49 protein-coding genes are annotated in these 55,973 nt (G+C 69.2%); 20 read left to right on the forward strand and 29 right to left on the reverse strand.

Annotated elements, in window-relative coordinates; genetic code table 11:
- The 9 genes from ACTIGJ_RS10920 to ACTIGJ_RS10960 all read right to left on the reverse strand — a co-directional run.
- Positions 1-1,278: OmpA family protein (locus ACTIGJ_RS10920; protein WP_439640342.1), on the reverse strand; the 1,278-nt coding region annotated here is incomplete at its 3' end.
- A 225-nt stretch (positions 1,279-1,503) separates the two neighbouring features.
- Positions 1,504-2,454 (reverse strand): hypothetical protein, encoded by a 951-nt coding sequence (locus ACTIGJ_RS10925; protein ID WP_439640343.1) that lies wholly within the window; start codon positions 2,452-2,454, stop codon positions 1,504-1,506.
- Complete coding sequence (locus ACTIGJ_RS10930; RefSeq protein ID WP_439640344.1) at positions 2,454-2,933, reverse strand: ExbD/TolR family protein; 480 nt, start codon at positions 2,931-2,933, stop codon at positions 2,454-2,456. The genes ACTIGJ_RS10925 and ACTIGJ_RS10930 overlap by 1 nt, the downstream gene beginning before the upstream one ends.
- Positions 2,930-3,502: an ExbD/TolR family protein gene (locus ACTIGJ_RS10935; RefSeq protein ID WP_439640392.1), complete on the reverse strand. Its 573-nt coding sequence runs from the start codon at positions 3,500-3,502 to the stop codon at positions 2,930-2,932. Before ACTIGJ_RS10935 ends, ACTIGJ_RS10930 begins: the two co-directional genes overlap by 4 nt.
- Positions 3,503-3,523: 21 nt before the next feature.
- A complete protein-coding gene (locus ACTIGJ_RS10940) occupies positions 3,524-4,177 on the reverse strand; it encodes a MotA/TolQ/ExbB proton channel family protein (RefSeq protein ID WP_439640345.1) in 654 nt (217 codons plus the stop codon).
- A gap of 20 nt (positions 4,178-4,197) precedes the next feature.
- The gene (locus ACTIGJ_RS10945; RefSeq protein ID WP_439640346.1) at positions 4,198-4,515 is read right to left on the reverse strand and encodes a hypothetical protein; all 318 of its coding nucleotides are present in this window, start codon (positions 4,513-4,515) and stop codon (positions 4,198-4,200) included.
- Entirely contained in the window at positions 4,512-5,177 is a 666-nt protein-coding gene (locus tag ACTIGJ_RS10950) for a tetratricopeptide repeat protein (protein ID WP_439640347.1), read from the reverse strand. Before ACTIGJ_RS10950 ends, ACTIGJ_RS10945 begins: the two co-directional genes overlap by 4 nt.
- Positions 5,161-8,028 carry a tetratricopeptide repeat protein gene (locus ACTIGJ_RS10955; RefSeq protein ID WP_439640348.1) on the reverse strand — a complete coding sequence of 956 codons (2,868 nt, stop codon included), beginning with the start codon at positions 8,026-8,028 and terminating at the stop codon, positions 5,161-5,163. The genes ACTIGJ_RS10950 and ACTIGJ_RS10955 overlap by 17 nt, the downstream gene beginning before the upstream one ends.
- Positions 8,025-9,725, reverse strand: a complete 1,701-nt coding sequence (locus ACTIGJ_RS10960) for a hypothetical protein (protein WP_439640349.1) — start codon at positions 9,723-9,725, stop codon at positions 8,025-8,027. The genes ACTIGJ_RS10955 and ACTIGJ_RS10960 overlap by 4 nt, the downstream gene beginning before the upstream one ends.
- A 614-nt stretch (positions 9,726-10,339) precedes the next feature.
- Between ACTIGJ_RS10960 and ACTIGJ_RS10965 the strand changes: the two genes are divergently transcribed.
- The 9 genes from ACTIGJ_RS10965 (at position 10,340) to ACTIGJ_RS11005 (ending at position 23,196) form a co-directional block, all read left to right on the forward strand.
- Positions 10,340-11,683 carry an MFS transporter gene (locus ACTIGJ_RS10965; RefSeq protein ID WP_439640350.1) on the forward strand — a complete coding sequence of 448 codons (1,344 nt, stop codon included), beginning with the start codon at positions 10,340-10,342 and terminating at the stop codon, positions 11,681-11,683.
- A 58-nt stretch (positions 11,684-11,741) separates the two neighbouring features.
- Positions 11,742-14,264 (forward strand): nitrite reductase large subunit NirB, encoded by a 2,523-nt coding sequence (gene nirB / locus ACTIGJ_RS10970; RefSeq protein WP_439640393.1) that lies wholly within the window; start codon positions 11,742-11,744, stop codon positions 14,262-14,264.
- Positions 14,261-14,626 (forward strand): nitrite reductase small subunit NirD, encoded by a 366-nt coding sequence (gene nirD / locus ACTIGJ_RS10975; RefSeq protein ID WP_439640351.1) that lies wholly within the window; start codon positions 14,261-14,263, stop codon positions 14,624-14,626. Before nirB ends, nirD begins: the two co-directional genes overlap by 4 nt.
- 67 nt (positions 14,627-14,693) lie before the next feature.
- Positions 14,694-15,914: an NAD(P)/FAD-dependent oxidoreductase gene (locus tag ACTIGJ_RS10980; RefSeq protein ID WP_439640352.1), complete on the forward strand. Its 1,221-nt coding sequence runs from the start codon at positions 14,694-14,696 to the stop codon at positions 15,912-15,914.
- A gap of 148 nt (positions 15,915-16,062) precedes the next feature.
- Entirely contained in the window at positions 16,063-18,789 is a 2,727-nt protein-coding gene (locus tag ACTIGJ_RS10985) for a nitrate reductase (RefSeq protein ID WP_439640353.1), read from the forward strand.
- A gap of 151 nt (positions 18,790-18,940) precedes the next feature.
- Positions 18,941-20,392 carry an aldehyde dehydrogenase gene (locus ACTIGJ_RS10990; RefSeq protein ID WP_439640354.1) on the forward strand — a complete coding sequence of 484 codons (1,452 nt, stop codon included), beginning with the start codon at positions 18,941-18,943 and terminating at the stop codon, positions 20,390-20,392.
- 379 nt (positions 20,393-20,771) lie between these two features.
- Positions 20,772-21,113 carry a phosphodiesterase gene (locus tag ACTIGJ_RS10995; protein WP_439640355.1) on the forward strand — a complete coding sequence of 114 codons (342 nt, stop codon included), beginning with the start codon at positions 20,772-20,774 and terminating at the stop codon, positions 21,111-21,113.
- A 144-nt stretch (positions 21,114-21,257) separates the two neighbouring features.
- Complete coding sequence (locus tag ACTIGJ_RS11000) at positions 21,258-22,286, forward strand: agmatine deiminase family protein (protein WP_439640356.1); 1,029 nt, start codon at positions 21,258-21,260, stop codon at positions 22,284-22,286.
- Between the two features lie 16 nt (positions 22,287-22,302).
- Positions 22,303-23,196, forward strand: coding sequence for a carbon-nitrogen hydrolase (locus ACTIGJ_RS11005; protein ID WP_439640357.1), 894 nt, complete (start codon positions 22,303-22,305; stop codon positions 23,194-23,196).
- 52 nt (positions 23,197-23,248) lie between these two features.
- Here the strand turns inward: ACTIGJ_RS11005 and ACTIGJ_RS11010 are convergent, their stop codons facing one another.
- From ACTIGJ_RS11010 to waaF, 5 genes are all read right to left on the reverse strand, one after another.
- A complete protein-coding gene (locus tag ACTIGJ_RS11010; protein ID WP_439640358.1) occupies positions 23,249-24,208 on the reverse strand; it encodes an alpha/beta hydrolase family esterase in 960 nt (319 codons plus the stop codon).
- 151 nt (positions 24,209-24,359) lie between these two features.
- Positions 24,360-25,127 (reverse strand): HAD family acid phosphatase, encoded by a 768-nt coding sequence (locus tag ACTIGJ_RS11015; protein ID WP_439640359.1) that lies wholly within the window; start codon positions 25,125-25,127, stop codon positions 24,360-24,362.
- Positions 25,128-25,192: 65 nt separating this feature from the next.
- Entirely contained in the window at positions 25,193-26,623 is a 1,431-nt protein-coding gene (gene hldE / locus ACTIGJ_RS11020; RefSeq protein ID WP_439640360.1) for a bifunctional D-glycero-beta-D-manno-heptose-7-phosphate kinase/D-glycero-beta-D-manno-heptose 1-phosphate adenylyltransferase HldE, read from the reverse strand.
- 196 nt (positions 26,624-26,819) lie between these two features.
- Positions 26,820-27,770: a branched-chain amino acid transaminase gene (locus ACTIGJ_RS11025; RefSeq protein ID WP_439640361.1), complete on the reverse strand. Its 951-nt coding sequence runs from the start codon at positions 27,768-27,770 to the stop codon at positions 26,820-26,822.
- 84 nt (positions 27,771-27,854) lie between these two features.
- Positions 27,855-28,880, reverse strand: a complete 1,026-nt coding sequence (gene waaF, locus ACTIGJ_RS11030; protein WP_439640362.1) for a lipopolysaccharide heptosyltransferase II — start codon at positions 28,878-28,880, stop codon at positions 27,855-27,857.
- 168 nt (positions 28,881-29,048) lie between these two features.
- Between waaF and ACTIGJ_RS11035 the strand changes: the two genes are divergently transcribed.
- Together ACTIGJ_RS11035 and ACTIGJ_RS11040 are read left to right on the forward strand one after the other, a co-directional pair.
- Complete coding sequence (locus ACTIGJ_RS11035) at positions 29,049-29,966, forward strand: DMT family transporter (RefSeq protein ID WP_439640363.1); 918 nt, start codon at positions 29,049-29,051, stop codon at positions 29,964-29,966.
- A gap of 247 nt (positions 29,967-30,213) precedes the next feature.
- A complete protein-coding gene (locus ACTIGJ_RS11040) occupies positions 30,214-32,172 on the forward strand; it encodes a DUF1302 family protein (protein WP_439640364.1) in 1,959 nt (652 codons plus the stop codon).
- 82 nt (positions 32,173-32,254) lie between these two features.
- Here the strand turns inward: ACTIGJ_RS11040 and ACTIGJ_RS11045 are convergent, their stop codons facing one another.
- The 4 genes from ACTIGJ_RS11045 to ACTIGJ_RS11060 form a co-directional block, all read right to left on the reverse strand.
- Entirely contained in the window at positions 32,255-34,249 is a 1,995-nt protein-coding gene (locus ACTIGJ_RS11045) for an acetyl/propionyl/methylcrotonyl-CoA carboxylase subunit alpha (RefSeq protein WP_439640365.1), read from the reverse strand.
- A gap of 33 nt (positions 34,250-34,282) precedes the next feature.
- Positions 34,283-34,705 carry a hypothetical protein gene (locus tag ACTIGJ_RS11050; RefSeq protein ID WP_439640366.1) on the reverse strand — a complete coding sequence of 141 codons (423 nt, stop codon included), beginning with the start codon at positions 34,703-34,705 and terminating at the stop codon, positions 34,283-34,285.
- 72 nt (positions 34,706-34,777) lie between these two features.
- A complete protein-coding gene (locus tag ACTIGJ_RS11055) occupies positions 34,778-35,941 on the reverse strand; it encodes an acyl-CoA dehydrogenase family protein (protein ID WP_439640367.1) in 1,164 nt (387 codons plus the stop codon).
- A gap of 41 nt (positions 35,942-35,982) precedes the next feature.
- The gene (locus tag ACTIGJ_RS11060; protein ID WP_439640368.1) at positions 35,983-37,608 is read right to left on the reverse strand and encodes an acyl-CoA carboxylase subunit beta; all 1,626 of its coding nucleotides are present in this window, start codon (positions 37,606-37,608) and stop codon (positions 35,983-35,985) included.
- A gap of 94 nt (positions 37,609-37,702) precedes the next feature.
- Here ACTIGJ_RS11060 and ACTIGJ_RS11065 point away from each other — a divergent pair, with 94 nt between their 5' ends.
- From ACTIGJ_RS11065 to ACTIGJ_RS11075, 3 genes are all read left to right on the forward strand, one after another.
- On the forward strand, positions 37,703-38,323 hold the full coding sequence (locus ACTIGJ_RS11065; RefSeq protein WP_439640394.1) for a TetR/AcrR family transcriptional regulator: 621 nt from the start codon (positions 37,703-37,705) through the stop codon (positions 38,321-38,323).
- Positions 38,324-38,390: 67 nt separating this feature from the next.
- On the forward strand, positions 38,391-38,630 hold the full coding sequence (locus ACTIGJ_RS11070; RefSeq protein ID WP_439640369.1) for a hypothetical protein: 240 nt from the start codon (positions 38,391-38,393) through the stop codon (positions 38,628-38,630).
- 127 nt (positions 38,631-38,757) lie between these two features.
- Positions 38,758-39,735 carry a tRNA dihydrouridine synthase gene (locus tag ACTIGJ_RS11075; RefSeq protein ID WP_439640370.1) on the forward strand — a complete coding sequence of 326 codons (978 nt, stop codon included), beginning with the start codon at positions 38,758-38,760 and terminating at the stop codon, positions 39,733-39,735.
- Here ACTIGJ_RS11075 and ACTIGJ_RS11080 read toward each other — a convergent pair.
- The 6 genes from ACTIGJ_RS11080 to ACTIGJ_RS11105 all read right to left on the reverse strand — a co-directional run bounded on the left by ACTIGJ_RS11080 (position 39,724) and on the right by ACTIGJ_RS11105 (position 45,621).
- Positions 39,724-40,941 carry an alpha/beta fold hydrolase gene (locus ACTIGJ_RS11080; protein WP_439640371.1) on the reverse strand — a complete coding sequence of 406 codons (1,218 nt, stop codon included), beginning with the start codon at positions 40,939-40,941 and terminating at the stop codon, positions 39,724-39,726. The genes ACTIGJ_RS11075 and ACTIGJ_RS11080 overlap by 12 nt on opposite strands.
- A complete protein-coding gene (locus ACTIGJ_RS11085; RefSeq protein ID WP_439640372.1) occupies positions 40,934-42,097 on the reverse strand; it encodes an alpha/beta hydrolase family protein in 1,164 nt (387 codons plus the stop codon). The genes ACTIGJ_RS11080 and ACTIGJ_RS11085 overlap by 8 nt, the downstream gene beginning before the upstream one ends.
- 85 nt (positions 42,098-42,182) lie before the next feature.
- On the reverse strand, positions 42,183-43,349 hold the full coding sequence (locus tag ACTIGJ_RS11090) for an acyl-CoA dehydrogenase family protein (protein ID WP_439640373.1): 1,167 nt from the start codon (positions 43,347-43,349) through the stop codon (positions 42,183-42,185).
- 398 nt (positions 43,350-43,747) lie between these two features.
- Positions 43,748-44,500: a DUF1223 domain-containing protein gene (locus ACTIGJ_RS11095; protein ID WP_439640374.1), complete on the reverse strand. Its 753-nt coding sequence runs from the start codon at positions 44,498-44,500 to the stop codon at positions 43,748-43,750.
- A 110-nt stretch (positions 44,501-44,610) separates the two neighbouring features.
- Positions 44,611-45,375 carry a hypothetical protein gene (locus ACTIGJ_RS11100; protein ID WP_439640375.1) on the reverse strand — a complete coding sequence of 255 codons (765 nt, stop codon included), beginning with the start codon at positions 45,373-45,375 and terminating at the stop codon, positions 44,611-44,613.
- A 108-nt stretch (positions 45,376-45,483) separates the two neighbouring features.
- On the reverse strand, positions 45,484-45,621 hold the full coding sequence (locus ACTIGJ_RS11105; protein WP_439640376.1) for a hypothetical protein: 138 nt from the start codon (positions 45,619-45,621) through the stop codon (positions 45,484-45,486).
- A 102-nt stretch (positions 45,622-45,723) separates the two neighbouring features.
- On the opposite strand from ACTIGJ_RS11105, the gene ACTIGJ_RS11110 reads away from it, so the two are divergent.
- Positions 45,724-46,617 carry an RluA family pseudouridine synthase gene (locus ACTIGJ_RS11110; RefSeq protein WP_439640395.1) on the forward strand — a complete coding sequence of 298 codons (894 nt, stop codon included), beginning with the start codon at positions 45,724-45,726 and terminating at the stop codon, positions 46,615-46,617.
- Here ACTIGJ_RS11110 and ACTIGJ_RS11115 read toward each other — a convergent pair.
- The 5 genes from ACTIGJ_RS11115 to ACTIGJ_RS11135 all read right to left on the reverse strand — a co-directional run bounded on the left by ACTIGJ_RS11115 (position 46,612) and on the right by ACTIGJ_RS11135 (position 51,987).
- On the reverse strand, positions 46,612-48,876 hold the full coding sequence (locus tag ACTIGJ_RS11115; RefSeq protein ID WP_439640377.1) for an ATP-dependent DNA helicase: 2,265 nt from the start codon (positions 48,874-48,876) through the stop codon (positions 46,612-46,614). The two genes, ACTIGJ_RS11110 and ACTIGJ_RS11115, sit on opposite strands and share 6 nt — an antisense overlap.
- 19 nt (positions 48,877-48,895) lie before the next feature.
- Positions 48,896-49,819, reverse strand: coding sequence for a M14 family metallopeptidase (locus ACTIGJ_RS11120; RefSeq protein ID WP_439640378.1), 924 nt, complete (start codon positions 49,817-49,819; stop codon positions 48,896-48,898).
- Between the two features lie 94 nt (positions 49,820-49,913).
- Positions 49,914-50,402, reverse strand: a complete 489-nt coding sequence (locus ACTIGJ_RS11125) for a rhodanese-like domain-containing protein (RefSeq protein WP_439640379.1) — start codon at positions 50,400-50,402, stop codon at positions 49,914-49,916.
- Between the two features lie 58 nt (positions 50,403-50,460).
- A complete protein-coding gene (locus ACTIGJ_RS11130) occupies positions 50,461-51,564 on the reverse strand; it encodes a sigma-54 interaction domain-containing protein (RefSeq protein ID WP_439640380.1) in 1,104 nt (367 codons plus the stop codon).
- Positions 51,565-51,780: 216 nt separating this feature from the next.
- Positions 51,781-51,987, reverse strand: a complete 207-nt coding sequence (locus ACTIGJ_RS11135) for a hypothetical protein (RefSeq protein WP_439640381.1) — start codon at positions 51,985-51,987, stop codon at positions 51,781-51,783.
- A gap of 189 nt (positions 51,988-52,176) precedes the next feature.
- Between ACTIGJ_RS11135 and ACTIGJ_RS11140 the strand changes: the two genes are divergently transcribed.
- The 5 genes from ACTIGJ_RS11140 (at position 52,177) to ACTIGJ_RS11160 (ending at position 55,934) form a co-directional block, all read left to right on the forward strand.
- A complete protein-coding gene (locus ACTIGJ_RS11140; protein WP_439640382.1) occupies positions 52,177-52,806 on the forward strand; it encodes an energy transducer TonB in 630 nt (209 codons plus the stop codon).
- Between the two features lie 53 nt (positions 52,807-52,859).
- Positions 52,860-53,768 (forward strand): MotA/TolQ/ExbB proton channel family protein, encoded by a 909-nt coding sequence (locus tag ACTIGJ_RS11145; RefSeq protein ID WP_439640383.1) that lies wholly within the window; start codon positions 52,860-52,862, stop codon positions 53,766-53,768.
- Positions 53,769-53,778: 10 nt separating this feature from the next.
- Complete coding sequence (locus tag ACTIGJ_RS11150; protein ID WP_439640384.1) at positions 53,779-54,204, forward strand: ExbD/TolR family protein; 426 nt, start codon at positions 53,779-53,781, stop codon at positions 54,202-54,204.
- 18 nt (positions 54,205-54,222) lie between these two features.
- A complete protein-coding gene (locus ACTIGJ_RS11155) occupies positions 54,223-54,651 on the forward strand; it encodes an ExbD/TolR family protein (RefSeq protein WP_439640385.1) in 429 nt (142 codons plus the stop codon).
- A gap of 341 nt (positions 54,652-54,992) precedes the next feature.
- Positions 54,993-55,934, forward strand: coding sequence for a caspase family protein (locus ACTIGJ_RS11160; RefSeq protein ID WP_439640386.1), 942 nt, complete (start codon positions 54,993-54,995; stop codon positions 55,932-55,934).
- Positions 55,935-55,973: the final 39 nt, after the last annotated feature.

Below are 55,973 nucleotides of genomic sequence, written 5' to 3' on the forward strand. Positions count from 1 at the left end.
GAAGGTCACCGTATGGGTAACGCGATCGTTGTTGGTCCAGGTCACCGTGCCGCCGGCCTTCACCGTCACCACCTTCGGCGAGTACTCGTAGTCGACGATCGACACCGCCGCCGTGCTGCTGGCGGCCGCTGCCGGTGCAGCGGCGGGCGCGGCGACCGGAGCCGGCTCGGCGGGCACCGATTCCATATGGCCAGTTTCCGGCGGCAAGCGCTCTTCGACCGGCGGCGTCACCACCTCGTCGGGCTTGCCGGCCTGTTCGCTGACCACCCCGCCGGCAGCCGGATCGGCATCGGTCACCGTCAGTTCGACGCGGCGGTTCAGCGCCCGGCCCTCGTCGGTGTCGTTGCTGGCGATCGCGACGATCTTGCCGTAGCCGTTCGAGGTCATCCGCTCCGGCGCGACACCATGTTCGGCGAGATAGGTCTTCACCGAGGCCGCGCGGCGATCCGAGAGCTTCTTGTTGTAGGCGACCGAGCCCTTGGCATCGGTATGGCCGCCGATTTCCACCTTGATGTCCGGCCGGCGCGCGAGTGCCGCGGCCACCTGATCGAGGATCACCTTGGCATTGACCGTCAGCACCGCCTGGTCGAACTCGAAGTTCACGCCGCGCAACACGATGTTGTCGCCCTTCTTGCAGCCATCAAGCGACACCTGCGTGCCGGCATCGGCCCCGGTGCAGGGCGGCGGCGGCGGTGGTGGGGCCGGCGGTGGCGGCGGCGGAATTGCGGCTTCCTCCTGCGGCGGCGGAGGCGGCGGCGGCACGTAGACCGGCTTCGGCGGATTGCTGCCGAACGGAACGCGCAGGCCGACGTTGATCATCGGTTCGTGGTGCTCGAACTGCTCGTTGCGCACCAGGCCCTCGGCGCGCAGCCCGAAGCCGCCGAACATCAGCTCGTAACCGGCGCCGTAGTGGTACAGCGTCTTTTCGCTGCCCTGGACATCGCCATGGATGTACAGGCCGCTGCCGCCCGGCGCGCGGAACAGGAATACGTTGACGCCGAAGCCGCCGGCACCGAGCTTGGAATCGCTCGCGCCGTTCTTGCCCGGGAAGTTGATGAAGCTGCCGCGCAGTTCGAAGTCGATCAGCGCGCCGAGATGCGCACCCAGCGCCAGCGTGCCGCCGATGCCGTTCTTAGTGCCGCGGCCGTCATCGGACAGCACGTACGAGCCCATCGGGGCGATGTAGAACGGCGGGATGTCGTCGGCGCGGACCACTGCGCTCGCTAGCGGGCTCAGCAGCGAAGTCGCGATCACAGCCGGGATCAGGCGACGCTTCAAGGGTTTCATAAGGCTCCGGAGTGCTTGATCTGAAAAAAGGCAAAAAAAAATCCACGCGCGGAGAGACAGCTCACTCTCCAGGCGTGGACTTCGTAGTCCGATGATCAGGCGTCGTTGGCCGATCGAAACTGTCAGCTACCGCGAACAGCTGTTTCGATCTAAGCAACGGACGTGCCAGATACCCGGTTCAGCCCACGGCGCAGGCGGCGGCCATCGGCGTCCGACTCACGACGGCAGGTAGTCGATCGGGTAGCGCGGCACCGTGTAGCTCGGAACATTGCGGGCGCCGAAGTTCATCTGGCGGATCAGGCGCTGCAGCCGCGCTTCCAGCGCCGGATCGGAAAAAGCGCTGGAAACAAGCTCGCAGCGCGTCACCGAGCCGTCCGGCGCCACCGTCAGGCTGACCACCAGCCGGCCGGCGCGCAGGCCTGTCGACTCCCGCGCGGCGCGGCTGAACACGGCATTGAAGGCGTGCTTGCTGCGGTCGAAGCCAAGCTGGATGTCTTCCAGGCTGCGGCCGGCGACGCCGCCCGGACCGCTGCCTGACGGCGCAGCGCTGCCGAGGCCGCCGTCAGCCTGCACGCGGCCGGTGCGCCGCGCACCAAGATCGCCAGCCGCGCCGGCCCGGCTGACATCGCCCCGGCCCTGCTCGGCCACGCCGCCGCTGCGGGCCGCTGCACTGCGGGCCAGCGCATCGCCGCTGTCCGTCATGCGCCCCGGCAGGCGATCGCCGGTCACCGCCTGCGGCCGGTCGACCGAAGCCGTGTGCTGCGCGCCGAGCGCGGCCAGCTGATCGCGCAGTTGCAGCAGGCCGCTGGCCTGCGCCTGCTGGCGGGCCCGCACGGCAGCTGCCGGCGGCGACGGTGCGGGCGACGGCGCAGGCGCGGTGACCGCCGGACGGGCCGGCTTCGCTGCGGGAACGGGTGCCGGTGCCGGCACGGGCAACGGCCGGGCCGGCGGTGGCAGCAGCGCCACCCGTGTCGGCGTCGGTGGTGGCGCCGGCGGCGCCGGCAGGCGCGGCAGTTCCAGCTGTAGCAGCGGCACGACGATCGCGAACGCCAGCATCGGCAGGCCGGCCCGCGCCAGCACGCGGCGGAAGCGGCGATCGGCGGCTACGGCCAAGCCGTGGCGATCGGCATCGCACCAGGCCATCAGCAGGCCGGCGTCCGCACGCATCAGGCGCCGCCCGCCGGCACCGGCACGGCCGGCTTCTCGACCACGGCCAGCGAGACATGGCCGTAGCGCGCGCCGGCACAGGCCGTCATCACGGTGTTCAGCACCCGGAACGGCAGGCGCTTGTCGGCAACGATGTTGATGTCGGCCTCGGCATCCGCCGCTGCCGCCGACGCCTGCAGCGCCGCGCGCAGCCGGCGGAGGGTCTCGGCGTCATCAACCCGGCCAACCAAGCGGCCGTCAAGGCGGATCTCCTGCTCGCTGATGCTGATCGCCACGCTCGGCTTCGGCACGGCGCGGGCCTGCGAATCGGGCAGCTTCAGCGCCGGCGGCACCGGCACGGTTTCGGCGTTCAGCGCGTTGACCAGCAGGTAGAACACCAGAATCGCGAACACATCGATCAGCGACACGATGTTCAACAACACGGCACCGCCGCTGCGCAGGCCGCGCAGGTCCCGGCGCAGTCGGCGTCCGGAACTCATCGACGCGCCCCGGCCGCCGCTTCGCCGATCGCAAGCTTCGGGAACAGTTCGTCCGGATAACCGGCGGCGCGCGCCTGCGGGCTGACCGCACGCAATGCGTCGATCACCGCCACCACGCGGTCATAGGCGATGTCCGGCGCCACCCGCAGGTCGAGGCCGTCCTGCGCGGGCGCCCGCTGCTTGGCGGCCAGCAGCAGCGCCGACAGCCGCGCGCCGTCGTCCGGCCGCAGCCGCTGCACGCGGCCGTCGCCGATGTCGACCCGCAGGCCGTCGGCCAGCAGTTGCAGGCTCGGCCGCGCTGGTGGCGGGACCTCGCGGGCCAGCGTCGTGGCCGGCAGGTCCAGCGCCAGCGCCTTGAGGCGCGCGGCGCTGATCGAGGAGGTCACCAGCAGGAAGAACATCAGCACCGCGAAGACATCGATCATCGACACGATGTTCAGCTCGTCGTCGCGCCGCAGCCGCAGTTGGCGGCGCACACGGCGGGCACGCCGGCCGCCGCGCCGCGCTTCATCGTCGGCCTGCGGATCGGCCGCGCGGCCGATCTCGGCGATGGCGGCCAGCCCGGTCATCGGCACGGGCAATGCCACAGTTCAGGCCGCCGCCGTCCGCACCGGCGGCCGGCCGCTGATGGCGCTGACAAACCGCGAGCACACCGATTCCAGGCTGTCGATCAGCCGCGTCGTGCGGCTCTGCATGTGGGCGTGCAGGAACAGCGCCGGAATCGCCACCATCAGGCCGAAGGCCGTGCAGTTCATCGCTTCCGAGACGCCGGACGACAGCAGGTCGGCCTTCTGCGCCGGATCGGCCGCGCCCAGCGCCGCGAACGCACCGATCAGGCCGAGCACGGTGCCGAGCAGGCCCAGCAGGGTCGACATGTTGGACAGCGTGGCCAGGTAGTGGGTGCGGCTTTCGAAGGCCGGCAGCACATCCATCAGCCCCTGCTCGGTGGCGATTTCCAGTTCGCTGCGGCGGCTGTCGACGCGGGCGCGGTCGATCGCGCCTTCCAGCACCCGGGCGATCGCCGCCGGCGAGGCGGCCAGCAGCGCGTCGATCGCCGGCAGGTCGCCACGCGCCATCAGCGGCGCCAGCGCCGTCAGCAGCGCGCGGTGCTCGCGCTCGGCGGTCAGCAGGAACAGCAGCCGCTCGGCGCTGACCGCGACGACCGCCAGCAGCACCAGCGCGATCGGATACATGAACACGCCGCCCTGCTGGAAGAAGTGGACGATCACGGTCAGGACGTTCATGGGCGCAAGCACCTCGTGGTTCAGTTGCCGAAGGAATGGCGGCGCGCACGCCGGTAGCTGTCGATGCTGTCGAGGGCATCGAGTCGCGCACGGTCGGCAGCGGCATCGGCGGGTGCCGGCGCGATCGTGAAGTTCGACGGATTGCGGCCCGGCGGCAGTGGCTCCTCGTCCTTCCACGGCGTCAGGTACAGGCCGATCGCGGCCTCGTTGTCGCCGACGATGGTCGCGCCGGCCTTGACCGGCTCGGCGCGGCTGGACACAGCGGCCACGGACGCGTCGGCGGCCGCCAGGCCGGTGGCCAGCAGCAGCGCCAGCAGCGGCATCGCGCGCGCGCTCATCGTGCGGCTCCGTCGCCGGCGGCGCTGGCCAGCTGCGCCGGGCGACCTTCCAGCTCCCGCACCCAGGCGGTGACGATCAGGTCCTCGCGGCCGATCAGTTCCTGATAGCGGCGGTAGTACTGCAGCGCCTCCGCCGGGCGGTGCATCGACACGTCGTAAAGGATCGCCAGGTTCAGCGCCGCCGCCGGGTAGTCCGGCTTCACCGCCAGCGCCTGCAGCCAGGCTTTCTCGGCGCGCCCGTGGTCGCCGGCCTCGCGGTACAGCGCGCCGCTCCAGTTCAGCGCCACGATGTTGGCCGGGTTGGCCTTGATCGCGCGCTGGAAGTGCGCCAGCGCCTTGTCGCGCTGCTTGGCGTGCGCGTAGAGGATGCCGGCGTCGGTCAGCGGGCCGGACAGGTCCGGGTAATCCTTCAACAGGCTTTGCAGCGCCGCCTGCGCTTCCTGCGGTCGGTGGTCTTCCATCAGCCCGAGCGCGTTGCGGAAGCGCTCGTCGGCCGGCGGCTTGCCGTTGGCCGGCGGCGCCAGGATCGGCGCCGGCGTGGCGACCGGCACCGGCTCCGCCGCCTTGCGCGCCACCGGCGGCCGGCGCGCCGGCGTGCTGCAGCCGGCCAGCAGCGCGGCGAGCGTCACGGCGACCACCGCCGTCTTAATGGATGGCGTCATAACGGTCCTCCAGACGCACGTTCTTGCCGTAGCGGGCCGGGGCGATCTCGCTGAGCGCGAGACTGCTCTTGCGGACCCAGTCGTTCCAGACGCCCTGGCGCAGATAGGCCAGGTTCGCTTCATAGGCCTTCATGGCTTTCTCGTCGAAGGTGTTGGCCTGCTCTTCCAGCAGCAGCTGGTACTGCTCGCGCGCGTCGGTGCTCAGGCCGCCCGGCCGGTCGGACTGCAGGATGGCGCGGCCGAAATCGCGCCAGACGGTGGCCAGTTCATGGGTCGCCGCCGTGGTCACCTCGGCATAGCCGTAGGTGGCGGCCCGATCGAGCAGCTGCACGGCCGCCTCGATCGCCTTGCGGCGCATCGCCAGGCTGGCCTCCAGCGGCAGGCCCAGACGCAGCAGCGCGGCCCGCGCGGCACCGGCCTGGCCGAGTTCGAGGCTGGCCTGCGCGGCGATCCGCCGTGCCGGCGTGTCGGCGGCCCTGGCGCTGTCCGGACCATCGGCGTCGATGATCGCCTGCAGCCAGAACTGCTGGCGGGCCGGATCGCGCAGCTGCAGGCGGGCGATCTCGGCAAGGCTGCGGCGCGCTTCCTGGGCGCGGTCGAGCGGCTGCGGATAGCGCTCGGCATAGCGTTCGAACTGGGCCGCTGCCGACCGGCTGTCGCCGGCCTTCTGGTAGTCCTGCGCCGCCAGCCACAGCGCCTCGCGGCGCAGATCGGGGGCCAGCGGCTCGCGCTCGGCCAGCTGGGCGTAGACCGCCGCCGCGCGCGCCGGCTGCTGGTCGTTGCCGTAGACCACGGCCAACTTCTTTTCGGCGTCGAGCGCCAGCGGATGCGCCGGGTGACGGCTGCGGAACGCTTCGAGGCTGCGCGCGGCATTGCGCCAGTCCTTCAGCTCGACCCAGGCGGAGGCGGCGTCGTAGTCGGCCGCCGCGCGGATCTCGGCTTCTGGCGCCACCGTACCGACCCGCTGGAAGGCCAGCGCGGCGGCTTTCAGATCGCCGCCATCGCGGGCGACCACCGCCTGCTCGTAGATCGCCCGCGCCAGCCGGTCAGTCACTGGCTGGCGCTGCGGGTCCTGGGCCGGCAGCAGCTTCAGCAGATCACCGTAGGCGCTTTCGGCGGCGGCGTACTGCTGCTGCCGGTAGCGGGCATCGGCGACCACGCCGAGCATCTCGCGCCGCAGTTCCGGCGCTGCCGGCGGCCGCGCCGCCAGCACCCGGCTGGCGACCGTGAACGCCGCTTCGGCATCACCAAGGCTGAGCAGATCGCCGGCGGCGCGAGTCAGGCTCGTCGCCCATTGCGGATGCGCCGGGAACTGGTCGGCCAGGCGCAGCGAGGCACGCACCGATTCGCGCAGCGCCGCGCTGCGGGCGGCATCGCGGCTGTCGCCGGCCAGCCGCTGCCAGGCCTGCACCGCCGCCAGCGCGGTGGCCGGCGACTGCGCCGACGTCTGGCTGCCCGGCAGCTCGTAGGCGGCGCGCTCGTACTGGCGGGCGGCGGCTTCGATCTGGCCGCCGTCGAACAGCGCATCGGCCTGCAGCAGCGCCACCTGGGCAGCGTCGGGATCGTTCGGGAACAGGCTCAGGCTGCGGCCGTACCAGCCGGCGGCGGCGGCGAAATCGGCCTTGCGGGCATCGACCTCGGTCGCCGGCCAGGCCTGCGCGCGTGCATGGTGATGGCGGGCCAGATCGCCGAGATTGCCCTTCAGCGCCGCCAGTACCTCGGCACTCGGCGTGGCCGTGCCCCAGTAGCGGCTGCCGGGCGCGTAGCGCTCGACATAACCCGCCTTGGCAGCGACCAGCAGGTCGGTGAAGCCGCCTTGCTGGTAGGCGGCCATCGCCCGCGTCTCGAACGCCGGCGCCAGCGGGTGCTGCGGATGGCGGCTGACGAACGCCAGGCTGGCTTCGGCGGCTTCGGTGTAGCGCTGCTGATCGAGCAGCTGGGCGGCCAGCGCGCTGTACAGCAGCGTGGCGTAGCGCGGCTCGCTGCCGGCCTGCTGGAAGCGGCTGTTCAGGCTGCTGCCGCCGCCGAGCGCGGCCAGCGAGCGGCCGGTGACCTTCAGCACGTCGCGCACCACTTCGGCCTGGGCTGGCTTCAGCGCCGCCAGCGCCGGCGCCGGATCATCGAGCGTGCCGGGCGGCAGTTCGCGGTCGAGGATCGCGAAGAACGGCGTCAGCGCCTCGGCGTACTTGCCCTGCCGCACCAGCGCCCAGCCGAACTTGTACTGCACCGGCTCGAAGTACGGCGTCGACGGTCCCTGTGCCAGCACCTGCCGGTAGGCGGCCTCGGCCTCGGCGAAGCGGTTGCGCTGGAACAGCAGCTCGCCGGCACGGAACAGGCCGTCCGGCGCGCGGAACGAATACGGATAGCCGGCGCCCAGCTGCTGCAGACTGGCGATCGCCGCATCGACCTCGCCGACCGCCTGCTGGGCACGCGCCAGCTGGTACAGCGCACGGTCGTTGAGCGGATAGTCCGGCGCTTCGCGCAGCAGCGCCTGGTACATCGCGATGGCCTTGCGCAACACCGGCAGGTTCGGCTCGCCATCGACATCGGCCAGCTGCACGCGCAGGTCGGCGCCCCGGCGCAGCGCCTCGGCGCGGTTGGCAGCGCTGGTCGGGATTTCCAGGATGTGGTCGTACTGGGCAATCGCCGCCAGCGGGTTCGGCGGCACCTGCTGCTGCATGCCGGGGCGCAGGATCGACGGCGTGCGCACCACGAAGCGGCCGTTGCGTTGCAGGCCGTTGGTCTCGGTGGTGGAGCCGACGGTGGACACCGGATCGGCTGCTGTCGCGGCGGCGCCACAAACGGCCAGCGCCGCCGCGATCAGTGCCTGCTGCAGACGGGGAAAGTTCATTTCGAGGCCACCTCGGCAACGCGGTCGTACAGCTGCACCAGACCGAAGCGCGCTTCGACCAGCGACTGCTGCGCCTGCTTCTTGATCGCCAGCAGTTCGGCCAGCGCCAGCCGGTCGACCTGGCGGCTCTGCTCGCGGACTGCGGCATCGAGGGCCGGCAGCAGAGTGTCGATCTGCGCCGCCAGCGCCCGCGCCTCCGGCGCCTCGAGCGCCAGCAGCCGGGCGCGCTGGCTGCGCAGCGCCGCGCCCGCTTCGTGGGCGTCCTGCAGCTGCACGAGGCGTTCGCGGAACGGCTGCTGCTGCAGCAGGGCTTCCAGGTGAAAGGTTTCAGGGGCGTCGCCGATCGGCAGCACCCACCAGCGCGGGTCCGGCAGGCGATCGGCCAGCGCCCAGTGCCAGGCCTGCTCCGGCGGGCTGTCGAGCACCGGCGCCAGCAGCGGCGCACGGGCCAGCTCCGCCTTGGCCTTGTCGACGCGCGCGAGCAGATCGGTGAGCTGCTTGATCGCGCGGTTGTAGTAGTCCTGCGCCTGTGCCTGGGCACCGAGTTCGGCCAGCGCCCAGGCGATCGCCACCTGCCCTTCCTGCACCGCCGGGTCGGTCGGGTCGCGGCCGATCAGTTCAATCCACGGCACCAGCGCGGCGCGGATGGCGTTGCCGCGTTCCTCGGCCTCCATCACCCGCACGGCATGGCGCGGCTCGCGGCCCGGCCGCGCGGCCTGCGGCTCGGCCTTGGCGGCGGCCCGGGCGTCGGGGGTCGCCAGCAGCGCCCAGCCGAGCCCGAGCAGCGCCGAGGTCGCATACGGGCCAGGTGCACGCACCCGGCGGAAGGCGTCGGCCGCCTTCAGGCCCTCGCCCTGATCGAGCAGCGCGTAGCCGAGCGTGCTGTTGGCGCGATCGCAGAACAGGCTGGGCGCGTCGCTGCAGCCGCTGGCCAGGGTCTCCAGACCGGCCGCCGTCGCACTGCCGCCGACGGCGCTGTTGTAGGCGCCGTAGGCCGGCGCGGCAGTCTCCGCCAGCGGCATCGCGTCCGGGCGGGCGAGCCCGGGCACGGCGAGCTGCAGCTCGCGCAGCGCCCGCTCGGCGCGATAGCGGCGGCCGGTGGCGTCGAGGAAGCGGATGGCGCGCAGCCGGGGATCGTCGCTGGCGCCGGCCTGGTAGCGACCGCCGCCGCTGGCGTCGGCGGCCAGCGGCGCTTCGCTGCGCTGGCGCGTCTGCGCCTTCAGTGCGGCCTTGCCGACATAGGCGGCGGGCGTCCAGCTCAGCTGCAATTCGACCGGAGCGTTGCCCTTGTCGATCTCGATCTCGACCTGGGCGCGGCTGCGGTCGTCATTGCGGCGCGGATCGAGCCCGACCGCCGCCGCCTGCGCGCGGACCCGATGCCGGCCCGGCGTCAGCGCTTCGGCCAGCAGCACGTGCAGGCCGCCGGCGCTGAGCGCATCGCTTTCGCGCTGGGAAAACAGGTAGCGGGTCAGCGGCTGGCTGTCGATCTGCACCCAGACCTCGCGCAGGCGGCTGTCCTGCGCGCTGCTGCCGACATAGACCGTCAGGCCGGCCACCGACGCGCCGGCCAGCCGGCTGGCGGCCAGGTCGAGATCGAGCGCCTGGCGCGCGGCGGCATCCAGTTCGGCGGCGGCGGCGCGGCTGCCCAGCGTGGCGGCCGCCAGCAGCAGGCACAGCGTGGCGAACGGTCGGTTCATCACGGGCGCGGCCTTTAGCCGAGGTCGTGCAGCCACAGCAGCGTGGCGGTCAGCTGCAGGGCGGCGGCGGCGAGGATCGCGGCGATCTCCAGCAGGTCGATCGAACGCGCGGCGGTGGAACGGGACATGGCGGGAATTCCGGACAGTGGGAAGGAACCTGCCAGCGACGAAACGCTGGCCATCGGGACCTCGGTGTCCGGTGCGACTCGGGCGGCTATGGCCAAGTCACAGGCGCGCTGGGCGCCACGACACCGGTGCAGCAAGAAGCCTGCCAGCCACGAGCGGGCCGCCCTGATAGCGGAGCAAATGGCCGCCGCGCCTCGGCCGGCCACGATGCCAGCCGCCGCCCGGTACGGCCGCCAGGCGGCGGGCGCGGTACGGCGGCCATCCGCCCGGCCAGCCCCAGATCGGTGCACGCGCACCCCGGCGGTGCGGTGCATCGGCCGCCACCGCCGGAGCAACTGCTCGGCAGTCGCAGGCATCTCCTTGATTGATAAGGCTTCAGATCACGGCACGCGTCTTGCTTGGTTAGCGCACGTGGTTAACGGCGATCACGTGAGCACTTTCGTTGCGGCCAATGGCGTCCGCGAATCTCACGTCCTCTGGAGCCGGCCATGTCCACCCCCGCGTACCTCGTCAAAGCCACCCGCGTTCAGCTGCGCGATTTCTCGACGCCGGCGATGCGTGCCTTCCACCTGACCTGGATGGCGTTCTTCGTCTGCTTCTTCGCCTGGTTCGCCTGCGCGCCGCTGATGCCGATCATCAAGGGCGAGTTCGGGCTGACCAAGGACCAGATCGCCAACATCAACATCGCCGCCGTCGCGGTGACCATCCTGGTGCGTCTGGTGATCGGCCCGCTGTGCGACCGCTACGGCCCGCGCAAGGCCTACACCGGCCTGCTGCTGGCAGGCAGCGTGCCGGTGTTCGGCGTCGCGTCCGCGCAGAGCTACGAAAGCTTCCTGTTCTTCCGCCTCGCCATCGGTGCGATCGGCGCCAGCTTCGTGATCACCCAGTACCACACCAGCGTGATGTTCGCGCCCAATGTCGTCGGCACCGCCAACGCCGCGGCCGCCGGCTGGGGCAACTCCGGCGGTGGCGCCACGCAGACGCTGATGCCGCTGATCGTGGCCGCGCTGGCGCTGCTCGGCATCGAACAGGCCGGCGGCTGGCGCGTGGCGCTGCTGGTGCCGGGCGTGCTGATGCTGGCGATGGCCTGGGCCTACTGGAACTTCACGCAGGACTGCCCGGCCGGCAACTACGACACGCTGCGCGCCACCGGGCTGATGCCGGACAGCGGCAAGAAAGTGGGCCTGACCAGCTTCAAGCGCGCCTGCCTGAACTACCGCGTCTGGCTGCTGTTCGTCACCTACGGCGCCTGCTTCGGCGTGGAAATCTTCATCCACAACGTCGCCGCCCTCTACTACGTCGAACGCTTCGGACTGAGCCTGAAGGCCGCCGGCTTCGCGGCCGGCACCTTCGGCCTGCTGGCACTGTTCGCCCGGGCGCTCGGCGGCATCGCCTCGGACCGCATCGCCAAGATCCGTGGCCTCGATGGCCGCACCTGGCTGCTGTTCGGCCTGATGCTCGGCGAAGGTCTGGGCCTCTTGTGGTGGGCGCAGATGGACCAGGTCGCGCTCGCCATCGTCGCGATGCTGAGCTTCGGCCTGTTCACCCACATGGCCTGCGGCGCGACCTACGCGCTGGTGCCGTTCATCGACCGCCAGGCGCTCGGCGGCGTGGCCGGCATCATCGGCGCCGGCGGCAATGTCGGCGCCGTCGCCGCCGGCTTCCTGATGAAGGCCGCCCCCGACACCCAGACCTGCCTGCTGATCCTCGGCGCGCTGGTCTCGCTGTCGGCGCTGTGCGCGGTGGCGGTGCGTTTCAGCGCCGAGCACAAGTCGCGCGAGCAGCAGCTGTTCGAACAGGCCGTTGCCGATCGCCAGGCGCTGACCGCCTGAACCCCGCCGCCACCGCAGGCCCGCCTGCATACGGATGCATTTCATGACTGACACAACACTGCGCCTGGTGGTCATCGGCAACGGCATGGTCGGGCACAAGCTGCTCGAGGAGCTGGCCGGCACGCCGGGCCTGGACATCACCGTGCTCTGCGAGGAACCGCGCCCGGCCTACGACCGCGTGCACCTGTCGGAATTCTTCGCCGGCAAGACCGCCGAGGATCTGTCGCTGGTCGCGCCCGGCTTCTTCGATCAGCCGAACCTCCGTCTGCGGCTGAACGCCAAGGCGGTCGATCTCGATCGCGCCGCGAAACAGGTCGTGCTGGCCGACGGCGAGCGCCTGCCGTACGACCGCCTGGTTCTGGCCACCGGCTCCTATCCGTTCGTGCCCGCCGTCACCGGCCGCGACCGCGACGGTTGCCTCGTCTATCGCACCATCGAAGACCTCGAAGCGATGCGCCACTGGGGCGCGAAGTCGCGGATCGGCGTGGTCGTCGGCGGCGGCCTGCTGGGCCTGGAATGCGCGAAGGCGCTGAAGGACATGGGGCTGGAAACCCATGTCGTGGAGTTCGCGCCGCGCCTGATGACGGTGCAGGTCGACGACATGGGCGGTCGGCTCCTGAAACGCAAGGTCGAAGCGCTCGGCGTGGCCGTGCACACTGGCAGGAACACGCTGGAAATCACCGACGGCGGTGGCGTCGGCGTCGGCGGCCGTCATGCGATGAAGTTCGCCGACGGCTCGCAGCTGCTGACCGACATGATCGTGTTCTCGGCCGGCATCCGGCCGCGCGACGAGCTGGCCCGCACCGCCGGCCTGATCCGTGGCGAGCGCGGCGGCATCCTGATCGACAACCACTGCAAGACCTCCGACCCGGACATCTGGGCGATCGGCGAATGCGCGCTGTGGCAGGGCAGGATCTTCGGTCTCGTCGCGCCCGGCTACGACATGGCGCGGCTGGTCGCGGCCCAGATCAAGGGCACGGCGAAGGCCGAGTTCACCGGCGCGGACATGAGCACCAAGCTGAAATTGCTCGGTGTCGACGTCGCCTCGATCGGCGACGCCCAGGGCGCGACACCCGGCAGCCTGAACTACCTGTTCAGCGATGACGTGGCCGGCGTCTACAAGAAACTGGTGGTGTCGGCCGATGCGAAGACGCTGCTCGGCGCGGTGCTGGTTGGCGACGCCAACGACTACGGCAGCCTGCTGCAGATGGCGCTCAACGGCATTCCGCTGCCGGCGCAGCCGGAATCGCTGATCCTGCCGAGCGTGGAAGGCGGCGCCAAAGGTCTCGGTGTCGATCTGCTGCCGGCCAGCGCGTCGATCTGCTCCTGCAACAACGTGTCGAAGGGCGATCTCTGCGCAGCGATCGAAAGCGGCGCCACCAGCCTCGGCGCGCTGAAGAAGTGCACCAAGGCGGCAACCTCATGCGGCGGCTGCCTGCCGCTGGTCAAGCAGGTGCTCGATGCCGAGCTGAAGAAATCCGGCGTGCTGGTGCTGAACCATCTGTGCGAGCACTTCGCGCACTCTCGCCAGGCGCTGTTCCACCTCGTCAAGCTCGGCGGCCAGAAGACCTTCGACGACGTGATCCTCGCGCACGGCAAGGGACGCGGCTGCGACATCTGCAAGCCGGCGGTGGCGTCGATCCTGGCCAGCTGCTGGAACGAGCACGTGCTCAAACCCAAGCACGCCTCGGTGCAGGACACCAACGACTACTTCCTCGCCAACATCCAGAAGGATGGCACCTACTCGGTGGTGCCGCGCATCCCGGGCGGCGAGATCACGCCGGACAAGCTGATCGTCATCGGCCAGGTCGCCAAGGATTTTGGTCTCTACACCAAGATCACCGGCGGCCAGCGCATCGATCTGTTCGGCGCCAGAGTCGAACAGCTGCCGGCGATCTGGGGCGCGCTGGTCGCCGCCGGCTTCGAATCCGGCCATGCCTACGGCAAGAGCCTGCGCACGGTGAAGTCCTGCGTCGGCAGCACCTGGTGCCGCTACGGCGTGCAGGACTCGGTGACCATGGCGATCCGCATCGAAGAGCGCTATCGCGGCCTGCGCTCGCCGCACAAGATCAAGATGGCCGTGTCCGGCTGCACCCGCGAATGCGCGGAGGCGCAGAGCAAGGATGTCGGCGTGATCGCCACCGAGCGCGGCTGGAACCTGTACGTCGCCGGCAACGGCGGCATGAAGCCGCGCCATGCCGAACTGCTGGCGGCGGACGTCGACGATGCCACGCTGATCAAGCTGATCGACCGCTTCCTGATGTTCTACATCCGCACCGGCGATCGCCTACAGCGCACCTCGACCTGGATCGAGAACCTCGAAGGCGGCCTGGGCTATGTGAAGAAAGTCGTCATCGACGACAGTCTCGGCCTGTGCGCGGAGCTGGAAGCGGACATGGCGCGTCAGGTCGCAACCTACGAATGCGAGTGGAAGCGCGCCATCACCACACCGGAAACGCTGAAGCGCTTCCGTCACTTCGTCAACGCGGCGGACGCCGACAGCAACATCCAGTTCGTCGACGAGCGCGGCCAGATTCGTCCCAAATCCGCCCTCGAGAAAAAGCTGGAGGTGACGCCATGACCGACGCCGCCCGCTGGACCTGCGTCTGCCACCGCGACGACATCGTGCCGAACACCGGCGTGGCCGCGCGGGTCGGCGCCGCGCAGGTCGCGGTGTTCCGCGTCGTGGCGCCCGATGGCACCGAGGACGGCATCTTCGCCATCGACAACTTCGACGTCCGCTCGCAGGCCAACGTGCTGAGCCGCGGGCTGATCGGCGAACTGACGACCGAGCAGGGCCCGGTGCTGGTGGTGGCGTCGCCGATCTACAAGAACCACCTGTGCCTGAAGACCGGCCGCTGCCTGGAAGACGAAGCCTGGTCGGTGCAGCCCTGGGCGGTGCGCTGCGGCGACGATGGCACGATCATGGTGCGCAGCTCGTGACCCAAGCCCGGCGGCCATCGCCCGCTGCCGGCGCGCCAGGCCGCCTGCCGGCCAGCGGGGACCGGCGATGAAGCCCCGTCTGGTGGTGATCGGCAACGGCATGGCCGGCATCCGTACCGTCGAAGAACTGCTGAAGCTTGATCCCGACGGCTACCGGATCACCGTGTTCGGCGCCGAGCCGCACGGCAACTACAACCGCATCCTGCTGTCGCCGGTGCTGGCCGGCGAGAAGCGTTTCGAAGACATCGTCACGCACGACCGCGCCTGGTACGCGCGGCAGGGCATCGCACTGCTGGCCGGCAAGCCGGCGGTCGGCATCGACCGCGCGCGCCGCGTGGTGGTCGCGCAGGACGGGCAGGAAGTCGCCTACGACCGCCTGCTGATCGCCACCGGCTCGCGGCCGTTCGTGATCCCGGTGCCGGGCCACAGGCTACCCGGCGTGATCGCCTTCCGGGACATCCACGATGTCGAGGCCATGCTGGCCGCCGCCCGCAGCCACCGCCACGCGGTGGTCATCGGCGGCGGCCTGCTCGGTCTGGAAGCCGCCAACGGCCTGCTGCGCCAGGGCATGTCGGTGACCGTCGTCCACGTCAACGACCGCCTGATGGAACGTCAGCTCGACCAGCCGGCGGCCCGGCTGCTGAAGGCGGCGCTGGAAAAGCGCGGCATGCGCTTCCTGCTTGAAGCGAACACGGCCGAAATCGTCGGCGATGAGCATGTCACGGCGGTGCGCTTCCAGGACGGCAGCGAGATCGCCGCCGACCTGGTGGTGATGGCGGTCGGCATCCGGCCGAACGTCGATCTGGCCAAGGCCGCCGGGCTGCACGTGGAGCGGGCGATCGTCGTCGACGACACGCTGCAGACCGCGACCGACCCGCGCATCTACGCGGTTGGCGAATGCGTGCAGCACCGCAAGAGCGTCTACGGCCTGGTGGCGCCGCTGTGGGAGCAGGCGCGGGTCTGCGCCGCCCACCTGGCCGGCCTCGGCCATCGCCGCTACGGCGGCTCGGTGACCGCGACCCGGCTCAAGGTCACCGGCATCGATCTCTATTCCGCCGGCGATTTCATCGGCGGGCCGGACACCGAGGACCTGCTGCTGCGCGACCCCGGCCGCGGCGTCTACAAGCGGCTGGTGCTGAAGGGCAACCGCATCGTCGGCGTGGTGCTGTACGGCGAGGTCGGCGACGGTCCGTGGTACTTCGAGCTGATGCAGGCCGGCCGCGACATAGGCCCGCTGCGGCAGCGTCTGCTGTTCGGTCGCGCCTACTGCGAATCGCAGGCGGCGTGAGCGCCCACGCCATGCCGCCGCTGCCATTGCCGGTTCGCCGGCCATCCGGCCTTTTCCCATTCGGCCCCGGCCGTCTGCCCGCGCAGCGCCGGCCTGGCCGTCGCGCAGCCGGCCGGACCGCCGCGATCGGCCCCAAGCAGGTTCCCTGATGGACGGCAGCAACCAGGACGATGTCCCGAGCGTCGCCACCACCTGCCCGTACTGCGGCACCGGCTGCGGCGTGCGGGCAACGGTGCGCGGCACGGCGGTGACGGTGGCCGGCGACGTCGCCCATCCGACCAACCACGGCCGGCTGTGCGTGAAGGGCGCCGCGCTCGGCGAAACCGTGTCGACCACGGGCCGCCTGCGCCATCCGATGCGGCGCACCGCCAACGGCCTGGAACGGCTGCCGTGGCCGGACGCGCTCGATGCGGTGGCCGACGGCTTCCGGCAGATCATCGAGCGCCACGGCCCGGACAGCGTTGCCTGGTACGTCAGCGGCCAGCTGCTGACCGAGGACTACTACGTCGCCAACAAGCTGGTGAAGGGCTTCGTCGGTACCGCCAACATCGACACCAACTCGCGGCTCTGCATGTCATCGGCGGTGGCCGGCCACAAGCGGGCATTCGGCGAGGACATCGTGCCGGTGTCGTACGCCGATCTGGAGGAAGCCGATCTGGTCGTGCTGGTCGGCTCGAACACCGCCTGGTGCCATCCGATCCTGTTCCAGCGCCTGCTGAAGGCGCGCGAGCAGCGGCCGTCGATGAAACTGGTGGTGATCGACCCGCGCCGCACCGCGACCAGCGAGATGTCCGACCTGCACCTGCCGGTGCGGCCGGGCACCGATGTCTGGCTGTTCAACGGCCTGCTCAGCTACCTGCACCAGCACGGGGTCATCGACACCGGCTTCATCGAAGCGCACACGCAGGGCTTCGCGCGGACCCTGGCGATCGCCGACAACACGGCCGGCGACCTGCGCTCGGTGGCCGCCGCCTGCAAGCTCGATCCCGGCGTACTGACGGCGTTCTGCCAGCTGTTCGCCGCCAGCGAGCGGGTGATCACGGCGTTCTCGATGGGCGTCAACCAGTCGTCCAGCGGTACCGACAAGGTCAACAGCATCATCAACTGCCATCTGGCCACCGGCCGCATCGGCAAGCCCGGCGCCGGCCCGTTCTCGATCACCGGCCAGCCGAACGCGATGGGCGGGCGCGAAGTCGGCGGGCTGTCGAACATGCTGGCCGCCCATCTGGAACTCGAGGTGCCGGCGCATCGCGCGCGGGTGCAGGCGTTCTGGCAGTCGCCGCGGATCGCCGACAAGCCGGGCCTGAAGGCGGTCGACCTGTTCGAGGCCATCGACGAGGGCAAGGTCCGCGCGGTGTGGATCATGGCGACCAATCCGGTGGTCAGCCTGCCCGACGCCGACCGGGTGCGGCGGGCACTGGCCAAGTGCGAGCTGGTGGTGGTGTCCGACGTGATGACCGACACCGACACCACCGCCTACGCGCATCTGCTGCTGCCCGCCCAGGGCTGGGGCGAGAAGGACGGCACGGTGACCAATTCCGAGCGCTGCATCAGCCGCCAGCGCGCCTTCCTGCCGCCGGTCGGACAGGCCCGGCCGGACTGGTGGGCGCTGTCCGAAGTGGCGCGGCGCTGGGGCCACGGCGAGCAGTTCCCGTACCGGTCGGCACACGAGATCTTCGACGAACACGCCCGGCTGACCGCCGACGGCAATCACGACGAGGCGCTGCCGCGCTACCTGAACCTTGGCGGCCTCGCCGGGCTCGATCGCGCCGACTACGACCGCCTGCCGCCGACCCGCTGGCCGGTGCTCTCCGACACCGTCGGCGAGCCGGCGCGGGTGTTCGCCGATGGCCGCTACTACACCGCCGACCGCCGTGCCCGCTTCGTGCCGACCCGTCCGCAGCCGCCAGCCGGTCGGCTCGACGAGGACTATCCGCTGGTGCTCAACACCGGCCGGGTGCGCGACCAGTGGCACACGATGACCCGCACCGGCCTGAGCGCGCGGCTGGCCACCCATGTCGCCGAGCCGTTCGTCGACCTGCATCCGCAGGACGCGCTGCTGAGCGGCGTCCGCGAACACGAGCTGGCGCGGGTCAGCTCGGCGCACGGCAGCTGCGTGGTGCGGGTGCGGCTGTCCGGCGATCTGCCACGCAAGAGCGTGTTCGTGCCGATCCACTGGAACAGCCAGTTCGCCTCCGATGCCCGGGTCGGCCGGCTGGTCAGCCCGGTGGTCGATCCGGTCTCCGGCGAGCCGGAGTTCAAGCACACGCCGGTACGCGTCGAACCGTTCAGCGTCGCCTGGCACGGCTTCGCGCTGCTGCGCGACGACCCGGCCGCCGGCCGCGATCCGCGCCCGCACGCCGCCTGGTGGACGCGGATCACGGGCGACGGCTACACGCGCTACGAACTGGCCGGCCGGCGCGTCGACGGCGACTGGCCGGCACAGGCTCGCCGCTTGCTCGGCGTGACCGACCCGGACGCCGACTGGCTGGAATACGAGGACCCGACCGCCGGCGTGTTCCGCGCCGTGCAGGTCGTCGACGGCCGCATCCACGCCTGCTTGTTCGCGTCGCCGCGCCCGGACCTGCCGTCGCGCGCCTGGCTGTCGAGCCTGTTCGGCAAGGCGCAGCTGGACGCCGCCGACCGCGTCGGCCTGCTGATCGGCGAGCCGCTGGCGCGCGGCGCCGACACCGGCGCGACGGTCTGCTCCTGCTTCGGCGTCGGCCGCAAGACCATCGAAGCGGCGATCCGCGGCGGCTGCACGACGCCGGCAGCGCTCGGCGCACAGCTGAAATGCGGCACCAACTGCGGCTCCTGCGTGCCCGAGCTGAAGGGCATCATCGCCGAGCTGCGGGCCCGACAGACCGCGACCTGAGCGCTTCGCCGCCCCCCGCCGAAAGACCGGTGCGTTCCGCTGCGGACAATTAGTAATGTGCCATACTAAATTTCCATCAGCCCGGCCCGCGACCGCCGTGCCCGGCTCTTGAGAACCCCGCAGACGGCAACCGCCAGGAGAGGAGACGCTCATGTCGCTGGACGAAAACATCAAGCACGACACTTTTTACATCGACGGCGACTGGGTCAAACCGTCGACCGATGCCCGCATCGACGTCATCGGCGCCAACACCGGCCTGTCGATCGGCAATGTCCCGGAAGGCGGCGAAGCCGACATCGACCGCGCCGTCATCGCCGCCCGCAAGGCGCTCGACGGCCCCTGGGGCGACACCACGCCGGCGCAGCGCGCCGAGGTGCTGAACCGCTTCGCCGCCGCGATCGAAAAGCGCGCCGACCGCCTGAGCCGCGCCGTCAGCGCCCAGAACGGCATGCCGCTGGCGCTGTCCGAGCAGCTGGAAAGCGGCTATGTCTGCGCGCTGCTGCGCTACTACGCCGCGCTCGCCCAGAACATGCAGGTCGAGGAGCGCCGCCCGTCGCCGCTCGGCTTCGACACGCTGATCCGCAAGGGTCCGGTCGGCGTGGTCGGCGGCATCGTGCCGTGGAACTTCCCGGTGGTGCTGTCGATGATGAAGATCGGCCCGGCGCTGGCCACCGGCTGCACCATCGTGCTGAAGCCGTCACCGGGCACCGTGCTCGACTGCTACATCATCGCCGAAGCCGCCCACGAGGCCGGCGTGCCGGCCGGCGTCATCAACTGGGTGCCGGGCGGCCGCGAGCTGGGCGCCTACCTGGTCTCGCATCCTGGCATCGACAAGGTCGCCTTCACCGGCTCGACTGGCGCTGGCCGCAAGGTCGCCGAAGTCTGCGGCCGCCTGCTGCGGCCGGTCAGCCTGGAGCTGGGCGGCAAGTCGGCGGCGATCATCCTCGACGATGTCAAGATCGAACACCTGCTGCCGGGCCTGCATTTCGCCTCGTTCGGCAACAACGGCCAGATCTGCGCGCTGTCGTCGCGCATCCTGGCGCCGGCCAGCCGCTACGACGAGATCGTCGACGCCATCGCCGGCCTCGCCAAGGGCCTGAAGGTCGGCAGCTCGCTGGACAAGGACACCCAGATCGGGCCGCTCGCCTCTCAGGAACACCGCGCCCGCGTCGAGGGCTACATCGCCAAGGGCAAGGTCGAAGCGCGTCTGGTCGCCGGCGGCGGCCGTCCGAAGGGCGTCGGCGACGGCTGGTTCGTCGAGCCGACGGTGTTCGCCGACGTCGACAACAAGGCGGTCATCGCCCAGGAAGAAATCTTCGGACCGGTGCTGAGCGTCATCAAGTACCGCGACGAGGAAGAGGCGGTGAAGATCGCCAACGACTCGGAGTTCGGCCTCGGCGGCACTGTCTGGTCGTCGGATTCCAAGCGCGCGCAGGCAATCGCCCGCCGCGTGCAGACCGGCACCATCGGCGTCAACGGCTACATGATCGATCTCGCCTCGCCGTTCGGCGGCATCAAGGCCTCCGGCCTCGGCCGCGAAATGGGCCCGGAATCGCTGGCTGCCTACCAGCAGCTGAAGTCGATCTACCTGCCGGCCGGCTGACACGCAGCCCGCCGTACCCGAAGCGGCTGCGCAGCGATGCGCAGCCGCTTTCTTTTTGGGCTCTTTGGGGGCTCGCATCGGAAGACAAAAAAAACCGGCAGGCCTTGCGGCTTGCCGGCAATCTTCCAACCCCTGGGTGAACCGGAACCGGTCCCTGCGGCGGCGCAGGCCCGGCGCGTCGTGGCTGTTGCCGACATGAACGGACGAAAACGGAAAACGGATGCAGCCGGATATCCACGCCCGTCGGCCCGCGTGCGTTGGACGGCGCACAGGTGAGCACCGCGCCGGCGGATGCGCGGCGGCAGGGCCGCGACAAGCGTCGACGGGCGGCGGAAAGCCGGTGCTATGCTTTTTTCGGGTTCTCGACCGGCCTTCCGCGATGCGCCACCTTCCCCCTGCCTTCGGGCTGCTGCTGATCGCATCGCTGCCGCTGGCCGGTCGCGCCGACCTGCTGGCGGTGCCGGCGACGCCGCCCGCCGCTGCCTCGCTCGCACTGCCGCAGCGCGGCGACAGCCAGCAAGGCGTGCTGGCGCGCTACGGCGAACCACTGCGGCGCCATCCACCGGTCGGCGGCAGTTCGCCCGCCCAGCCGCCGATCACGCGCTGGGACTACGACCGTTTCTCGGTGTTCTTCGAGCGCCAGCACGTCATTGACGCCGTGGTGCCCGACGCGCCGGCGCCCCTGTTCGACACCGACGCGCTGCGCGGCGACCGCCGCTGAAACCACGCTGACGGCGTCGACCGGGCAGCGCCGGAACGCAAGCAGCGCGGCGTTCGCTGCACGGTCACCTCAACCTGAGACAATTGCGGTTCCGGCTCGGCGCTGCGCGCGCCGGCCATCCGTCCCCACCGCCCCGATTCCGGCATGAGCCACCGACAGACCCTTCCGCCCGAGTGGGCGCCGCAAGCCGCCGTGATGCTGACCTGGCCGCGCCAGGACGGCGACTTCGCGCGCCACTTCGACGCCGTCGAGCGCAACTTCATCGCCATCGCGGTTGCCATCGGCCGCTTCCAGAACCTGCACGTCAACGTCGCGGAAGCGGCCGACGCCCTGCAGGCGCGGCTGATCAGCGCCGGCGTGCCGCGCGAGCGGCTGATCGTCCACGAAGTGCCGAACGACGACGTCTGGGCCCGTGACCACGGCCCGATCACGGTGGTGCGCGACGGCCGTCTGGTGCACCTGGACTTCACCTTCAACGGCTGGGGCAACAAGTTCTCCGCCAGCCGCGACAACGCGCTGACCCGCAAGCTCGACCAGTACGGCGCCTGGTCGGCGCCGGTGGAGACGGTCGATTTCGTGCTGGAAGGCGGCGCACTGGAAGTCGACGGCCACGGCACCCTGCTGACCACCGAACGCTGCCTGCTGGCGCCGACCCGCAATCCGCATCTCGACAAGACGCAGATCGAGGCGCTGCTGAAAGACCGGCTCGGCCTGGACCGCGTGCTGTGGCTGCGCCACGGCGACCTGATCGGCGACGACACCGACGGCCACATCGACACCATCGCCCGCTACTGCGATGCCTCGACGATCGTCTACCAGGCTTGCCACGACCGCAGCGATGCGCACTACGACGACCTCGCGGCGATGGCCGAAGAACTGCGCGCCTTCCGCGACTGGCGCGGCGAGCCGTACCGGCTAGTGGCGCTGCCGCTGCCGAAGGCGATCTTCGATCCCTACGACGGCCGCCGCCTGCCGGCCGGCTACGCCAACTTCCTGATCCTCAACGGCGCGGTGCTGGTGCCGGTCTACGGCCAGCCGCTCGACGCGGTGGCGCTCGACCTGATCCGGCCGCTGTTCCCGGATCGCGAGGTGATCGGCATCGACTGCAATGCCCTGATCCAGCAGTACGGCGGCCTGCATTGCGTGACCATGCAGATCCCGGCACTGGCCTGATTCCGGAGTCCTTTCGATGGCAAGCAAGACACTGAAGGTCGGCCTCGTGCAGCAGGCCTGTTCCAGCGACCGCGCGCTCAGCGTGGCGGCCAGCGAGGCCGGTGTGCGCGATGCCGCTGCCCGCGGCGCGCAGCTGGTGATGCTGCAGGAACTGCATACCAGCCTGTATTTCTGCCAGCACGAGTCGACCGACCTGTTCGATCTGGCCGAGCCCATTCCCGGCCCGTCGACCGAATGGCTCGGCCGGCTCGCGAAGGAACTGGGCATCGTGCTGGTCGGCAGCCTGTTCGAGCGCCGCGCGCCGGGGCTCTACCACAACACTGCCGTGGTCATGGAGCGCGACGGCAGCCTGGCCGGCAAGTACCGGAAGATGCATATCCCGGACGATCCGGGCTACTACGAGAAGTTCTACTTCACGCCGGGCGACCTCGGCTTCGAGCCGATCCCGACCAGCGTCGGCCGGCTCGGCCTGCTGGTCTGCTGGGACCAGTGGTATCCGGAAGCCGCACGGCTGATGGCGCTGGCCGGCGCCGATCTGCTGCTGTACCCGACCGCGATCGGCAACAACCCGGAAGATCCCGAGGACGAGCGCGAGCGGCAGCGCGAGGCCTGGGTGACGATCCAGCGGGCGCATGCGGTGGCCAACGGTCTGCCGGTGGTGGTGGCCAACCGCATCGGCTTCGAGCCGGACCCGACCGGCCAGACGCCGGGCCAGCGCTTCTGGGGGACCAGCTTCGTCGCCGGCCCGCAGGGCGAATTCCTGGCGCGCGCCTCGACCGATCAGCCCGAAGTGCTGGTCGTCGATGTCGATCTGGCGCGCTCGGAGAACGTGCGCCGCTGGTGGCCGTTCCTGCGCGACCGGCGCATCGACAGCTACGGCGATCTGACCCGCCGCTTCCGCGACCGCTGACCCCCGACGCCGATCGCCGCCGCCGGCCCCGGCATCGGCATCGGTCCCGATCTCAGCGGCTGTACGGGCTGAACAGTTCCCAGATCAGCCGCGTGGCATCGATGTCCCGGGTGGTGACGCCGCGCAGGCCGACCTGCACGTCATTGCCGGGCCAGGTATGGCCGCCGCGGTTGATCGTGTAGAAGCGCACCGGCTGGCCGGAGGCGCAGCTGTCCCAGAGATCGAGATCCACCGTCGTGCCGTCGTTGACGCGATCGGGCAGCCGGCTGCGCTGGGGCAGGCCGAGACAGCCGTTGCGGCGGGCATTGAAGCGGGCGGTGTCCGGAGCCGAGGCCAGCCCGACGCGGTCGCCGTAGCTGACCCGGGCGTCGGCGGTGCCGTGCATGCCGATCACTGGCAGCCCTGCGGCGGAGGTGCACTGCGCGGCCAACGAATCGAGCAGCGTGGCGGACACGTAGGCCATGGCCGTGATCCGCTCCGGGCGTTCGCAGGCGTAGCGCTGGGCCATGAAGCCGCCGGACGAGAAGCCGCTCAGATAGACGCGCCGGGGGTCGATCGGCAGGCTGCCGGCGGCGTTGTCGATGACCCGGGTGATCAGTTCGACGTCGTCCTCCGAACGCGGCCGGTCGCGGCGCGGATCGTGGTTCCAGGCGCGGCCGCTGGCTTCCGGCAGGATCGCCCAGGCGCCGGTGTCGCGCACCAGCTCGCCGAGGCGGATCAGGTTGGCCATCGCTTCCGGGCTGCCGCCGCCGTAGTGCAGGACCACCATCACCGGCACCCGGCCGGTCGGCGCGGCAACCGGGCGCAGGTAGAGCACCCGGCGGATCGCCGACGTGCCGACCGAAAACTGCTGCTCGAAACTGGTCACGCCGGGCACCGGGTTGAGTCCGCGCTGGGCCAGCGCGGCCGGGGCGGCCACCAGCAGCGCCAACGCCACCAGCAGGGCCCGCACGGCGCCAGCGCGCGGGCGCGTGGCCACCGCGTGGCGGCCGGGGTTCAGTGGCAGGGGCATCGCATTCTCCAGTGTGGGGGAACCAGGCCTGGCCTGACCGGCGGCACGGCCGCCCGGCTCAGGCAGGGCCGGCTCGTGGTGCGGTGCCGGCGGCGCCGTCATCGGAACGGCCGGCGGGGCGGAAGGTGCCTCGCCGGCAGTCGCCGGCGGTTCAGCGCATCGGCAGGCGCTGCCAGGACCCGTAGACCGGGTTCGGCAACAGGAAGTAGCGGGCGCCGAACTGCGCCGGATCGCCGATATCGACCTGCGACAGGTACGGGAAATCCTTGATGTTGTCGCCGACATAGGCGAGCACCTGCAGCGCCGGCAGCTTGGCGGCGGCGACGCCGACTTCCTCGATCAGCCGGAAGCGGCTGTTCTTGTCGAAATCGCTGCGGTCCTTGGCCAGCAGCAGCACGTCGATAACGATTCCAACCTTGGCCAGGTTGGCCAGCGTCGCGGCGCGGTGTGGCCCTTCCTCGCGATTGCTGACGACGATCACCTTGCCGCCCAGGCCGCGCACCGCCGTCACGAATGCCGCCGCGCCGGGCAGCGCGTCGGCCTGCTCGGACAGCACCCACTGGGTCCAGCGGTCCGGATCGTGCACGTCGACGCCCTGCACCTGATCGGCGCATTCGGCCTTGGAATTGTCGAGCAGCGTCTCGTCGAGATCGGCGACCACCGCCCAGCTGCCTTTCGGCCGGCTGCGCGCCTGCGCGGCAACCCGGTCGGTGGCCTGCCGGAATACCTGCTCGTAGGCGGCGCGGCGTTCCGCCGAGACGTGGAACCAGCGCAGCGCGCCGGTCGCCTTGCCGCTGGTTTCGAGCTGCTGGCAGACCACGCTGTAGTCGATCGGAGCGAGCGCCCGCTTTCCGGACGGCGAGGACGCACAGCCGGCAACCAGCAGGGTGGCGACGGCGAGGCAGGCGGTTCTGATCATGGCAGGCGCGGAATGGAAGTGGCGGAGCGGAAGTCTGACGCAGCGAGACGGCGCGACACCAGCGGTCAGGCGCGTGCCCGTTCGATGATGCGGGTGGTCGAATAACCGTCGTGGAAATCGAGGATCACGGTCTGGCCGCCGTGCGCCGCCACCACGTCGTGGCCGGCCACCTGTTCGGGCCGGTAGTCGCCGCCCTTGACCAGCAGATCGGGCAGCACGTCGGTGATCAGCCGCAGCGGCGTGTCCTCGGCGAACGGCACCACCCAGTCGACGCACTTCAGCGCGGCCAGCATCCGCATCCGGTCTTCGGTGCTGTTCAGCGGCCGGCTCGGCCCCTTCAGGCGCTTGACCGAATCGTCGGTGTTGACCGCCACGATCAGCACGTCGCCGAGCCGTCGCGCCGCTTCCAGGTAGCGGACATGGCCGACATGCAGCAGGTCGAAGCAGCCGTTGGTCATCACCACCACCTGGCCCTGCGCCTTCGCCTGGCGCACCCGTTCGAGCAGTTCCGGCTCGCTCAGCACGGCGCTGTCGTCCTCGTGCTGGCGGCGGATCGCCCGCAGCAGCTCGGCCTGGCTGACGGTGGCGGTGCCGAGCTTGGCGACCACGATGCCGGCCGCCAGGTTGGCGACGCGGGCCGCATGGGCGAACTCGTGGCCGGCGGCCAGCGCCGCGCCGAAGGTGGCGATCACGGTATCGCCGGCGCCGGTGACGTCGAACACCTCGCGCGCTTCGGTCGGCAGGTGCAGCGGCGGCTGGTGCGGCGCCAGCAGGGTCATGCCGTTCTCGCTGCGGGTGACCAGCAGCGCGTCGATACCGAGGTCGTCGCGCAGCGTCCGCCCCTTGGCGACGATCGTCGCCTCGTCCGGACAGGGACCGACCACCGCTTCGAGTTCCGACAGGTTCGGGGTGATCAGCGTGGCGCCGCGGTACGGCCGCCAGTCGCTGCCCTTGGGGTCGACCAGCACCGGCAGGTTGCGGGCGCGGGCCTCGGCGATCATCTGCGCGGCGTCGGCCAGCGTGCCCTTGCCGTAGTCGGACAGCACCACCACCTGCGCGTCGTCGAGCGCCTGCCGGTAGCGCTCGAGGAAGGTGGCGTGGTTGAAGGCGCCGGCGACCGCCAGCGATTCCTCGAAGTCCAGCCGGATCAGCTGCTGATTGCGGCTCAGCACGCGCAGCTTGGTGATCGTCGGGCAGGACGTGGTGTCGACGAAATCCGGCTGCACGCGCTTTTCGACCAGCGCATCGCGCAGCTTCCGCGCCGCTTCATCGCGGCCGACGACGCCCAGCAGCCGCACCTGGCCACCGAGCGCGGCGATGTTCAGCGCCACGTTGGCGGCGCCGCCGGGCCGGGTCTCGTCCTTCTGGATGCGCACCACCGGCACCGGCGCTTCCGGGGAGATGCGGCCGGTCGGCCCGACCCAGTAGCGGTCGAGCATCACATCGCCGACCACCAGCACGCGGGCGGCATCGAAGTTCGGGATGGCGGTCTGCATGGCGTCAGGAATTTCGCGGGCCAGGTTCGGAGCCGGCCCGAACAGCCGTCGGACAGCGGGGCGCGGCGACGGCGGACCGGGCGTGGTCACCGGCAGCTGCCCGGTCCCGCGTCCCGGCCCGGCGGCTGCCTCGCGCCCGCGCGTTCAAGTCGTGAGGGTCGCCGTCACCGGAGCCGGTCCGGGCCGGTGAACGGCGTCAGGCTGCCTTGGTGGCCGACGGCGGGTTGGTGTGGGCACGCCATTCTGGGTACTCGCTGCGCTCGCCCTTGACCGTGGCCGCGTACAGCTTCTGCAGCAACTCGGTGATCGGCCCGCGCTTGCCGCTGCCGATGGCACGGTTGTCGACTTCGCGGATCGGCATCACTTCGGCGGCGGTGCCTGTGAAGAAGGCCTCGTCGCAGATGTACAGCTCGTCGCGGGTGATGCGCCGTTCCTGCACGGCAATGCCTTCGTCGGCCGCCAGCTGCATGATGGTCTTGCGGGTGATGCCGTCGAGGCAGGAGTTCAGGTCCGGCGTGTGCAGCACGCCATCCTTGACCAGGAAGATGTTCTCGGCGCTGCCTTCGGCGATGTGGCCGGACATGTCGAGCAGGATCGCTTCGTCGTAGCCGTCCTTCAGCACTTCATTCAGCGCCAGCATCGAATTGATGTAGTTGCCGTTGGCCTTGGCCCGGCACAGCATCGAGTTGACGTGGTGGCGGGTGTAGCTGGAGGTGCGCACGCGGATGCCGCGCTCGACGTTGTCGGCACCGAGATAGGCGCCCCAGGTCCAGGCGGCCACCATCACGTGGGTCTTCAGGTTGTCGGCACGCAGGCCCATGCCTTCGGCGCCGTAGAACACCATCGGCCGCAGGTAGGCTTCCTTCAGCTTGTTGGTGCGCAGCACTTCGAGCTGCGCTTCGTTGATCACTTCCTGCGAGAACGGCATCTTCATGCCGAGGATCTTCGCGGAGTTGAACAGGCGCTTGGTGTGGTCCTCGAGGCGGAAGATCGCCGTGCCCTTCGGCGTGTGGTACGCGCGCACCCCTTCGAAGCAGCCGACGCCGTAGTGCAGCGTGTAGGTCAGCACGTGGGTCTGGGCATCGCGCCACGGCACCATTTCGCCGTCCAGCCAGATGAACCCGTCGCGGTCGGCCATCGTCGTCATTGCAATCAATCCTCGGGGGTCAGTGCCAGCAGGCTGCGGAAATGGAGTGAGGGGCAGGCGTATCCGCCATACCAAACGGTCGCATTATAAATCTGCGAGGCCGTTCAGGCTTGCCAGAATCGCGTCCGGGTGGATGCCGTTCAGGCAGTCCAGGTGCGCCGATGGCGTTTTCAGCGGGCACTGCCGCTCGAAGCAGGGACTGCAGGGCAGACGCCGGTAGTGGATGGCGCGGGTGTCGGTCATCGGCGGCGTGTGGTCCGGCGTCGACGAGCCGTAGATCGCCACCACCCGGGCACCGGCGGCAGCGGCGATGTGCATCGGTCCGGAGTCGTTGCAGACCACCGCGCGGGCAGCGGCCGCGAGATCGACGACATCGACGAGGCTGGTCCGGCCGCACAGGTTGATCGCCCCGCCCTTCGATGCGCGGGCAATGCCGTCGCCCAGCGCCTGCTCCTTCTTCGAGCCGATGATCCAGCTGCGCACGCCGCGCCGCGCGAGGCTGGCGGCCAGGCTGGCGTAGTGGGCGGCCGGCCACTGCTTGGCCGGGCCGTACTCCGCACCCGGCATCAGCGCCACCGCCGGACCGTCGCCGAGGCCGAGCAGCTCGCGCAGCTCGGCCGCGCGGGCGGGATCGGCGCGGAAGCGCGGCTGCGGAACCGTCGGCGCGACGGTCGCCCGGCCGTCGTCGGCCAGCGCCACGAAACGCTGCGGCGTGGTTTTCAGCAGCGCCTTGTCGAGCCGGCGCAGGTCGTTCAGCAGGCCGTAGCGCAGCTCGCGGGCATAGCCGGTGCGGCGCGGAATGCCAGCGAAGAACGGCACCACCGCCGACTTCCAGGAATTCGGCAGCACGATCGCCTGCTGGTAGCCGCGCTCGCGCAGCGCGCGACCGAGCGCCCGCCGGCCGCCGAAGTTGAATTCGCTATGCGCGAACGGCAGCTCGATGCCGGCGCGAATCTCCGGCATCCGCTCGATGATCGGCAGCGACCAGCCGGGCGCCAGCACGTCGATCGACGCGTCCGGATGGCGCTGGCGCAGGCGAATGAACAGCGACTGCGCCATCACCATGTCGCCGACCCAGGCCGGGCCGACGACCAGCAGATCGCCGCTCATCGGGCGCACACGGCAGCGGCCGGCATGGATCGGAACCGGCGCGCGGGCAGCGGCGCGAGAGGCAACGCGAAGGCGGCGGATCGAGGCATGCCCCGCAGTTTATCCGCTTGCCTCGCACGCTTATCCTTGCCCGCCGTCGCAGCCGCGCGGCGATCGAGATTGACGACGATGACCCCCGCTGTGACCGCTGCACCGCGCCCCGCCCGCCCGTGGCTGGCACCGCTGATGGGCCTGAGCTTCGTCGCCATCTGGTGCACCGGCTACCCGGCCGCGAAGATCATCGTCGGCCACAGCGGGCCCTTCACCGCGCTGACCCTGCGCTTCGCCTGCGCCGGGCTGATCTTCGCGCTGCTGGCGCTGGTCAGCCGGGTCCGCTGGCCGGGCTGGCGCGAAGCCGGCCACAGCGCCGTGGTCGGCTGCCTGCAGCTGGCGATGCAGTTCGGCGGCGTCTACGGCGCCATGCGGCTTGGCGCCTCCGGCAGCTTCGCGGCGCTGGTGATCGGCTCGATGCCGCTGGCGGTGTCCGGCTTCGCCTGGGCCACCGGCGAGCGGATCAGCCGCCTGCAATGGCTGGGGCTGATGATCGGCTTCGCCGGCGTCTGGCTGGTGATCGGCAACAGCCTGCTCGATGCCCAGGCCAGCGGGCCCGCCATCGTGCTGCTGCTGGTCGGCCTGGTCGGCATCGCCAGCGGCACGCTCTACCAGAAGCGCCACGGCTCGGCGATCGACCTGCGCGCCGGGCTGGCGATCCAGAACCTGGCGGCGACGGCGGCGCTGCTGCCGCTGGCGATTGGCGTCGACCATTTCCACTTCGACGGCACGCCGGTGTTCTGGAAGGCCACCGCGTGGATCGTGCTGGTCAACTCGGTCGGCGGCTTCGCGCTGCTGTTCCTGCTGATCCGCAACGGCGCCGCTACCCAGGTCGCCGCGCTGTTCTACCTGGTGCCGGCGGTCGGCGCGCTGATGAGCCATTTCGCGCTCGGCGAAGTGCTGACCTGGCTGGAGGTCGCCGGCTTCTTCGTGGCCGCCACCGGCGTCTGGCTGGGCACCCGGCCGGCGCGGGCCGCCGGCGCGCCACCGGCCTGAGCGACGCCATCGCGACCAGCGGGAGCATCGGGCCGACGATCGGCAGCCCGACGATAAGTGACTGCTGCGACAGAAATTTTGCCGCATTGCGACCTACTCGAACGGGTATTACCTCCCTTCCGGGCCACGCCTAGCGTCGGCCGGCAACAGTGCCAGCCGCAGGGGTCCTCAGGATTCGGCTCGGCAGACAGAAGAACGAGCGAGGGATCCACTCCGGATCACCCGCCCAGTCCCCGGGAGGAAGACGATGCGTGCAAACAGCAGCACATGGTGGCCTGCGGTATCGCTGTGCCTAGCGTTGACCGGTACTGCCGCGCAGGCGCAGCAGGCCGGCGAGGCAGCAACGGAGGAACCGACACCCGAGCCGGTGCAGACCGACGGCGGCTGGCTCGGCAGCCCGGCGTTCAGCGCCGATTTCAGCGGCTTTGTTCGTACCGAGGCCGCCGTCTCCACGGCCGGCGCCAAGAACAATCCGTTCAACCAGCGCGGAAACCTGTTCAACGGCCGCACCGTGACCCGCAACTTCGCGCTGACCGCGCCGGACGGCACGGTGATCCCGGTCAGCGACACCACGACCCGCTTCGGCGATCAGCAATCCGGCCCGATGAACCTGACGATGCTGCGGGCGCGGCTCGAGGCCGACATCAAGTTCACCAGCAACCTGTCGCTGCAGGCCAAGGCTTCGCTGATCTACGACCCGAGCCTTTACACCGAATTCCGGCCGGGCGCCTACAACAGCCAGGCGGTCGGCAAGCTCTACGGCCGCGCCAACTATTTCGAGTACGAAGCCGAGGGCAAGGACCATCCGAACCCGCTGGAGTGGTCGGGACGCAACTATCTGATCAACTTTCCGGCGCTGTTCCTCGACTACCAGGACGGCCCGTTGAACGTGCGCTTCGGCAACCAGCAGATCGCCTGGGGTCAGGCGATCTTCTTCCGCGTGCTCGATGTGCCGGACGGCCTCGATCTGCGTCGTCATTCGCTGCTCGACTTCGCATCCGAAGAGTTCTCCGACAAGCGCGTGCCGGCGCTGGCGCTGCGAACCTCCTACCAGCTCGACGACGACTGGCTGGTCGACGCCTACATCCAGAAGTTCCAGCCCACCGTCTACGGCAATCCGAACACCCCGTACAACGCGATCGCGTCGCAGTTCACCGTCCACGACCTGTACGGCAACTTCGACTCCAAGTTCAGCTACGGCATTCGCTTCAAGGGCTCCATCGGCGATCTCGGCGTGCAGGCCATCGCCGGCCGCCGCTACAACCCGGATGGCGTGTTCCGCTGGACCCGGTCCGGCGTCAACCGCGACCTTCCCGGCCTGCCCGGCTCCGGCACTTTGCTGCAGGACACCGCGTTCGAGGTCGATTCGACCGGCGTCTGGTCGGCAGAAGAATGGTTCACTTACGCAGCGATGTCCCGGCTCAACGGCGTGACCGGCCTGAACGCCGCCGTGTCGGAATTCCCGGCCGCCGCCCTGCTCGGCGCCTTCGTGGTGCCGACGCCCGACGGTCCGCAATCCGGCTACGACCTGGCCGCCGTGCAGCTGGACACCTTCTTCGCGCTGGCCGGCGGCTACCTGGAAGGCCGCAGCGAGGGTGGCCTGCGCGGCCACATCGCCCGCGAATACCGGGCGGAAACCAATGTCGGCGGCGGCCTGAGCTATGTCATCAACGCCGAACCGGGCTCGCTGCTCGACCAGCTGATCATCAACTTCGAGGCCTTGTACACGCCGGACCGCACCTTCACCGATCCCAGCCTGCGGCAAGCCTTCCTGCAGCAGTCGGAGGTCACCACGGCGCTGGTCGTCGAGAAGTACCAGCGCTTCTTCACCTCGATACCGGCGACCTATCTGGTCGGCCAGTGGCTGCACAAGACCCGCAGCGATCTGTTCGGCCGCTCCCTGCGCGGCCAGGGCGGCGACCAGCGGACCGTGGCGCCGGGCGTCAGCGGCGGCTACGACGCGGTGGTGTTCGCGATGCAGCAGCCGTTTGCCCAGCTGATCTGGCGCGCCGACCTGGCAGTGCTCTACGACACCCAGGGCGGCCTGCTGATCCAGCCTGCGCTGCGCTGGAAGCCGAGCGGCAATGTCACCGTCGACATGTTCTACAACTACGTCAACGGCCATCTGTCGAACGCCAACTCGAACAGCCTGTCGACGGTCGACTACGCGGATGAAGTGACCTTGCGCATCGGCTACCAGTTCTGAGCCCGGCGCCCAGGCGTCAAAAAAAGCCCCGACCTGAAAGCGTCGGGGCTTTTTTGTCGGCGCGCGTGGCGGCCAATGCGACCTAGCCGGCAGCCGCCATCTGCACCAGCAGCTGCCGCGCCTTGACCTGATCGCCGGCGGCGACGCTGACGGTGTCGACCACGCCCGCCAGCGGTGCGGCCAGCTGGAATTCCATCTTCATCGCTTCCAGCACGGCCAGCGTCTGGCCCTTGGCGACGGCGTCGCCGGGCTTGACCAGCACGGCCACGATCTTGCCGTCGCTGTGCGCGGTGATCCGGCCATCGGAGCCGGCGGCCGTGGTTTCGGCCGGCGCATAGCTGCGGTCGACGAAGCACTCGGTCGCCCCTTCGGCCATCAGCCACAGGCTGTCGCCGCGGCCACGCGCGTAGCGGGCGCGGCCCTGCACGCCGTCGCCGTCGTAGCGGAAGCTGCCGGCGGCCACGGCGCTGACATCGACCGCCACCGCGACGCCGCCGATCTGCGCCGAGAAGCGCCGGCCGTTATCGACCTGCAGCTCGATCGCCTGATCGCGGCTGCCCCAGCGCAAGGCCAGCGCCGCCGGCGATGCATGGCTGGAATGCCAGCCAAGCAGTTCCTCGCCCAGACCGTGTTCGGCGGCCAGGCGCTGGGCATCGTCGAGGTACAGGGCCACCGCCGCCAGCAACCACTGCCGTGCCGTCGGCTGGGCTGCTGCCAGCACGTCCTGCGGGAAATGCCGGCCGACGAAGGCGGTGCTGAAGTCGCCTGAAGCGAAGGCCTCGGTGGCGAGGATGGCGGCGAGATAGTCCTTGTTCGAGGCGACGCCGAGCAGCGCGGTATCGCGCACCAGGCCGAGCAGCCGGCTGCGAGCGGTCTCGCGATCCTCGCCCCAGGCGATCAGCTTGGCCTGCATCGAATCGTAGTGCGGGCTGATCGGCCGGCCGGTTTCCAGATAGCTGTCGATTCGCAGGCCGTCGCCGGCCGGCGGCTCCCAGAGCAGCACCTCGCCGGTCTGCGGCAGATAGTTCTGGCGCGGATCTTCCGAACACAGCCGCACCTCGATGGCGTGGCCGCGCGCGCCGGCCAGGACCTGCGCCTGCGTCATCGGCAGCGGCTCGCCCTGGGCGATCTTCAGCTGCCAGGCGACCAGATCGACGCCGTAAACCAACTCGGTCACCGGATGCTCGACCTGCAGCCGCGTGTTCATCTCCAGGAAGTAGAACGCGCCGTCCTGCGCCAGCAGGAACTCGACGGTGCCGGCGCCGACGTAGTTGACCGCCTTCGCGGCGGCCACCGCCGCCGCGCCCATCCGCGCACGCAGCTCGGCATCGACAGCCGGGCTCGGCGCTTCCTCGACCACCTTCTGGTTGCGGCGCTGGATCGAGCAATCGCGCTCGCCGAGATGGACGACCTCGCCGTGGCGATCGCCGAACACCTGGATCTCGACGTGGCGGGCGTCGATCACCGCCTTCTCGATCAGCAGCTGGCCGCTGCCGAAGGCGTTGGCGGCTTCCGAGCGGGCCGAGGCGATCGCTTCGGCAAGCTGGGCCGGGTCGTGCACCAGCCGCATGCCACGGCCGCCGCCGCCGGCCGCAGCCTTGATCATCACCGGCAGGCCGGCCTTGACCGCTTCGGCGATCAGCGTCTCGTCGCGCTGGTCATCGCCCTGGTAGCCGGGCACGCAGGGCACGCCGGCCGCCAGCATCAGCCGCTTGGAGGCGCTCTTGTTGCCCATGGCGTCGATCGACGCCGGGTCCGGGCCGATGAACACCAGCCCGGCGTCCTGCACGGCGCGGGCGAAATCGGCGCGCTCCGACAAAAAGCCGTAGCCGGGATGGATGGCGTCCGCGCCGCTGGCCCGGGCGGCGGCGATGATCGCTTCGATCCGCAGATAGCTGTCGCGCGCGGCCGGCGGGCCGATGCGCACCGCTTCATCGGCGACGCGGACATGCAGCGCGCCGGCATCGGCATCGCTGTAGACCGCCACCGTGCGGTAACCCTGCGCCTTGGCGCCGCGAAGGACCCGCACCGCGATCTCGCCGCGGTTGGCGACCAGAACCTTGCTGAAACGCTTCATGTTGGCCATCACTTCCTGCTGGGTGGGCCGGCTTCAGGGTGCAGCCTGAAGCTGGCAGTTCGACATCAGCACGATGCCGTTGCGCGAGGCGGTGGCCTTGTCGCCGACCACCCGGACGTTGACGAAATCACCGACCAGCAACCGGCCTTCGCCGGTCGCCGCCGGCCGCAGCACCTGGGTTTCATGGTCGATCTCGACCCGGACCCGTTGATCGTCGTAATGCTTCAGCACCAGCTGGCGGCCGTCGCCGCAGCGGTAGACCTCGCGTCCGGACTCCTTCTCCGCCACGACTGCCGGCGGCGTTCCGGCGCTGTCGGACGGCTTCAGGAACGGCGCCGCAGCCGGGTTTGCCGGAGCTGCGGACGGCGCTGCCGGCGCGGCATCTTCGGACGTGCCGCAGCCGCCCAGCAGCGCGGCGCTGACCAGCAGCGGAATGGCACGACGGAGCAGGTTCATGGCGGAGTCCTTCTCGGTGAACAGCGGGTTTCGGGGCCGGCGCGACGCCTTGCGGTGGGCCGGCCGGCGCGCTCAGGCCTTGCGCTTGCCGCCGTAGCCCAGGCCCTTGGCGAGGATGCGCAGCATGATCTCGTCGGCACCGCCGCCGATCGAATGCAGGCGCAGGTCGCGGTAGAACTGGGCGACCGAGGAATCCCACATGTAGCCCTGCCCGCCCCAGTACTGCAGGCAGGTGTCGGTGACTTCGCGGGCCAGCCGACCGCTCTTCAGCTTGGCCATCGAGGCCAGCATCGTCGCGTCGCGGCCGGCGACGTGCTCGGCGGTGGCGCGGTAGGTCAGCGCGCGCAGCGCTTCGACTTCGGTGGTCAGCTCGGCGAGCCGGTAGGCGATCACCTGGTTGTCGATCAGCGAAGCGCCGAAGGCCTTGCGGTTGCGCGTGTATTCGGCGGTGTCGGCGATCACCTTTTCCATCGCCGCGATGATGCTGGCCGACAGGAACAGCCGCTCTTCCTGGAACTGCTGCATCTGGTACACGAAGCCGCGGCCTTCCTCGCCGATCAGGTGGCGGGCCGGTACTCGCACTTCATCGAGGAAGATCAGCGCCGTGTCGCTGGAGCGCTGGCCGAGCTTGTCGAGCCTGGTCTTGCGATCGACACCCTTGGCATCGAGCGGCACCACGATCAGCGACTTCGAGGCGTGCTGGTTGGCCGACGCATCGCCCGTGTTCGCGAGCAGGCAGACCCAGTCGGCCTGGGTGCCGTTGGTGATCCACATCTTCGAGCCGGTGATCACGTACTCGTCACCGACCCGGCGCGCCACGGTCTTGATGCCGGCGACATCCGAGCCGGCACCGGCTTCGCTGACGCCGATCGCGGCGACCATGTCGCCGGCCACGGCCGGCTTCAGGAAGTTCTCCTTCAGATAGTCGCTGCCGAAGCGGGCCAGCGCCGGTGTCGCCATGTCGGTCTGCACGCCGATCGCCATCGGCAGGCCGCCGCAGTCGCAATGGCCGAGCGCTTCGGCGAACGCGACCTGGTAGCTGTAGTCGAGCCCCAGCCCGCCAACCTCTTCCGGCTTGGCGATGCCGAGCAGGCCGAGATCACCCATCTTCTTGAGGATCTCGCGGGCCGGCCAGATGCCGGCTTCCTCCCATTCCTTGACGTGCGGGTTCAGCTCGGTTTCGACGAACTTCTTGGTCGTGTCGTAGAGGGACTGGTGTTCGTGCGTGCTGTACATGGCGGAGACCGGAAGGAAGGGAAAAAGGAAGTGCGGCGCGCTCAGAAGCGGCCGATGCCGAAGGTGTTGGTGGCCACCGTCCGCGCGCTGGCTTCGGCGCAGATCGACAGGCACAGGCCGAGCACGCGGCGGGTGTCGCGCGGGTCGATCAGGCCGTCGTCGAACAGCCGGGCGCTGGCGGCGAAAGCGGTCGATTCGGCCTCGAACTGGGCCACGATCCTGGCTTCCAGCGCCGCCAATTTGGCTTCCTCGGCGTCGCCGATCGTGCGGCCTTCCTTGAGCCATTTTTCGCGGGTGACGATGCTCATCACCTTGGCGGCCTGTTCGCCGCCCATCACCGCCGTGCGGGAATTCGGCCAGGCGAAGATGAAATCGGGGCTCAGGCCCCGGCCGCACATGCCGTAGTTGCCGGCCCCGAAGGCGCCGCCGATGACCACCGTGATCTGCGGCACCGGCGCGTTGGCCACCGCCTGCAGCATCTTGGAGCCGTGTTTGACGATGCCGCCCTGCTCGCTTTCGGCGCCGACCATGAAGCCGGTGGTGTTCATCAGGTACAGGATCGGAATCTGCGACTGGCTGCACAGCTGGATGAACTGCCCGGCCTTGGTGGCGCCGCGCGTGGTGATCGGGCCGTTGTTGCCAAGGATGCCGACCTGGTGGCCGTGGATCACCGCGCGGCCGCAGATCGTCGCCTGGTCGTACTCGTTCTTGAATTCGAGGAACTCGGAGCCGTCGACGATGCGGGCGATGACTTCGCGGCAGTCGTAGGGCTTGCGATAGTCCGGCGGCACCACGCCGCAGAGTTCGTCGATGTCATGCAGCGGCGCGCGCACTTCGCGCAGCGCAAGCTTCGGCCGCTGACGGTTCCAGTCGAGGTTGCGGACGATGTCGCGGGCGATGCGGATGCCGTCGGCATCGTTCTCGGCCAGGAATTCGCCGGTGCCGGCGACCTGTGTGTGCATCTCGGCGCCGCCCAGATCCTCGTCGTTGGCGATCTCGCCGGTCGCCGCCTTCAGCAGCGGCGGTCCAGCCAGGAACACCTTGGCGTTCTTGCGCACCATCACCACGTAATCCGACAGCCCCGGCATGTAGGCGCCGCCCGCCGTGGATGAGCCGTGCACGACAGTGACCTGCGGAATGCCCGCCGCCGACAGCCGCGCCTGGTTGGCAAACTGGCGACCGGCGGGGATGAAGATCTCGGCCTGGTACAGCAGATTGGCGCCGCCGGATTCGATCAGCGAGACCACCGGCAGCTTCTGGTTCAGCGCGATTTCCTGCAGCCGGTGCGTCTTCTGCACGCCGAACGCGGTCATCGTGCCGCCCTTGATCGCCGAGTTCGAGGCCACGACCAGACAGCGGGTGCCGGCCACGTAGCCGATGCCGGCGATCAGGTTGCCGCCGGCCTGCGCGCCATCAGTGTCGTCGTGCATCTTGTAGCCGCACAGCGTCGACAGCTCCAGCCACGGGCTGCCGCGATCGAGCAGCAGGTGCACACGCTCGCGCGGCAGCAGTTGCTTGCGCTGGTGGTAGCGGGCGCGCTTGGATTCTTCCTCGTCGCGGCCCTTGCGCTCGATGGCGCGGAACTCGGCAATCTTCGCCAGCATGTCCTCGCGCTGCTGGCGGAACTGCGGGCTGGAGAGATCGACCTTCGATTCGATGACAGGCATGGCGCGTCCGGGCGGCGGGATGCGGCGGACTCTAGCACAAGAAATGAAGTACGCTTCATTTCTTGAATCCAGAATCATTTCTAACCGTCAACCCATGGCCTACCGACGTTCCGCGCTGATGGAGGAGCGTCTGGCGAGCAACCGCCAGCGCATCCTCGAAGCCACGCGCGTGCTGATTGCGCGCGGCGGCCTGCGCGATGCGCAGGTCAGCGCCGTGGCCGCCGAGGCCGGCATGTCGACCGGCGTCATCTACCGCTACTTCAAGGCCAAGACCGACCTGTTCGTCGAAGTGCTGGCCGAGGCGGTGACGCTGGAAATCGAGATCCTCGACGCCATCTGCGCCGGCCCCGGTTCGGTGACCGAGCGGCTCTACGCGGCCGTCGAGTCGTTTGTCCGGCGGGCGCTGAACGGGCCGAACCTGGCATACGCGTTCATCGCCGAGCCGGCCGATCCCGAGGTCGACATCGCCCGCATCCGCGAGCGCAAGCGCTTCGCCGAGGTATTCCGCAGGCTGCTGGCCGAAGGCACGGCGAGCGGCGAGTTCGCGGCCCAGAACCTCGAGGCCAGCGCCGCCTGCATCGTCGGCGCCTACACCGAGGCGCTGGTCGGCCCGATCGGCCCCGCGCGCGAAGTGGTGGCCGACCGCGAAGCGCTGATCCGCTCGATCTGCGCGTTCTGCGTGCGGGCGGTCGGCGGCCGCACTGGGCAGTCTTGACCCGGGCCGGGTGGCCTGCCGCCGAACTAAGCTTTCGCTACCGTTCGTCAGCTCCATCGACCCGACTATGCGCAAGCTCTATTCCGGCACTTCCCGCTTCGATGCCAGCGTGCAGCTGCAGGCCTGGCTGGAGTCGGCGGCCGACGGCCGGGTGATCAGCGTTGCCGCGTTCCGGGCAGAATCCGAACTGCTCAGCGAAACGCATCGCGTGGCCCGCCACGACACGCGGCAGCTGACCGAACTGGTGCCGTCGCTGCTGGCGGCGCTGGAACGCCGGATCGCACCGGCGGCAGCCCGCCTCCACTAGAACACGCGGGCGCGATCCAAAGCGCGACAAGAGGGAAAGCCAAGGCTCGGGGAAGCCGGAGGAAGTCCTCCCGAAAGGGAGGGCGACCGCCTATGATCCGCGCCTGCCCGCTTCCCGACGATCTCCGATGCAACTGGCACTCGCGCCGATGGAAGGGCTCATCGACGAGACCCTGCGCAGCCTGCTGACCGAAGTCGGCGGCATCGACTGGTGCGTGTCCGAATTCGTGCGCGTCAACCAGACGCTGCTGCCGGCGCACTGCTTCCTGAAACTGGCGCCGGAGCTTAAGCGCGGTTCGCGTACGCCGTCCGGCACGCCGATGCGCCTGCAGCTGCTCGGCTCAGATCCATCCTGCGTGGCCGACAACGCGGCGTTTGCCGCCACGCTCGGCGCACCGGTGATCGATCTCAACTTCGGCTGCCCGGCGAAGACCGTCAACAAGTCGCGCGGCGGCGCCGTGCTGCTGAAGGAGCCGGAACTGCTGCACGCCATCGTCTCGGCCGTGCGCGCCGCGCTGCCGGCGACCGTGCCGGTCACCGCCAAGATGCGGCTCGGCTTCGATCATGCCGAGGACGCCGTGACCTGCGCGCAGGCGCTGGCCGACGGCGGCGCGGCATCGCTCGTGGTCCACGCCCGCACCAAGGTCGACGGCTACAAGCCACCGGCTTACTGGGAGCGGATCGGCGCGATCCGGGACGCCGTCAAGGTGCCGGTGTTCGCCAACGGCGAGGTCTGGAGCGTCGACGACTGGCGGCGCTGCCGCAGCCTCAGCGGCGTCGACGACGTGATGCTCGGCCGCGGCATGATCGCCCGGCCGGATCTGGCCCGGCAGATCGCTGCCGTGCGCGACGGTCGCGAGGTCACGCCGATGGGCTGGGCCGAGATCCAGCCGCTGCTGCAGCGCTACTGGGACATCGTCTGCGGCAACGTCGCCACACCGCGTCACGCGCCGGGCCTGCTGAAGCAGTGGCTGGTCTGGCTGGGCCGCAGCTACCTAGAGGCCGAGGCACTGTTCGTGGCGGTGCGGACGCTTAACGACATCGCCGCGATCGGTGCGCTGCTGGCGGCCTCGGCGCCGCTTGATGCCGCTGCGCTAGATCGCTGAAGCCGGCTTGCGGGGCGACCGCTTGCGGACCGGCTTCGGCTGCGAACGCTCGGCCAGCCAGTCGGCCGCCGGCCCCCAGACCTCGCGCGGCGCGGTGCTGCCCAGCACCACGCCCATATGGCCACCGGGCGCCAGCCGCCAGGCCTTGTCGCGAGTCGGCAGCAGGTCGACGATCCGGCGCGCGATGCGCGGCGCGACGATGGTGTCGCGGTCGCCGGCGAACACCAGCGCCGAAGCCTTGATCGTGCCGACCTCGGCGATCCGGCTGTCGATCTGGATGCGGCCGGTGGCCAGTTCGTTGTCGATCGCCATCCGCAGCAGCATGTCGCGGACCACGCCGCCCGGGTAGATCAGCATCCGGTTCAGGTAGTTCGAGGTGGTCGAATGCTTCTCGACGAATTCGCGGTCCCACAGCTGGGTCATCAGATCCCAGTAGGTGGTGATGCTGGCGATCGGGTTGGTCATCTTGAAACCGAGCGCCAGCAGCCAGCCGGGAATGGTCAGCTTCTGCGGGTCGACGCCCATCAGCCGGAAGTCGCTGTACTTGCGCACCAGCCGGGCCGGCGCATCGAGCGCGCCAGCCAGACCCGCCACCACGCCGCCGCCACGCAAGTCGATCGGGCTGGCGACGGTGACCAGGTTGCGGATGTGGCGATCCTGCGTCAGCCCAGCATGCATCAGGCTCAGCAGGCCGCCCATGCACCAGCCGAACAGGCTCAGGTCCTTGGAGCCGCTGTCGCGGCGGATCGCGGCCAGCGCCTCGCTCATCATGCGGTCGACGTAATCGACCAGACCGAGCCGAGCGTGCGCCGGGGTCGGCCGGCCCCAGTCGATCAGGTAGGTACGAAAGCCCCGCGCCGCCATGTAACGGGCCAGCGAACGGGTCGGCATCAGGTCGAAGGTGTCGCAGGTCACGCCGAGCGGCGGCACCAGCACCAGCGGCACCGGATACAGCGCGCGGTTGACCGGCAGCCGGTCGCCGTCCGGCAGGTCGATGAAGCGTTCCTCCGGCGGGTCATAGCGGCGCACCGACATCAGCTCGCCATCGAGCACCAGCCGGAAATGGGTGCGGCCGGACTGGATCAGCCGTTCGCGGCGGAACAGCCAGTCGAAGCCGTTGGCAACGGTGCCGGCGATCCGGCCGTTCAGCTGCAGCACGCCACGACGCGGCGCGTCCGGCAGTTCATCAAGGGGAAGCTCAGACATTGTCGGCGGTGGCCTGGTCCATGAAGCGCTTCATCAAACGCAGGTACTGGCCCTGCTGCAGGTGCAGCACATGATTGCCCGGAAACCAGTGCAGGCGGGAGCCGGCCCAGTGCCGGTGCAGCAGGTTGACGAAGCTGGGCGCGGTAAAGCGGTCGCCGGCACCACCGATGATCAGCAGCCGCTCGGCAGCGATCGCCGGCTGCCAGCTCAGCGGGCTGTGCAGCGCCATGCCGTGGCGCATTTCGCCGATGCCGAAACCGTCGCGCCATTGCAGCAGGCGGATCAGCGGCCCGAGCGGCTGCCACTGCAGTGCCATGTCGATCGGCACCACCAGCGGCGAGTTGGGGATCGCGAACTTGAGCCGCGGGTCCACCGAAGCCATCACCGCGCTCAGGTAACCGCCGAGGCTCAGGCCGGAAATGCCGACGCTCGGCGCACCGGCATCAAGCAGGTGATCGACGAAGATGCGGATGTCGTGCACCGCATGCAGCATCGCTTCATTGGCGTGCGCCATGCCGCCGGCGAAGTAGCCGTAGCCGCTGAATGGATGCCAGGCTTCCGCACGCGCGCCATGGAACGGCAGGGTCACCATCAGCACGTCGTAGCCGCGCTTCCACAGCCACGGCAGCGCGAAGCCAATGGCATTGATCCGGTAGCTGTCGAGCGTGAAGCCGTGCAGCCAGATCAGCGTTTTGCGCGGGCCATCCGGGTGATGCAGGTGCAGCGCATGAGCGCGGCGGTTGCGGCCGGACTTCGCATAGGCCGCGCGCAGCGCCGGGTTCAGCGGCACGAACGGCGATTCGAACGACCAGTGGCGAGCCGGGATGCCGGCCGGCCGCCAGTCCAGCAGCCCCGGCGGCCGTTCGTCGATCGGCACCTGGGCCGGCGGCGCGACGAACACCGCGTCGAGCGCAGCGCGATCGGCCAGCGGCTGGTACCAGCGCAGGGCCGCCCGTTCCCGGGCCACACCGCTGCGCCGCACCAGCCCCGGGGCCATCGCCGCCGACACCAGGCTGCCGAGGCCGGTGCGCAGCACCCGGTCGGCCAGCGCCGAGCCGTGCACCTTGAACCGGTGATCGGCGTCGATCTCGGTGGCGTCGACACGCTGGTAGTAGTCGTGCGGGAGCTGCTCCCACCAGCGCGCTGGATTGTTCATTTTCATGTCCGCCGGGGCTGCCGCCCGTTGAATCGACGCTCGAAAGTGCCACTCAAGGCACTTTCGAAAGCTCGCGCCGATTCAACTACAGCGTGCGAGCGATCAGTTCCTTCATGATCTCGTTGGTGCCGCCGTAGATGCGCTGCGCGCGGGCGTCGATCCAGGCGCGGGCGATCGGGTACTCCAGCATGTAGCCGTAGCCGCCGTGCAGCTGCAGGCACTGGTCGATGACCTTGCCCTGCAGGTCCGAAGCCCAGTACTTGGCGGTGGCGGCATCGTCGACGCCGAGCTTCTTGTTCAGCACCAGCTCGATGCAGCGGTCGATGTAGACGCGGCCGATCGCCAGTTCCGCCTTCATCTCGGCGAGCTTGAAGCGGGTGTTCTGGAAGCTGGCGACAGTCTTGCCGAACACCTTGCGGTTGCGGGTGTATTCCAGCGTGTGCTTGAGCGCGGCTTCGGCGCCGGCGATCGAGGTGATCGCGATCATCAGGCGTTCCCAGGCCAGTTCCTGCATCAGCATCACGAAGCCCATGCCTTCGCGGCCGAGCAGGTTCTTCTTCGGCACCCGCACGTCCTTGAAGAACAGCTCGCAGGTGTCCTGCGCCTTCATGCCGATCTTGTTCAGCGGCTTGCCCTTGGTGAAGCCGTCGCGGAACGACTCGACCATGATCAGCGAGATGTCCTTCGCGCCTTCACCGGTGTTGCCGGTCTTCGCGACGACGATCGCCATGTCGGACAGGTAACCGTTGGTGATGAAGATCTTCGAGCCGTTGATGATGTAGTCATCGCCGTCCGACACCGCCGTCGTCTTCACGCCCTGCAGGTCGGAGCCGGTGCCCGGCTCGGTCATCGCGATGGCGGTGACGACTTCGCCCGACGCCATCTTCGGCAGCCATTCCAGCTTCTGCTCCTTGGTGCCGAAGTTGTTGATGTAGTGGGCGACGATGTCGGAATGCAGCGAGAAGCCGGTGCCGGAATCCAGCGCATAGGCCTGCTCTTCCATCAGGATCACGCTGTACAGGCGATCACCGCCCATGCCGCCGAATTCGTCCGGAATCGCGGTGCACAGGAAGCCCAGTTCACCGGCCCGGTTCCAGACCTTGCGCTCGATGTGCTGCTGCTTGTCCCAGGCTTCACGGTGCGGAACGATCTCGTCCTGATAGAAGCGGGCGACGCTCTTGCGGAAATCGTCGTGTTCGGCGGAAAACAGGGTACGAGGGATCATCGCGGGCTCCGGCCGTCGTGCGGCCATTCATGGGGTGAGGGTGACGGGCCGGCTTGCGGCCGGCGGCAGACGGTAATCTTAGTTACATACGGTCTGGACTGTTTTATATGAAGTCACAGGCGTTCCGGCCTGTCAACGCAAACGCCCCACCATCTCGGGTCAAGCCACTGAATGGATTGGCAATCAGCCGCCGCCATCCGGGGCTCTCAGCGCCCCGCCACTGCGATCTCCAGCCGTGGCCCGATTGCCGAGGAGGCTGGAAATGCCGCCAGGACCAGCCTGGAGGCGGCCGCGAGACACACGGCATTTCCATCGTCTGGAACAGGACGCCGGACGCTGCCCCGGAGGGTCCGGCGGGGCCAGAAATTGGGGTCAGACCCCAATTAGCGAGACCCCAATTGGCGCAGGAAGCGGGTCCGCCGCGCTCAGTCGGTAGCGGCCACGGCCCAGACGCGCCCGGCGGGCGCCTGCACCACCAGCGCCAGACGTTCACCGCGCTCATCCGCAGCCAGCAGCTCGTCGAGCATCAGCGGCGTGTTCGACCAGTCGGCCAGCTTGCGGATAGAGCGCACCACATTCGGGTAGACGATCCGCTTGCCGGCGTTCTCGCCGCTGCGGATCGTGGTCGCCAGTTCGCGATCGAAGCTGATCAGCCAGACTTCGCCGGCCGCGCCCGCCTCGGTCGTCTTGCCGAGCGCTGCGCGAACCCTGCGGCCGTCGCGGCTGATCGTGGCCGGTGCCGCCTGCCGGCGCGCAGCCGCCGCGATGATCTCGTCCTCGGCCTGCGCGCGGCGCGAGCCGACCAGTGCCGTCGCGCCGTCGACGACCAGCTGCGGCGTATAGACCTGAAAGCCGTGCTGCCGGGCATAGGCGTGCTGGCGCGCGGTGAACGCCGGGCTGGCGAAGGGATCGACCCAGCCGAGCGCATCCCAGTAATCGACGTGGAAGCCCAGCGCCAGCACGTCGCCACGGCTCGACAGCTCGCGCAGCACCGCATCGGCCGGCGGGCAGGACGAACAGCCCTGCGAGGTGAATAGCTCCAGCAGCACCGGTCGATTGAAGGCCCCGGACACCGATCGTTGATCCGCCTGCGCGCCTGCCGGATCGGCCGCCGCTGCCGCCCAGATCAGCAAAGCGGCCAGCGTCCGGAACCGATGACGGGAATTCGATGCAGTCATGACGGACGCTCCTGAAACGGACGAGGACAGAGACTGAGCGCCCGGCATGCCGGTGGCGAGGTCAGAACGTCCGCAATTCAGGCCCGATCCGCCGACAAACCGGGTAGCGGTCAGTGCGCCTGTTTCGCTTCCCAGGCCCGCGCTTCGGTCAGCACCGCGTCGAAGGCTTCGGCGCGGGCCAGCAGACGGGCCTCGACGGCCGGCGGCAGCGGCTTCTCGTGGCCGTCCTCGTCTTCGGGCATCTCGCCGCTGCGCACCGAGTGGAGGATGCGCTTGATCTCGCCGGCGGCGTGGGCTGGCGTCTGCAGCAGCACCAGACGCTCGATCTTCTTCGGATTGCGCGGCACGTGGCAGTCGTCGCACTCGCCTTCGCGCAGCTCCAGCGCCAGCGCGCGGTAGGCGCTGTCGATCTGCGGCAGGTGCGGATTGGCGGCGTCGTACAAGCCGTCGAACAGCGTCACCTGCGGCTGGGTACGGCCGGCGCTGTCGGTCCACAGCCACTGGCCATCGAAGGCGGCGACGTCGGCATCAACCTTTGCCGCCAATTCGGCATCGACCACCCCGGGCTGGAACTGCACGACCTTGATCCGGCCGTCGTCCGGACGCAGGTAAAAGACCAGCGCCGTGGCCGACTGGTAGCCACCCCACTTGGTCTTGTCATGCCAGAACGGGTACGGGAACTGGCCCGGCGCCAGGCGGTTGCGAAAGCGCACCGGCAGGGTCGCCTTGTAGAGCCGCTCGCCTTCGTCGTAGCTCACTTCGGCCCGGCCCTCGAACATGAACAGCGGCGCGTAAAGACCGGCGTAGACATCCGGCGCGAACTCGGTCAGCGGCGTGTCCTTCAGCGGCTTGCCGCGCGCCCGCCCCCACAGCATCCGCTCCGGCAGTGCGGCGCGCAGAAGCGAGGGTCCGAACAGCGCCTTGCGGCAGCGATCGAACGCGGCCTGGTCTTCCGGCGCCGCATACGGGCAGACGGCACCGAGCTAGGCCGCCAGCGCGTCGTACTGCGCCTGCAGGCGCTGGCGCCGCGCTTCCAAGGATTCGCGCAGCATCACGAAGGCAAGCAGCGCTGCCAGCGCCAGCACGGCCGCTGCGGACAGGAGGAGGGACTCGCGGGGCATGGCAACCGAACCGGTGGCGGGCAATAAAGTATGGTTCCTTATTATTATCTCGCGTCACCTTCGGCGCAGCGGGAAAAGCTCACAATCGCCGCCGTGAGCCGCCTGCCCGATCCCGTTTCCCAGCTGCCGACCGTCGATGGCGTCGGCGCCAGCCGCGTCCGGCTGCCACCGGGCGACTGGCCGCTGCTGCTCGATTTCCTCAGCCAGCGCTTCGCCGGCATTTCGCGCACCGTGTGGCAGGCGCGGATGCAGGCCGGCCGCGTGCACGACAGCGACGGCCAGCCGCTCGACGCCAGCGCGCCGTACCGGGCCGGCCGGCTGATCCACTACTACCGCGACCTCGCCCACGAAACGCCGATCCCGTTCGAGGCCACCATCCTGTATCGCGACGCGCATCTGTTGGTGGCCGACAAGCCGCACTTCCTGCCGACCATTCCGTCCGGCCGCTTCCTGCGCGAAACGCTGCTGGTGCGGCTGAAGCAGCAGACCGGGCTCGATGCGCTGATCCCGCTGCACAGACTTGATCGGGAGACGGCTGGGCTGGTGCTGTTCTCGGTCAATCCGGCGACGCGCCACGCCTACAGCACGCTGTTCGCCGAGCGCCGCATCGACAAGACCTACGAAGCACTGGCGCCGACCCGCCACGAACTGTCGTTGCCGATGACCCACCGCAGCCGCATGGTCGAAAGCGCACCGTTCTTCCGGATGGCCGAGGCCGACGGCGCCCCGAACAGCGAGACGCGGATCGAACGGATCGAGACGCTCGGCGCGATCAGCCGCTACCGGCTGACACCGCTGACCGGTCGCAAGCACCAGCTGCGCGTGCACATGGCCGCGCTGGGTATGCCGATCGTCAACGACCGCTGGTATCCCGTGCTGTGCGATGACGGCATCGACGACCACAGCCGGCCGCTCAAGCTATTGGCGCGCCGCCTGGCGTTCACCGATCCGCTGAGCGGCGAGGCGCGCTGCTTCGACAGTCAGTTCCGGCTATAGCGCTGCCGGCAGCTGCCACCACGACGGCAGCAGCGCCTGCACGTCGGGCCGGCCGTAGCGCGGATCGACCAGCACCACGACGCCGCGATCGTCGCGATGGCGGATCACCCGGCCGGCCGCCTGCACGACCTTGCGCAACCCGGGATAGAGGTACGTGTACTCGTAGCCGGCGCCGAACAGCGCTTCCATCCGCGCCTGCATCTGCTCGTTGACCGGATTGACCTGCGGAATGCCGAGCGTGACCACAAAAGCCCCGATCAGCCGCTGGCCCGGCAGGTCGATGCCTTCGGAGAACACGCCGCCAAGCACCGCGAAACCGATGCCCTGGCCGCTGGCGGCGAAGCGGTCGAGAAAGGCCTGGCGCGCGGCCTCGTCCATGCGCCGCGCCTGCGCCCAGACCGGCAGCGTCGGATGCGCCGCGCGCAGGCTGGCCAAGGTCCGTTCGAGATAGTCGAAGCTGGAAAAGAAGGCCAGATAGTTGCCGGGCCGCGCTGCGTACTGCCCGGCGATCAGTGCGGCGATCGGCGCCAGCGAGGCTTCGCGGCGATCGAAGCGGGTCGAGACATGGCGGGCAATGCGGACGTCCAGCTGATCGGCAGCGAATGGCGACGGCACGTCCAGCCAGGCTGCGGCGGCCGGCAGGCCGAGCAGATCGCGGTAGTACGCGGGCGGGTTCAGCGTGGCCGAGAAGATCACCGCGCCATGTGCGGCTTCGAAGCGTGGCGCCAGAAACGGCGCCGGCACGATGTTGCGGATGGCGAGCCGCGTCACGTCCGGTGCTTCCACGGTGACGTCGATCATCGAATGGCGGCCAAACACTTCGGCCAGCCGGGTGAAGCCGATGGCATCGAAATAGAACTGCTGCAGCTCGGCGGCGAATTCGTCGCGCGATTCGGCCAGCAGCCGGCTGGCATTGCCGATGAACTCGGACAGCGCGCCGTTCAGGCTGTCCGGCACGCCGTCGAGCACCGCGTATTGGCCGCCATCGATGAAGCCCTCGCCGTTGGCGAGATCGGACAGCGTCTTGCCGATTCGCCGCAACGACGGTTTCAGGCTGCCCGGCGCGACCCGGATCGCGGCGCGCAGCGCGTCCTCGTCGAGCGTCAGCGAATACATGTCGCGGGCGCGGTCGACCAGGTTGTGGGCCTCGTCGACCAGCACCGTGACCCGCCATTCGTTGAGCTGCTGCAGCGCCGACAGGATGGCGCTGCCATCGAAGAAGTAGTTGTAGTCGCCGACCACGACATCGGCCCAGCGGACCATTTCTTGGCCGAGGTAATACGGGCAGACGCTGTGCCGGGCAGCGACGCTGCGCAGGCGGTTCTCGTCCAGCGGCGATACCTCCACCGCGGCGGCGCGGGCCGCCGGCAGGCGGTCGTAGAAGCCTTTGGCCAGCGGGCAGGATTCGCCGTTGCAGCGCTTGTCCGGGTTCACGCAGGCCTTGTCGCGCGAGCGCAGTTCCAGCACCCGCAGCGCGGGTTCGCGGTCATCCGGCTGGATCAGCGCCAGCGCATCGAGCGCCACCTGCCGGCCCGGCGATTTGGCGGTGAGGAAGTAGAGCTTGTCGATCGGCGCATGGGCCATCGCCTTCAGCGCCGGGAACAGCGTGCCGACGGTCTTGCCGATGCCGGTCGGTGCCTGCGCCATCAGCGCGCTGCCGTGGCGGGCGGCGCGGAACACGGCGTTGGCCAGGCCGCGCTGGCCGGCGTTGAACGCGGCGTGCGGAAAGCGCAGCCCGTCGATCGCGGCATTGCGGCGCGCCCGATGCGCGGCTTCCTGCGCGGCCCAGGCCAGATAGTCAGCGGCCAGCGTTTCGACCCAGGCGTTCAGCTCGGCGGCGGTGGCCTGGTCATCGAGCACGGTCTCGGCTTCGTCGTCGACATTGAAGTAGACCAGCGCCAGCGCGATCGCTTCGAGCCCGCGCGCTGCACAGAACAGCGCGCCGTAGACCTTGAGCTGCGCCCAGTGCAGCTGGCGGTGGTTGTCGGGAATCCGCGAGACCTCGCCGCGATGGGTCTTGATCTCCTCCAGCCGCTGCAGCTGCGGGTCGTAGCCATCGGCGCGGCCGCGAATCTGCAGGCCGCCGATCGTGCCGTTCAGGCTGATCTCGCGTTCGTAGTCGCCGGCCCGGCGGCCGGCGACGCGGACATGGCCGGCCATGCCCTGCGCGGCACTCGGCGCCGGCGTGAAGCGGCGGTCGAGATCGCCGCGCTTGGCGGCGAACTCGCACAGTTCCCGCACGGCGATCACCGCACTCATCGTCCGGCCCGGATTCGGCTCAGCGTGACGGGTCCAGCAGGTAGTCGATCGCCGCGCAGACTGCCGCGACCTGCGCGGCGATGCACTGCTCCGGCGTCGCCCGCGGGCTGTCCGGATAGACCTCGGTGGTGGTGCGGTAACGCGCCGTGGTGATGCCGGCGCACAGGCCGAGCGCGCGCAGCGGATAGCGGATCACGCCCGGCGACACGACCGGAGAGCCGATGATCCGGCCCCCGGCATCGGCCGGGGCGATATGCGTGACCCGCGCCACCGCGTCGATCACCGCCTGCTGGAACGCAGGCTCGGGGGCTTCGGTGTCATCGACCAGATAGAAGCCGTCCGGGATCACGCCCGGCGTGTGCGGCTTGCCGTCGCGGGCATCGCGCGCCGGGCCGAACTCGCTTTCGTCGCTGTCAGTGGTTTCGTGCAGGTCGACATGCAGCGCCACCTGCTCGCGGATCGGCGCGACCAGCGCCATCAGCGCCAGCGCTTCCTGCGCGGTGCCGCCGTCGCGGAACGAGCGGTTGGGATCGACCGCCTGCAGGTTCCAGCGCTGGATCATTTCGTAGGCCCAGGGGCTGACGCAGGGCGCGATCAGCCAGTTGATACGCCCGGCATAGGCCGCCACGTGCCGTTCGGCGAAGCGCAGCGCGCCGTGCACGCCGCTGGTCTCGTAGCCGTGGACGCCGCCGGTGACCAGCACGGTCGGCCGCTGCGCATGCCAGTCGCGATTGCGGACGGCGAACAGCGGGTAGCGCACCGGATCGTGATCAAGCCGGCCGTATTCGACGACCTCGTGGCCGGCGCGCAGGCACTCGATCGCCGGCAGCACATCGTCCGCATAGCGTCGCTGGATACGCTGCTGGGCGCGCCAGGCGGCGATCTCGCGGGCACCCCAGGGGGTGCCGGGCGTGCCGATGGGATAGGAGGTCGGGGCCGTCATTGCCGTGCTCGTCGGGGCTGGAACCCGCAGACGGTAGCACCGCCCGGCGGGCGACCGGGCGGAGCCCATCACGGCACTGACGCGCCCCGGCGGATCAGCGCGCGGCCGGCGCGACGGCGGCCTGTTCGGCGGTCGCGGCCAGCGCCCAGTGACCGCCCTGTTCGAGGTAGTTGGCAACCCCGATCGCGCCGGCCACCTTGAAGCCCTTGGCGGCCAGCAGATCGCCAGCGGCGCCGGCGCGGCCGGCATGGTTCGACACGGTGACCAGCGCGCGGTCCTTCGGAATGAACTTCAGGCTGTCGGCCAGCTCGCCGGCCTGGATGTTCAGGAAGACCGGGAAGCGGCCCTTGCTGGCCACTTCCTCCGGCCGGCGCACGTCGATCAGCAGCAGCTGGTCCGGGCGAGCCAGCAGCGCATCCAGCTGGCCGCGATCGAGCCGCTGCACCTTGTACTTCCAGGCCGGTTCGGCCTGCGCGGCGGCCTGCACGGCGGGGGCCTGCGGCGACGCCGCCCACAGGGCCGGCGATGCCAGCGCGGCGGCAGTGGAAAGCCAGACAGCCACAGACGGGAGATGACGGTTCATCGCAAAGGGTCCTTGTGGTTCGGAATGCTGCGGGATGGAAGACGGCGTGGCGACGCGCTCAGGCCGCCACGGCGCTGTCGAAGCCGTCGTCATCGAGCTTGTCGCCGAGATGGCCGTGCTTCTTCAGCAGGGTGCGCATGACGTTGCGGGAGATGCCCAGCGCCTGCGCCGAGCGCACCTGGTTGTAGCGGCTGTGGCGGAATGCCTCGTCGACGATGATCCGCTCCAGCTCGTTGAACAGGTTGTCGCCGGATTCGGACAGCAGCGCCCTAGTCGCCTCGGCGAATTGCTCGCGTGGCGACAGCCGCGCCGACGGCGACCCGTGCGGCGAACTGGCGGCCACACTGTTGAGCTTCAGGTGCTCCGGGCGGACCTCGCCCTTGTCGGCCACCAGCAGCGCGAAGTGGATGACGTTCTCCACCTCGCGGATGTTGCCGGGCCAGACATAGCTTTCCAGCGCCCGCCGCGTGGCCTCGGTGAACTCCGGCCGCCGCGTCTTCAGGCGCTGGCTGTAGACGTTCAGGAAGTGGGTCGCCAGCGGCAGGATGTCGCCCGGGCGCTCGCGCAGCGGCGGCAGGCGCACCTGGGCGATGTTCAGGCGGTAGAACAGATCGAGCCGGAAATGGCCGGCCGCCACGGCATCGCCGAGATCGACGTTGGTGGCAGCCACCAGGCGGATGTCCACCGGCGTCGACTTGCGCGAGCCGAGCCGCACCACCTCGCGCTCCTGCAGCACGCGCAGCAGCTTCACCTGCAACGCCAGCGGCAGGTCGCCGATCTCGTCGAGGAACAACGTGCCGCCGTTGGCCGCCTCGAACCAGCCTTCACGGCGGCGGCTGGCGCCGGTGAACGCGCCGATCTCGTGGCCGAACAGTTCGCTGTCGGCCAGCTGCTCGCTGATCGCGCCGCAGTTCACCGCGACGAACGGCCCGCGCCGGCCGCTGCGTTCATGGATGTGGCGCGCCACCAGCTCCTTGCCGGTGCCGGTCTCGCCGATGATCAGCACCGGCGCTTCGCTGGGCGCGATCTGCTCCAGCTGCTGCAGGATCCCCTGCGATACCGGATCGACAAAGACCAGCGCCTTGGCGCGGATGGTCACCGTCTCGGCATTGCTGCCCGTGAGCTGAAGAACCTTCGGCTCGGCATAGTACGACTCGCTCATGGTTCCGCTCTCCCTGGTGACACGGCCCAACCCGGCTTGACGGCGGCGGACTCTACGTCCGACCGCTGCGCATAACGAAAGAATTCGGAATCCACTGTTCCGGGGGCGACGCAACAGCGGCCTGCATGCCGGGCATTCCCGATGCCGGTGCAAACCTGTCGTCGAGCCGATTATCCAGCAGTGCCGCGCGCGGCAATGGATACATTTCGCATTTGCTTAGTCGGCACGGCGACCGGCGATTTTCGTATTTGCTTGTTCCATCAAGCACTTCTCAATCAATTTTCGGTCAATGCCGGCGCTGCCGCAGCCGTGTTCGCAGCTGCACGCGTCGTGCATCAGTCCAGCCGCGAAAGCGCAGCGCTGCTGGAATTTCAACAGTCCACTGCCGCAGATTGCTGTAATGCCAGCATGGCTGGCGCGCATGACTGGGCGATCAGATGGATCGGCATCAATGACAAATCCATCCGCCGTCAATCACTTGAACCGGACGACGACTCCATTCCAGACGCTGGCATGGCCTATGCCCTTCAATCTGGCGTGACGGCTCGGTGCATCCGGGCCCGCCACTGCCGCCATGCCGGCGGTTCCTGTCGAATCCGAGCCCGAAGTCCCGTGAACTACACCGCCTATCCCGAACCCCGAAAGAATCTTGCCGGCCTCGCCGCCGTGGTCGGCCTGCATCTGGTGGTGGCCTATGCGCTGGCCACCGGCTTTGCCCACAAGGTGGTCGACGTGCTGAAGGCGCCGCTGACGGTCAGCGTGATCGAGGAGATCAAGCCGCTGCCGCCGCCTCCACCACCGCCGCCGCCACCGAAGCAGGTGCGCGTGCAGCCGCAGACGCCGCCGCCGTCGTACGTGCCGCCGGCCGAGGTGGTGGTCGAAGCGCCGGTGCAGACCGCCACCATCACCAGCAGCCCGGAACCGGTACCGGAGCCGCCGCCGGCCGCACCGGCCGTGCCGGTGCCGGCGCCGATCGTCAACGCCGCCGTGGCCTGCCCGAACTCCGATCAGGTGCGCGCCCGCGTGCCGTACCCGACCCAGGCCGAGCGCATGGGCCTGTCCGGCAAGGTGCTGGTGGAGTTCACCGTCGGCGCCGACGGCAGCGTCCGCGACGTCACCGCGATCAGCAGCAGCAATTCGATCTTCACCAGCACGGCCACCCGCGCGGTGGCCGAGTTCCGCTGCAACGGCCAGGGCCGCGATGTCCGCGTGCGCGTGCCCTTCGCCTTCAACTTCGGCTAAGCCTTCCGCTGCAGCCGCCACGGCTTCCCCGCCCCATCCCGAGAGAAAACACCATGATCCACTCCCGCACCTCCCGCACCCTGGTCGCCGCGCTGCTGCTGGGCCTAGCGTCCACCACCCTGCACGCGCAGGAAGCCGCCACGGCCGATGCCGCCGCGCCAGTCGTTACTGGCAGCAGCGCCGCAGCCAGCTCCGCCCCCGCAGACATCGCACCGGCCGCCGCGCTGACGGCTGCCAGCACCGAATCGGTCGACAACCCCTATGGCCTCGATGCGCTGTGGAAAGGCGGCGACATCGTCGCCAAGGCGACGTTGGCGATCCTGCTGATCATGTCGGTCGGCAGCTGGTACGTGCTGTTCACCAAGCTCTGGGAACAGACCCGCCTGAACCGACAGGGCCAGCGCGCCAGCGAAACCTTCTGGTCGGCCGGCGGCGTGACCGAGGCGATCGAGACGCTCGACGCGCACAGTGCCTACCGCTACATCGCCCGCGCCGGCGCCGATGCCACCGAACGGCATCGCGGCCTGCACGCGCACATCAACCTGCACGAATGGACGCAGGTGTCGATCCAGCGCGCGATCGACGCCGTGCAGAGCCGCTTGCAGAGCGGCCTGGCGTTCCTGGCAACGGTGGGTTCGACGGCGCCGTTCGTGGGCCTGTTTGGCACGGTCTGGGGCATTTATCACGCGCTGACTGCGATCGGCATCGCCGGCCAGGCCTCGATCGACAAGGTGGCCGGGCCGGTCGGCGAGGCGCTGATCATGACCGCCATCGGCCTGGCCGTCGCCGTGCCAGCCGTGCTCGGCTACAACTGGCTGGTCCGCCGCAACAAGTCGGCGCTGGAGCAGGTGCGCAACTTCGGCTCCGAACTGCACGCCGTGCTGCTCGGCGCGCAGGCGTCGCGCCCGGTGGAAGTGCCGAGCCCGCGCCGCCGCGAACAGCGCGCCGCTGCCGCCGCCTGAGCACGCCAACATGGGTGCCCACTTCAAGACCGGCGAAGACGAAGACGCACTCGTCGCCGCCATCAACACCACGCCGCTGGTCGACGTCATGCTGGTGCTGCTGATCATCTTCCTGATCACCATTCCCGTCGTCACCCGCGCGGTGCCGGTGGAGTTGCCGAAGGAAGTCAACCAGCCACGGGTGACCAAGCCGGAGAACATCAACCTGTCAGTGGATGTCGACGGCCACGTCTACTGGAACGAGCAGCGGATCGGCAACCAGGAAGAGCTGGTGGACCGCCTGAAGGAAGTGGCCGTGCTGAAGCCGCAACCGGAAGTGCAGATCCGGGGCGATGGCGGCGCCGCCTACGAGCACGTGGGGCGCGTCGTCGTCGCCAGCCAGCGCGCCGGCATCCTGAAGCTCGGCTTCATCACCCAGCCGCCACCGCGCGGCTGAACCACCCGGAGAATCGCAATGGGCATGAACATCGCTTCGGGCGGATCGGATGACGATCCCGACGTGATCGCCGACATCAACACCACGCCGCTGATCGACGTGATGCTGGTGCTGCTGATCATGCTGATCATCACCATCCCGATCCAGCTGCACGCCGTGAACCTGGACCTGCCGGCCGGCAACCCGCCGCCACCGCTGACCGTGCCCGAGATCGTGCGCATCAACATCGACGCCAGCGGCGTCATCCGCTGGAACGGCGACCCGCTGGCCGATACCGCCGCGCTCGACAGCCAGCTGAAATCCGCAGCCGCCAGCCCCGTCAAGCCGGAACTGCATATCCGCCCGGATGCCAAGGTGCCGTACCGAGTCGTTGCCGGCGTGATGGCGGCGGTGCAGCGCGAAGGGCTGACCAAGGTCGGGCTGGTCGGGGCCGAGCAATTCCTTTGATGTGTTGCTGACGATGTAGCGGCAGCGGCCTGCCGTGGCACGCGTGCGCTGCATGCATGCGAAAGCCCGCTGACGACCGATGATGGGGATCGGGGTCAGCGGGCTTTTTGTTTTGAGCCGGTAGTCGTCGGGCTGCTGGTGCTTCTGATGTGACATCGGCGCAGGAACTGATCGATATTCCTAAAGCGGGCTGAACTCGCAGCCAAACGTCGAATGGCAGCAATCGGCTCGTAGCGATCGTGGCGACGCTCGGAACACTCCTGGAGAACAGTATGGTAACGAGCGATCCTCGGCCTCTCCGTCCGCTATGCTCCCGCTAACCAATAGCCAAGAGTGTGAAGATGCGCGACCTCCGATTTCTTCTCAAGACTCACTACACGAATAGCCGCGCGCTGATAATCGGAATCGACAGGTACGAGAAAGTCTCGCCGCTCTCGTATGCAGTGAGTGATGCAAGTGAAGTTCGCTCCATTCTCGTAGGCGAGCTCGAATTCCCAGAGGAGAATGTCGCATACCTCACCGATGCCGAGGCGACGCGATCTAACATCCTAAAAGCATACCTTCGTTTCGCCCGCGATGACATCGATGTAGATGAGCGTCTACTTGTCTTCTTCGCTGGACATGGTCACACCAAGTCAGGTAGCCGAGGAGAGATCGGTTATTTAGTTCCCTTCGATGCGGATACTAAGGACCTTGCGACACTCATTCGGTGGGACGAATTGACGCGAAACTCAGAGCTCATCCGCTCTAAGCACGTTCTTTTTATCATGGATGCTTGTTACGGCGGCCTCGCGTTGACACGCCACCTACAACCCGGCAGCGTGAGATTCGTCAAGGACATGATGCTGCGACATTCGAGACAAGTACTCACCGCCGGAAAAGCCGATGAAGTGGTCGCTGATGCGGGAGGCCCGATACCTAATCATTCAGTATTTACGGGACACCTCATTGAGGGATTGCGTGGCAATGCTGCAACTCCAGAAGGCATCATCACTGCTAGCGGACTAATGGCATATGTATACGGAAAAGTTTCCGGAGATAGAAATTCCAATCAGACGCCGCACTATGGATATTTTGAAGGAGATGGAGATTTCATAATTAGGGCGCCAAATCTTGCGGAACTAGAGACGCCTGAAAATAAGGATCTAGACCGACTGATTGCCGTTCCTTATCCAGAGGAGCATCCGAGCGTTGAGAGTTCGCAGGAAAAAATACGTCATATCAAGATGCTTCTCGCTAGCGACTTGAACCGCCCCGGTTTTCCCGGAGGCCATTTCGATTGAGTCACGCCGCGATGGCGAGCTCTTGGGTTTGTGAATAGT

The sequence above is a fragment of the Nevskia sp. genome (assembly GCF_051860985.1).
Lineage (GTDB): Bacteria > Pseudomonadota > Gammaproteobacteria > Nevskiales > Nevskiaceae > Nevskia.

Coding starts and splice junctions, on each gene's coding strand:
- ACTIGJ_RS10925 (WP_439640343.1), bottom strand. CDS start 2,454: ATGCGTGCGGACGCCGGCCTGCTGATGGCCTGGTGCGATGCCGATCGC.
- ACTIGJ_RS10930 (WP_439640344.1), bottom strand. CDS start 2,933: ATGAGTTCCGGACGCCGACTGCGCCGGGACCTGCGCGGCCTGCGCAGC.
- ACTIGJ_RS10935 (WP_439640392.1), bottom strand. CDS start 3,502: ATGACCGGGCTGGCCGCCATCGCCGAGATCGGCCGCGCGGCCGATCCG.
- ACTIGJ_RS10940 (WP_439640345.1), bottom strand. CDS start 4,177: ATGAACGTCCTGACCGTGATCGTCCACTTCTTCCAGCAGGGCGGCGTG.
- ACTIGJ_RS10945 (WP_439640346.1), bottom strand. CDS start 4,515: ATGAGCGCGCGCGCGATGCCGCTGCTGGCGCTGCTGCTGGCCACCGGC.
- ACTIGJ_RS10950 (WP_439640347.1), bottom strand. CDS start 5,177: ATGACGCCATCCATTAAGACGGCGGTGGTCGCCGTGACGCTCGCCGCG.
- ACTIGJ_RS10955 (WP_439640348.1), bottom strand. CDS start 8,028: ATGAACTTTCCCCGTCTGCAGCAGGCACTGATCGCGGCGGCGCTGGCC.
- ACTIGJ_RS10960 (WP_439640349.1), bottom strand. CDS start 9,725: ATGAACCGACCGTTCGCCACGCTGTGCCTGCTGCTGGCGGCCGCCACG.
- ACTIGJ_RS10965 (WP_439640350.1), top strand. CDS start 10,340: ATGTCCACCCCCGCGTACCTCGTCAAAGCCACCCGCGTTCAGCTGCGC.
- nirD (WP_439640351.1), top strand. CDS start 14,261: ATGACCGACGCCGCCCGCTGGACCTGCGTCTGCCACCGCGACGACATC.
- ACTIGJ_RS10980 (WP_439640352.1), top strand. CDS start 14,694: ATGAAGCCCCGTCTGGTGGTGATCGGCAACGGCATGGCCGGCATCCGT.
- ACTIGJ_RS10985 (WP_439640353.1), top strand. CDS start 16,063: ATGGACGGCAGCAACCAGGACGATGTCCCGAGCGTCGCCACCACCTGC.
- ACTIGJ_RS10990 (WP_439640354.1), top strand. CDS start 18,941: ATGTCGCTGGACGAAAACATCAAGCACGACACTTTTTACATCGACGGC.
- ACTIGJ_RS10995 (WP_439640355.1), top strand. CDS start 20,772: ATGCGCCACCTTCCCCCTGCCTTCGGGCTGCTGCTGATCGCATCGCTG.
- ACTIGJ_RS11000 (WP_439640356.1), top strand. CDS start 21,258: ATGAGCCACCGACAGACCCTTCCGCCCGAGTGGGCGCCGCAAGCCGCC.
- ACTIGJ_RS11005 (WP_439640357.1), top strand. CDS start 22,303: ATGGCAAGCAAGACACTGAAGGTCGGCCTCGTGCAGCAGGCCTGTTCC.
- ACTIGJ_RS11010 (WP_439640358.1), bottom strand. CDS start 24,208: ATGCCCCTGCCACTGAACCCCGGCCGCCACGCGGTGGCCACGCGCCCG.
- ACTIGJ_RS11015 (WP_439640359.1), bottom strand. CDS start 25,127: ATGATCAGAACCGCCTGCCTCGCCGTCGCCACCCTGCTGGTTGCCGGC.
- hldE (WP_439640360.1), bottom strand. CDS start 26,623: ATGCAGACCGCCATCCCGAACTTCGATGCCGCCCGCGTGCTGGTGGTC.
- ACTIGJ_RS11025 (WP_439640361.1), bottom strand. CDS start 27,770: ATGACGACGATGGCCGACCGCGACGGGTTCATCTGGCTGGACGGCGAA.
- waaF (WP_439640362.1), bottom strand. CDS start 28,880: ATGAGCGGCGATCTGCTGGTCGTCGGCCCGGCCTGGGTCGGCGACATG.
- ACTIGJ_RS11035 (WP_439640363.1), top strand. CDS start 29,049: ATGACCCCCGCTGTGACCGCTGCACCGCGCCCCGCCCGCCCGTGGCTG.
- ACTIGJ_RS11040 (WP_439640364.1), top strand. CDS start 30,214: ATGCGTGCAAACAGCAGCACATGGTGGCCTGCGGTATCGCTGTGCCTA.
- ACTIGJ_RS11045 (WP_439640365.1), bottom strand. CDS start 34,249: ATGAAGCGTTTCAGCAAGGTTCTGGTCGCCAACCGCGGCGAGATCGCG.
- ACTIGJ_RS11050 (WP_439640366.1), bottom strand. CDS start 34,705: ATGAACCTGCTCCGTCGTGCCATTCCGCTGCTGGTCAGCGCCGCGCTG.
- ACTIGJ_RS11055 (WP_439640367.1), bottom strand. CDS start 35,941: ATGTACAGCACGCACGAACACCAGTCCCTCTACGACACGACCAAGAAG.
- ACTIGJ_RS11060 (WP_439640368.1), bottom strand. CDS start 37,608: ATGCCTGTCATCGAATCGAAGGTCGATCTCTCCAGCCCGCAGTTCCGC.
- ACTIGJ_RS11065 (WP_439640394.1), top strand. CDS start 37,703: ATGGCCTACCGACGTTCCGCGCTGATGGAGGAGCGTCTGGCGAGCAAC.
- ACTIGJ_RS11070 (WP_439640369.1), top strand. CDS start 38,391: ATGCGCAAGCTCTATTCCGGCACTTCCCGCTTCGATGCCAGCGTGCAG.
- ACTIGJ_RS11075 (WP_439640370.1), top strand. CDS start 38,758: ATGCAACTGGCACTCGCGCCGATGGAAGGGCTCATCGACGAGACCCTG.
- ACTIGJ_RS11080 (WP_439640371.1), bottom strand. CDS start 40,941: ATGTCTGAGCTTCCCCTTGATGAACTGCCGGACGCGCCGCGTCGTGGC.
- ACTIGJ_RS11085 (WP_439640372.1), bottom strand. CDS start 42,097: ATGAACAATCCAGCGCGCTGGTGGGAGCAGCTCCCGCACGACTACTAC.
- ACTIGJ_RS11090 (WP_439640373.1), bottom strand. CDS start 43,349: ATGGCCGCACGACGGCCGGAGCCCGCGATGATCCCTCGTACCCTGTTT.
- ACTIGJ_RS11095 (WP_439640374.1), bottom strand. CDS start 44,500: ATGACTGCATCGAATTCCCGTCATCGGTTCCGGACGCTGGCCGCTTTG.
- ACTIGJ_RS11100 (WP_439640375.1), bottom strand. CDS start 45,375: ATGCTGTGGGGGCGGGCGCGCGGCAAGCCGCTGAAGGACACGCCGCTG.
- ACTIGJ_RS11105 (WP_439640376.1), bottom strand. CDS start 45,621: ATGCCCCGCGAGTCCCTCCTCCTGTCCGCAGCGGCCGTGCTGGCGCTG.
- ACTIGJ_RS11115 (WP_439640377.1), bottom strand. CDS start 48,876: ATGAGTGCGGTGATCGCCGTGCGGGAACTGTGCGAGTTCGCCGCCAAG.
- ACTIGJ_RS11120 (WP_439640378.1), bottom strand. CDS start 49,819: ATGACGGCCCCGACCTCCTATCCCATCGGCACGCCCGGCACCCCCTGG.
- ACTIGJ_RS11125 (WP_439640379.1), bottom strand. CDS start 50,402: ATGAACCGTCATCTCCCGTCTGTGGCTGTCTGGCTTTCCACTGCCGCC.
- ACTIGJ_RS11130 (WP_439640380.1), bottom strand. CDS start 51,564: ATGAGCGAGTCGTACTATGCCGAGCCGAAGGTTCTTCAGCTCACGGGC.
- ACTIGJ_RS11135 (WP_439640381.1), bottom strand. CDS start 51,987: ATGCGCGCCAGCCATGCTGGCATTACAGCAATCTGCGGCAGTGGACTG.
- ACTIGJ_RS11145 (WP_439640383.1), top strand. CDS start 52,860: ATGATCCACTCCCGCACCTCCCGCACCCTGGTCGCCGCGCTGCTGCTG.
- ACTIGJ_RS11150 (WP_439640384.1), top strand. CDS start 53,779: ATGGGTGCCCACTTCAAGACCGGCGAAGACGAAGACGCACTCGTCGCC.
- ACTIGJ_RS11155 (WP_439640385.1), top strand. CDS start 54,223: ATGGGCATGAACATCGCTTCGGGCGGATCGGATGACGATCCCGACGTG.
- ACTIGJ_RS11160 (WP_439640386.1), top strand. CDS start 54,993: ATGCGCGACCTCCGATTTCTTCTCAAGACTCACTACACGAATAGCCGC.